The following is a 57,303-nucleotide window of genomic DNA, read 5'->3' on the forward strand; positions in this document are numbered from 1 at the left end:
GTGGCGGGGGATGGGCAACCGCTCCAGGCGATCGAGCGGCGGGCCCACCAGGAAGCCAAGAACCTGGGGGAATTTTCGCCCTACCTCAAAAAAGCATTGTTGGCTTCGGAGGATGCACGCTACTACTGGCACTTTGGCGTTGACCCGATCGGGATTTTGCGGGCCTTGGTGGTGAACGCGCGGGAAGGGGAATTGCAACAGGGAGCCAGCACCCTTTCCCAACAACTGGCCCGCACCCTTTACCGGGATTATGTGGGGTCAGACAATTCCGCCGGTCGCAAAATCAAAGAGGCGATCGTGGCCCTGAAGCTGGAAAGTTTCTATGGCAAAGATCGGCTGCTGCTGGCCTACATGAACCAAGTGTTCCTGGGCGGCAACTTGGCCGGCTTTGAGGATGCCGCTCGATTTTATTTTGAAAAATCTGCGCGGGATCTAGACCTGGGCGAAGCGGCGATGTTGGTGGGCATTTTGCCGGCCCCCAATCGCTGGAACCCAGCCCGCAATTACAAAACAGCGGTGCAACGGCGAGATTTGGTCTTGCAGCGGATGTTGGATCAGGGCGCTGTCACCCTGGAGGAGTTCAAGCGGGCCCGGCGATCGCGCGTGGAGGTGAGTCCCCGAGCGCGGGAAATTTTGCGATCGACCCGTGCGCCCTACTTTTTTAACTATGTTTTTGAGGAATTGGAGCAGCTTTTTGGTTCCGGCGTGGCCCGCGAAGGCAATTTCTTAATTGAAACCCGCTTGAACTTAGCAGCCCAGACCGAAGCCGATCGGGCCCTGCAACAGTTCATTGATGCCCAGGGCGGCCGGGCCGGAGTCAGTCAAGGGGCGATCGTGGCGATCGACCCCACCGATGGGGCCATTCTGGCCATGAGTGGCGGCCGCAGCTTTGAAGACAGCCAATTTAACCGCGCCGCCAACGGCCTGCGCCAGCCCGGCTCCACCTTCAAGCTATTTGCCTATGCGGCCGCCCTGGAAAAAGGCATCAGCCCCAACACCGCCTACAGTTGCGCTCCCGTGAATTGGATGGGGCAACGGTTTCGAGGCTGTCGATCAGGCAGTGGTTCCCTGAACATGGTCAGCGGCGTGGCCCTGTCCGAAAACCCGATCGCCCTGCGGGTGGCCGAAGCGGTGGGGCTGGATGAGGTGATTGGCTTGGCCCAGCGCTTGGGAGTCACCAGCCCCCTGCGCAAAACTCCCGGCCTCGTGCTGGGGGAAAGCGAAGCCACCTTGCTGCAAATGACCGGAGCCTTTGCGGCCGTGGCCAACAATGGCCGCTTTAACCACGCTAAGGCGATCACTCGCGTTCTGGACACCAGCGATTGCACCGACCCGCAAAACCTGCAAACCTGCCGCGTCATGTACGATGCCCAGGCAGATCAGCCCGGTGCTAACCAACCGGTGCTCTCGCCCCAAGTGGCCCAGACCATGACGGATCTGCTGCGGGGGGTTGTGGTGCAAGGAACGGGGCGATCGGCCGCCAATGTGCCCGGAGCCGTGGGCAAAACCGGCACAACGGACGACAGCGCCGACCTTTGGTTTATTGGCTATGTGCCTGGCCGCAACCTAACGGCTGGGGTTTGGTTAGGCAACGACACCCGCAAACCCACCGATGGCAACAGCGGCCAAGCGGCAGCGGTCTGGGGCAATTTCGTCAGCCGTCTGCTGCCATAACTGAATGAACCTCAAGACTTGAGAGGGGATCTGCCAAGGGGTTTGAAGCCTCCACCCATTACTAGCTCGTCGCAGGGGCAAGGGGCTTCAGCCCCTTGTCTGCGCTGATCGATGCTGATCGATCGCCCATTGGTAATGGATGTCAGTTGGGCCCTTGGTCTGCGCTGATCGATCGCCCATTGGTAATGGATGTCAGTCGAACTGGCTCAACACTCGTCCTATGGCTCTCCGTAGGCATCTTCGCCATGCTCAGGGACATCCAAGCCCTGATCTTCCACCTCTGGAGACACCCGCAAATCCATCACCAAAGACAGGCCCTTCAGAATCAAAAATGTCCCGATCGCAGCCGTGGCATAGGCTGCAAGCACGCCCACCACGCCAGCCGTGAAGGTTTTCGTTCCGCCATACAGCAGCCCGCTGTCGATGGCTGAGTTCACGGACTTTGAGGCAAACACCCCCGTCAGAATTGCTCCAACCGTGCCACCCACACCATGCACCGGGAAGGTGTCCAAGGCATCATCAAATCCCAGCCGTACCTTCAGGGTGACGGCTCCTAAACAGCACAGGGCCGTAATCACCCCGATCGCCATGGCAGACAGGGGATCAACGAAACCCGCCGCTGGCGTAATACCCACCAAACCTGCCACAAAGCCACTGGCAATCCCGATCGCCGTTGGCTTGCGACCCAACAACCACTCCACCACCGTCCAGGTCAACCCCGCCGCCGCCGTGGAAACCATGGTGGCCGTGAATGCCGTCGCCGCGAGACCGTTAGCAGCAATGGCGCTGCCGGCATTAAACCCAAACCAACCAAACCACAGCAACCCTGTTCCCAACAGCACAAAAGGCACATTATGGGGCACGATCGCCTTGATTTGCCAATCCTTACGCGGGCCCAGCATCCAAGCCGCCACCAGGGCCGAAACACCGGAGCTGATGTGAACCACCGTTCCCCCAGCGAAGTCCAGGGCCCCCATGTTGCCCAGCCAACCTTTGCCCCAAACCCAGTGCGCCAAAGGGCAATAGATTAACGTTGACCACAACACCACAAACCAGAAATAGGCCTTGAAGCTCAAGCGCTCCGCGATCGAACCAGAGACCAGCGCCACCGTAATGATGGCGAACATCATTTGATAGAGGGCAAACACCTGGTGAGGAATCGTTGCCCCGTAGCCCACCGGATCCGGATCGAGACCCACGCCTTGGAAGCCAAACCATTTCAAGCTGCCAATCAAGGCATTGGCTTCAAAGGCAGGTGTCCCGCCGGGGTTGATCACCGTGGGTGCGAAACTCAGGCTATATCCCCACAACACCCAGGTCACGCCCACCACGGCCATCGCAATCAGGCTCATCATCATGGTGTTGAGCACATTGCGCGATCGCACCAAGCCCCCATAGAAAAACGCTAGCCCCGGAGTCATCAACAGCACCAAGGCCGTGGAAACCAGCATCCAAGCCGTGTCGCCCGTGTCGATTTTGGGTGCTTCGGCGGCTCCTTGGGCCGCGGCCGGGTCGGCAAACCAGCCCACCAACAGGCCAGCCCCGATCGACATCAACACAGGAATTCCAAAGGCCACCAACAACTTCAGCCTTGCCCGTTGCACATGGGGGCGCGGCGGGGGCGAAAGCCGTCCAATCTTGGCTAACCAGGCGTGGGAATGGGGGGATTTGTCTGCGTCCGATCGAGGTGAGTACAAGTCAGCCATAGGTATAGCAAGGTATTCAGAATTGTTCGTTATTGTTCGTTGCCGTTGCCTTATGCACAACAAACCCATAAACGGATCTGCGGATTCGAGAAAAAATGGCCTCGAATCCGTTTTTTGGATGGGAAGTTATTTAAGGTTCAAACCATATTGCGCGACCAACCCCTAGAAACTGTATAGAAAGTCACTAATTGCCCAATCTCGCAACGATATTTGATGATTTTCACGAAACACCACTAATATTCACGGGTTGCAACCAAAGCCATGGGCAGTGGACTCCAAGGCAGCCAAACAACCGGGTTGGCAACGGGTTTTTGTGGCAGGCGGCAACAATTGGCCTGGAAAAATTGGGCTGACCCCAATCCTAGGAAGCTGTGCCATTTCCCAAACTGTCCTTGAGTATTTGCCTGCGGGGGCTAGCCGCTCGCCGTCCGATGGCCCGTGAATAAAGGAATTCTGGGTGATTTGCCCGATCGCGCGGGGGAGATTGGTTGAGGGCGATCGGGGCGCTTCAGAAAGCGGTTGGTGGGGGTTTGAGCCGGGGAGCAGGGACAGGATAGGTTGAACCCAGAGTCAGTGAATTTGCGGAAGGTGGCTTGCCCGCCGCTGGTGCAATGGCTGACCTCTGTTTTTCAACCGCTGTTGATCGCCCGTGACTGCCATGGCCACCCCTCTGTCTGCCCGTCCTTACCTCTCCGGTTTCGAGGCCCTGTCGGCCCAAGAACGCGCTCAATTGCACCCGGACGCGGTTCCTTTTCAGCTAGCGGCTGCTTTAACCACGGCCAAGGAAACGACCAAGGGCCGATCGCGCGGGGTGGTGATTTGTCTCCATGGGTTCACTGCCATGCCCTACGGGGTGGGGCCTGTGGCCCGGGCGATCGCGCAGCAGGGGTTGGATGTGGTTGCGCCTTTGCTGCCGGGCCATGGCTGGCGCGATCGCCCCGTTCAGGAACGGGAAATTGCAAAAATCACGCCCGATCGACTGTTGGCGGCGGCCCGAGACGAAGTGCGCCGGGCCCGGGAGCAATATGACTTTGTGGCCATGTACGGTGATTCCATGGGCGGCGCGATCGCCCTGATTCTGGCGGCGGAAGGTTTGCTCGATGCCTGTGCGGTAACGGCTCCGGCGCTGCAACTGCCCTTCCGAGGAGCCGTCTTGGCGCGATATTTGGGCTGGCTCAATTTTTCAATTCCCAAGCGTCTGAATCGCCGGTTCTATGCCCCCTGCTATGAGTTTGAAAATGCGCGGGCGGGGCGGGTGCTCTGGCGCTTGTCGCGACGGGCCAAGGCGGGACTGGAGCGGATCACCTGTCCGGTGTTTGTGGCCCATTCCCACGCCGATCGCACCATTGCCTACCAGGCGGCGGAGTGGGTGCGCGATCGGGTGGCGGGCCCGGTGGAATTGCAATGGTTTGATCGATCGGGCCATGTGTTGCCCTTGGATGTGGAGGGGCCGGCGGTGGCAACGGCCATTTCTCAATTCTTTCAGCAGCAATTTTCTCAGCAGCAGTTTTTTCGCCCCCTCGAAAGCCCAACCCCCCAATCCTTAATAACCGCCAAGCCCAAACAGATTGAGTCGAAATCCCGATTGGGCGATCGGCCTTGGTCTGGCGGGCCGGAGACCACCGCCATTGATTTTGCTTTTAGCTAGCTGCGATGAATTCGTGCTTTGGGAAATGGTTTGCCAACCTATTGCATGGATTGCAAATTAATCCGCGGATCCACAAATTTCAGCAACAAATCCGCCAACAAATTTCCCAAAATCAACATCACTGCACCCATCATCAAACTCGCCATCGTTAAGTACAAGTCTTGGACTTGAACCGCCTGCAAAATCAGCCGACCCAAGCCCGGCCAGTTGAAGAAATATTCCGTGATGAACGCACCGCCCAGCAGGCTGGAAAATTCAAAGCCCAAGAGCGTAATCAACGGGTTCACCGCATTGCGCAGCGCATGGACATAGATCACGCGGTCTTCGGGCAATCCCTTGGCCCGGGCAGTGCGGATATAGTCTTGGCGCAACACATCCAGGAGCTGACCGCGCATCAACCGCTGCAAACCGGCAAAACCAGTGATGCTGAGGGCAATGGTAGGCAAGATGGAATGCCAACCAATGTCTAAGAGTTGCTCGATCGGGGACAGTTCACTGAAATTCAGGCTGGTCATGCCCCCCACGGGCAACAGGGGCGAGAGATTTTGGGCCACAAACAGCAACAGCAGGGCCGTGATGAAGCTGGGGAAGCCTTGCCCCAGATAGCTAATCACCTGCAAGGCGCGATCGACCCAGCGGTTGTGGTGAATGGCGGCCACAATCCCAAGCGGCAGGGCGATCGCCCAGGTGGCCAGCAGCGACAGCACCGCCATGTAGAGAGTGGCGGGAATTCGTTCCGCCAGCAGGGATGTGACCGATCGTTGATAGACAAAACTCGTGCCGAAGTTCCCTTGGGACACCACCTGACCCAACCAGCGCAAATATTGCTCAAGGGCGGGGCGATCCAAACCAAATTGCTTGGTGTAGAGGGCGAGGGTGTCGCGGCTGATTTGTGGATTTTGGGCGATCGTGTCCAAATAGCTGCCGGGAGCCAGATCCACAATCACAAAGCACAGGGCCGAAGCCAACAGCAAGGTTAAGAGGGCTTGCAACGTGCGCTTGAGAATGTAGGTGCTGGTGTCTCCTGTGGCGATCGCCCAAAGCCGCTGAAGCAACTGTGCAAGGTAATCGTCTGGTTGTGAAACCCGCTTTGAAACCGGCATGGCATTTGTGGTGGATTAGCCCCGTGGCGTGGCCCCAATGACGGCTCGACAGGGGCCGGCCCTGGGGCCCACCCCGATCGCTGTCAATCGATGGTCTGGACAACAGGATACCCAAGAATCAACGATCCGTCCTCCGCTGGGGTCTGGGAGTTCGTGGGCTAATCAACGGCATCTTCCAAAGACCCAACCCCAGCGCAATCAGAGCTTTCGGCAGACCAGCGCAAAACAATTTGCAAATTGCGGCATTGCTGCTAATATTAACTTCGCTTACCTGGAGAGGTGGCAGAGCGGTTGAATGCGCTTGACTCGAAATCAAGTTTGGCGGCAACGTCAACGGGGGTTCGAATCCCCCCCTCTCCGTCGGAGACAGGAAACGATCGCAAATTAAGACCGAGCGATCGTTTTTTTGTCGTTTCCCAATGCTTCCCAATTCTGAAACCTGACTCTGGGCAGAAGCCAAGGGTTAACCAACGACCATGTCGAGCGCTAGTGGGCCACCACTTGGTTGTGTTGATGGCGCTTGAGGGCGGCGAGCACCTTGTCAGGAGTGACCGGCTTGCTGACAAAGCTGCTTGCGCCCGAAAGTTTGGCCCTTGCCCGATCGAACAACCCATCCGCACTCGTCAGCATCACGATCGACGTGTGGCTAAGCTGTTGCACGCGCCGCAACTGAGCACAAAGCTCATGCCCATTAATCACCGGCATCACCACATCCAAAAACACCACATCAGGCTTGGCTTCAATCACCTTGGGCAGCGCCGCCAAGGGTTCAAAACAGCCTAAAAACTGGTGACCATTGCCAATCACTATTTTTTCGATCTTTTCGCAGATTTTGGGATCATCATCCACACAAGCCACCTTTAGGGAAAAACTAGCCTGCGGCGCTTGGTGGCTCATTTCCAAGTCCGGTAACTCAATTACGGCTAACTGTTTGCGTTGCCAAAGGAGCTGAAACACCTTGAGCACACCCCCCAAGTTGGCATAGTTAGGATCCAGCTTGGCCACAATGTCCCAGAAGGTGCGCTTACCATCCAACAGGGGAGCCAGGGTCATGGTGGTGGAGGTGTCGGCGGCGGTTTCATTGCCCGGGAGATAGATCCAGCCCCGATCGGCCCACAGCGGATTGAAGGGCAATCGTTGCCAATGGCGCTGCAGATTGTAGGCGCGGGTGAGGGCTTCGCCCATCAAAGCAGAGGAGAGGGGCAGGTTAGGGTGAATGGGATCGATCGGCTGGGCAATCCACTGAAAACGCGCGGAGGGTTGGTCAACCACAAAAAACACCTCGATCGCCGCTTGCATCACGATCGCTTGGGCCCGCTCGATCGCCAACAACTCCTCCACCAGCGCCTGCTCCAGGCAGCGCACCTCCCAAAGGGGATCACTCAAATTCTGCTTCGTGGCTGCCACCAGCCTATTCCATCCCTCACGCGCCTGCGACTCCGTGCGCAGCTTGATTGCCCGCTGCAACCGTCGCAACCGATGGCGATTGCCCGTACACCAGGTCAGCCGCCCACGATAGAGCCAAATTTGCCAACGATGGTGATCCAGCTCCACGTTCAGGTAACCCGTTGCCTGTTGTCGATAGGCCAGCAGTAGAAATGAACGCAATTGCGAGTCATGGAAGTTTTCTGGCATGGCCTTGAGGAAATTTTCTGGCATGGCCCTGAGGGATCAATCTCCAACTTGGTGAATACGGAAACCCCGCCAGCAAGCTTTTTAGTGAGTACTCTTATAAAAACACTGAAGTTATCAAACGAAAATGATCAAATCATGATCATTTCACAACATTCGAGAATTTTCTAGCCTGCTCTAGGGGTAAGTCTGAACAGCCTTGAATTAGCTCCGCGAATTAGCCCCATCTTGGCTGATCCTCTTCTTTCAATTGGCACAATCTGGCTCACGGCGCTGGGCAATCTTACACAACTCATCCATTAATTTCGTTATGACTCAGATCTTGATTTTGGTCATACTCATAATGAGTTGTCGATCATGGTTGACAACATCTCCAGTGATCGCCGCTACAATAGTCTGTAGATGGCAAAGCAGAAGACTAAGTTAGTCATGAAAGCCATCAACAACACTGTTCCAATCCCAAGTTTCAGTCCTCAACCTCAGCCAGATCATTTCAGCCAGTTCTGGATCATGCTGGCTCATTTAGGCTGAACGATTGCGTTACTCATGGTTTTTATCAACCCAACAACAATGCTCCATTGGGCAACTGGCTTGTGGGTAACCAATGACTAATCAATCTTTGCACTCCCTGATGTCTTGCGCCGAATCCGTTACCCGTTCCCTATCAACCTTGGAGATTGTCTCTCAAAACTTCCAGCCCTTGAGGTCAATTGTCTGGTAGCTGGTTGGCTTCAGGGGAAAAAGCACAGCCCAGGAAAATTCCTCGCGGTCACTGAGTATTTTGGAGAATGATCTCATGAGCGATCGGTGCGTTGGTACGACTCACCCCATCCTAGAGCAAAATGCTAAACGGCTGTCATTCAAACCGTGATTGTGGCGGTTTGGATTTTTCAATTAATTCAGCCCCAAAGTTGCCAAATTCGCTCAATAACGTCCCTAAATTAACACCACGTCAAATTAACCTGGTGCTGATGTCATGGGCTGCTATGGGGCAGTGGCGGCCTAATTTGCGTGATGATTTGCGTGATTTCACTGAAAAAATTTCCCCTGAAAAATTGTGGGTAACAGAACGATGCAACTGAAACGCTTAGGACATGTGGCGATCTGTGTTCAGGACATTGCCAAGGCCGTGGAATTCTACAAGGACTTGGGAATGGAGGTGGCCTGGCAAGATCGAGATTGGGCCTATCTGAAGGCGGGTGAAGATGGGTTGGCGCTGCTGAGTCCGGAATATGACCAAGCGGGGCCGCACTTTGGTTTCATTTTTGACCAACGTGCTGAGATGGAAACGGCCTACGAGGAATTGCAAGCGAAGGGAGTCTATGTGACGCAGGTGCATGAACACCGGGACGGCACGGCTTCATTTTACGGTCGTGATTTGGACGGCAACTGGTTTGAGTATCTCTATGAGCCAGCGCCAGTGCCAGCGGCAGTCTAGTTCGCAGGTTGCGCGATCGTGATGGCGGCGGGGGAGATGGGCGTTGTGCTGAATCTGCCCATCTCTCCCGTGTTTCTAGTTGCGCGATCGGGGCAGGGTTCCTCTAACTTGACAGCTCCAAAATTTGGACAGCAGCAAATTTCAGCTACTGCTTGAAAGACCCTTTAAACTTAACGCTGACTGACATTCGAAAGCCGGTGAGGGGATTTGAACCCCTGACCGCTCGATTACGAATCGAGTGCTCTACCACTGAGCTACACCGGCTTGCCCCAAAAGGCGCTTAAAGAGTATAGCAGCATTGGCCCAAATGGCTACAAATCGCAAGAAGAATTTTTCTGGTTTCCCAGGGCGCTGGTTGCAACGGCTCTGGTGAACCGGGCGATCGCGCGTTGCTAGGGGTTGGGTCGTGAGGTTGGATTGACCCGATCGCCCGATGAGACTCCCGATCGCCCGAAATGCGGCATCGGCCCCAATTTATCCGACAATTAAGCACTGCCTTTTCCGTTAACGTTTTGAACTCCCTGTTACAGCTCAGCGGGGAGGGTTAGGCAATGGGCTGATGGCGATTTTGTTCTGTTAAGTCGGGGGTGATGAGGCGCTCATGGCGGTTTTACATGGTAGCTGGCAACTGGGAGAGCAGGCTTTGTTTCTGTGGGCAGAGGCCTGGAAACCGACGGTTGGGAAGCCGCCGACCCAGTGGCAGGTGCCGGATCACCCTCGATCGCTCTCGGCAAAGGAATTGAAAGCTTGGTTGCCCACGCTGGTGGAAAGCGGTTGCTTGAAGCCGGGGGCGATCGAGCGGTTGAAGGATTGGTCTGCCAAGTGGCGGGCGATCGGGCTGCCCACATTGCGCGGCAATGGGACTCCCCTGCTGGCGGGAGCAACGGTGGAGCCAGAACAGTTCGATCGCCTGGAAATTAATCTTTGGTGGGTGGAAGGGCTTTGGGTTCCGGCGGCGCTGGTGCCTGATTTGTTGCAGGGGTTGCCCTTGGCGGCCGATGAAACGCCGATCGCGGGCGATTTGCGCTTTTGGAGCCATGCGGCCCGCTGGGGACTGGATTTGGTGGCTCGGGCCAAGGCAGTGCCCACCCTTGCACCGACGGCGGAGGGAGTTGCCCGATCGCGCTGGCAACCGCTGTTGGAAGGGGCGGTGGATCGATCGCGCCTGGAGCACTTCACGCAACAGATGCCCAGTAGCTGCCGATTTTTCCAAACCCTGGAGCGACCGGTGGAGCAGCGGGCCACGGCCAGTAATGCCCGATCGCTCCGAGGCTCTAGCGGCCCCGTGCGGATCAGCACGTTTCAGCCCATTTCGATGCAACTACCGGCCGTGCCAGCGGCGCTGCTGTCGGACTTTTTGGGCGAAATGGTCGATGCTCGACTGCGGGCCACGGCGGCCACGCTGCCCTTGCCCGGGGAGCGGCGCGTGGGGGGACGGGGAGCGGCCCGAGGCGGCCTGACCACCGCGATCGGGTTGCCGCCCGTGGCCCGCGATTGGTTGAGCGCATTGGGCCAAGCCAATGGCACTTGCCAAAGCGCCCTGACAGAGTTGGTGCCCTTGGCGCGGAGTTTGCAAACCTGGTTAACTCCCCTGGCGATCGATCCGGCCACCATTGCCGGGTTCTGTGCGGCTTTTCGGTTGCACCCGCCCCAACCCTCGGCCGATCGCTGGTATTTGGAATATGGCCTCCAATCGATCGACCAAGCCGGGGTTTGGATTCCAGCCCAGCAAGTGTGGCGATTCCCAGTGGAGCGGCTGCGATCGGGCGATCGGGTGGTGAATCGGCCCCAGGAAACCCTGTTGCGGGGTTTAGGGTTGGCGGCGCGCCTTTTTCCTGCCCTGGAAGCCACCTTGGATTTACCCATGCCCAGCGGCTGCGAGCTATCGGCCGTGGAAGCCTATCAATTCGTGCGGCTCTATGCCCAACGATTCCAAGACAACGGCTTGGGGGCCCTGTTGCCCGCCAGCCTACGGAATCAAACCAGTTACCGTCTGGGGGTGCGGTTGTTGGCCGGCGATCCCCTCGCCACCGATCGCCCCAACTTGGGTCTGCGCAATTTGCTGAACTTTCGCTGGGAACTGTCCTTAGGCGATCGGGCCCTCAGTGCCCAGGACTTTGAAACCCTGCTGGCGAAGACAGACCTCGACACCATGCCCCTGGTGGAAATTGGGGGCGAGTGGGTGGAATTGCGGCCGCATGAAGTACGCGCTGCCCGGGACTTTTTGGCCAAGCGCCAGGGAAACCTAAACCTCACGCTAGATGAGGCCCTGCGGATCACGACCGGCGAGAACGCCACGATCGATAAGTTGCCCGTGGTGCAATTTGAATCCTCGGGCGCAGTGGCGGAGTTAATGAACGCCTTGGGCGATCGCGCGGCCATCGAACCTGTGATCACGCCCCCGAAATTCCAAGGTCAACTGCGCCCTTACCAAGAGCGCGGCGTAGCTTGGTTGTCCTTTTTGGAGCGTTGGGGTCTGGGGGCCTGTTTGGCGGACGACATGGGCTTGGGTAAAACCCCCAGTACGATCGCCTTTCTGTTGCATTTGCGCGATCGTGCGGCCCTGGTTGGGCCCGTCCTGCTGGTTTGTCCCACCTCCGTTTTGGGGAACTGGCAACGGGAATTGGCAAAATTTGCCCCCGATTTGCGTGTGTTGCTACACCATGGCGATCGCCGCTTGAAGGGCAAGGCCCTGGCACGGGCCGCCGAAGACCTGGACGTGGTGCTAATCAGCTATTCCCTGGTGTTTCGGGATGAAATGACCCTCCAGGCCGTGCCTTGGTGTGGCATTGTGCTGGACGAAGCCCAAAACATTAAGAATGCGGAATCCAAGCAATCTCAAGCCGTGAAGCGCTTGGCGGCCGTTGCCGACGACGACAGCAGCGAGGAACCGCGTCCCGTGCCCTTCCGCATTGCCCTGACCGGGACTCCCGTGGAAAACCGCCTGGCGGAACTGTGGTCAATCATGGACTTCCTGAATCCAGGCTATTTGGGAACCCAGACCTTCTTTCAGCGCCGGTTTGCCACCCCGATCGAGCGGTTTGGGGATGGCGCTTCCCTGCAAACCCTGCGATCGCTCGTTCAGCCCTTTATTTTGCGTCGCCTCAAAACCGACAAAACCATCATTCAAGATCTGCCCGAAAAGCAAGAATTCAACCTGTTCTGTGGCCTTTCCGCCAGCCAAGCGGAACGCTACCAAGCCTTGGTGGACGAAGCCCTAGCCGCGATCGAATCCAGCGAAGGGATCCAGCGACGGGGGCAAATTTTGGCCCTGTTGGTGAAGCTGAAGCAGGTCTGCAACTACCCCGCCCTGGTGGGGGGCGAAGGGGAACCGGAACCGAGCGATCGGGCCCCGAAGCTGGTTCCCACCGAGTCGCCCAAATTGCAGCGGTTGGGCGAAATGCTCGAGGAAGTGGTGGCCGAGGGCGATCGGGCCTTGATTTTCACCCAATTTGCCCGTTGGGGCCATTGGATGCAAGCCTATCTGCAACAGCATTTGGGACGGGACGTGCTGTTCCTGCATGGTGGCACTCCCCAAAAACAGCGCGACACCATGGTTGAACGCTTCCAAAACGATCCCCAATCACCGCCCATCTTTATCCTGTCCCTCAAGGCCGGCGGCACGGGCTTGAACCTGACTCGGGCTAACCACGTGTTTCACTTCGATCGCTGGTGGAATCCCGCCGTGGAAAACCAAGCAACCGATCGCGCCTTCCGGATTGGGCAAACCCGCAACGTTCAGGTTCACAAATTTATCTGCACCGGCACACTGGAAGAGAAAATTCACGACCTGCTCGAAAGCAAAAAAGTCCTCGCGGAGCAGATTGTGGGAACCGGCGAAACCTGGCTCGGAGATTTGGACACCGATGCCCTGCGGGATCTGCTGCTGCTCGATCGAGCGGCCATCATCGAAGATCGCTAAATTCCAAAATTCCAGTCAAAACAAGAGCGCCACCCATCCGGGCAGCGCTCCTGTTCAAACTTAGGGCGGGATTTATTTGTATGAATAATTCCCTGCTTGCCCGAGAGCGAAGTCTATTGGTGAAGGGTCTTTAAACAGTACGAGCTGAACCGATACTTTTTTGCTAGCAAACGCTAACAAATACATAAGTCGAGATGGTCTCTCAACCAAGGCGTATCAACCAATGCCCGCAGGAAAGTCCCACGAGCACTATTTAGATCCCGCTTCATTGACCGGAGTCCAATGAAGCCAATTCCCCTTGGTTTTCGGGCTGAATAGGCTACATGCGAGTACTAGCATACATCGGCAAATGTTAGCAAACCGGTTACTGCCGATTAACCCCATTGAGCTGATACCTAACGGGGCAAAATCCCCACAGGTTGAATGAACAAGGGCCTTTATTTGGGTGACCCCTTTTTATCTGAGAACCAGTTTTCCATAAAGTGGGGTCACTGGGGAAGTTCCTCAACTTTTCTTTAAAATTCCCTGAACCGCCCTCGGGGCAACCCCTTCAGCCCAGCGAATTTCCCGCAATTCAGGCAACTGGTATCAATTTTGTCTTCATCTAAATTGCAAAAAGCCTGCCCTGAGGGAAGAGCAGGCCCGGTTCATCCAGTTTTGCTAGGCAGGGGTTGAGATGAGTTGGAAGGCTAGCTGAGGGAAACCAATCCCTAGGGCCTGTCGCCATTTTCTAGGATCAGGCGGAAATGATCGATTTTCCATGTCCTAGTCGTTGTAACAAGGGGCTTAAGCCCCTTGTCCCCCACGATCTGCCAACGGTGGAATCAGGGTTTCAGGCGACTCGACGACAAGCTCTAGGCTTCCTCTTCCTCCTCGTCTTCCTCAAAGTCCTCTTCATCGCTGAAGAGAGCCTCGACGATTTCGTTGGCACGCTCGTCAGAAACACCCAGCGCCGTTTGCAACTCATTCAAGTAGTCTTCTTCTGATTCGGGGACTTCGCCATCGGCGGCCACGATCAGAATGGCGGTGATTAGGGCAATTTCTGCCAAATCTTCATTTTGGGTGACCACTGTTAAGGCACTGCCCAGGAGGGTCTGCACATCGGAGGCTTCCGAGGCTGCAACCACTTTATCGACTATCTCGACGAGTTCGTCATCGGAATAGTCTTCAAACAGTTCAAATTCCGCTGCAACATCGGCCAGCAATTCGGCCTCGATGTCTTCGACGGACTCATCAACGATCATGGTGATTAACCCGATCGCAATGATTGCCTCTTCAGGTGTTAAATCAATCAGATCGGAATCCGCTTTCGCAGGCAGATGACGAGGCATAAAAACGTCCTAGTCTCTCAAAAGTTTGGAAATACTGAGGCGCAATCGAGCGGCTTTGGCCGGCAACCACAGCCCCAAGCTAATTTTTCTGCTTGGGGATGTCAAGCAAATTGTGAATCATCCCCGAAGGTAAGCACCGTTGGGGTTTGGTCAGTTGCAATGGGGGGCGATCGCCCTAGGCCGATCGGGCAAGGCCTAAAGATCCGAGAACCCCTTCTTTTTCTTGCCGGGCTTTTTCTTTTTCTTGGCCGCATTGGGATTGTTATAGCCTCGGAAACCCGGTGCAGGCATTTGCCCCATCGGATTACCCAGACCCATGGGGTTACCGCCACCCATGCCACCCATGCCACCGCCCATACCGCCAAAGGGATTCATGCCCCCAAAGGGGTTCATACCGCCCATGCCCGGGAAGCCCATTTGCCCCGACCCCAATTGCTGCATTAGGGTACGCATCTTTTGGAAGTCGGACACCAGGCTGCTCACGTCCTCTTCCTTGAGGCCGGAACCGCGAGCAATCCGGCGGCGGCGGCTGGGGGTGCTGGCCAACAAATCTGGGTTGCGGCGCTCTTCCAAGGTCATGGATTTAATGGCTGATTCGGCCACCTTGAGGCGGGCCTCCCCTTCCTCCAGGTGTTCGGCTTTGATTTTGCCGCCCAAACCGGGGATCAGCTTCACCATGCCTGCGAGCGATCCCATGCTCTTCATTAGGCGGGTTTGCTTCAGGAAATCGTCAAAGTCGAATTGGGCCGTGAGGATTTTTTCCTGCATCTTGACCGCATCGGACAAGTCCACGGCTTCCTGGGCTTTTTCCACCAGGGTCAGCACGTCGCCCATGCCCAAAATGCGGGAGGCCATCCGATCGGGATAGAAGGGTTGCAGGGCTTCGACCTTCTCGCCGGTTCCGATGAATTTGATCGGCTGGCCAGAAATTTGCCGAATCGAAAGGGCGGCCCCACCCCGCGCGTCGCCGTCCATTTTGGTCAGGATCGCACCTGTGATCCCCACCGCATCATTAAAGGCTTTGGTCAGGTTGGCGGCTTCCTGACCGATCATGGCATCCACCACCAACAGGATTTCGTGGGGTTGCACGGTGTCTTTGATTTGCACCAGCTCGCCCATCATCGCCTCGTCAATTTGCAGGCGACCGGCGGTGTCAATCAACACGGTGTCAAAGCCTTCGGCCTTGGCTTTTTCGACCCCTTGGCGGGCAATTTCCACGGGGCTGATCTCGGCTCCCAGATCGAAAACGGGGATGTCGATTTGTTTGCCGAGGGTTTTGAGCTGGTCGATCGCGGCGGGCCGGTACACGTCGGCGGCCACCATCAGGGTCGATCGCTTTTCCTTGCGCAGGTGCAGGGCTAGCTTGGCGGTGGCGGTGGTTTTCCCGGCCCCTTGCAAGCCGGCCATCAGCACGATCGTGGGGGCCGTTGCCGCTTGGGCTAGGGGTTCGTTACTTTCACCCATCAAAGCGGCTAGTTCGTCGTAAACCACCTTGATGAACTGCTGGCCGGGGTTCACGCCGGAAACCACTTCAGCCCCTTGGGCCCGGGTTTCCACATCGGCAATGAACTGCTTGACCACTTGCAAGTTCACGTCGGCTTCTAGCAGTGCCCGCCGCACGTCCTTGAGCGCGTCTTGGATGTTGGCACTGGAAATTTTGTCCTGGCCACGAAGTTTTTTCCAGGCGGATTCAAAGCGTTCGGCAAGAGCGTCAAACATGGGCAGGGCGTGTTCGGGTGAGTCGGGTCGATCGCGCCGGGTCGGGAAATGGGCAAGACCTGCCCCGATCGGCGCGGAGTTTTTCAGCGAGGGATTTAATGCGTATTGATGATAGCGCGGTGGGCGATCGCTCGCGGCCGGCACGACCGATCGAACGCCTCCTTAGACCTGAGGCGGCGGCGGACTGGAGGATCCTGCGGGGCGATCGGGCCGTGCATCGGGGCCCAAGTCGGGAGTCACCGGATCCGCAACCATCTGGTCTACCACCATGGCGGCCGACGCGGGGCGATTTGTGATGGGTAGACGATCCGTTTCGTGATCTGAGGATTCGTCAGGATCGTGATCGCTGGAATGATAGGGATTGATGGATGGCGGTTGCTGGTTAGCCTGTCGAATGAGCCAATAGCTGGCAGAAAGGGCCACGATGGCCAACCCCAGTCCAATTAGCTCTAGACCGTCAATTTTGGATAGATCCAGAATGATGATTTTTCGGGCGACGGCGGTGAGAGAAGTCGCCACTACCAACTCCACTTGCACCACATGCTTGCGCAAATAGGCGGTGATGTTTTCTAGAATTTCTAGGGCAATGAGGATACTGAGCAGTGAGCCAAAAATCTCTTGCAGAGATGAGTTGAAAAAGCCTAGGGGCGATCGGAATAATTGCCCAGAAAGCAACAGAATTAAATCCACTGTTGCCACGATGATCACCATGATCGTGGCTAGGGACAGGGCCCGAGAGATGATCCCTTCAATGCCATCGGCCAGTTTCAAAAATTCCCGATCGTGATAGCTGGCCCGAATCATCCAACGTACCAATCGATTGAGAGAAAAAGATTTAGCAGAACGGCGCATGAGAAATCTCAAAAAGTCAGGTTGAAAGTTAAGTTGAGCGTCAGGCTCAGTAATCGTCTGGCAATGGCTCAGAAGTTGAGTTAAATGTCAGGCGCAATCATGACCTGGCAATCACCCAAAAATAGATTTGCAAACTGTTTGATCAACCGTTTGCAGTAGAATGCCAAGCGCGATCGCGCTGCGGAGTTGAACCATTGGGCTACCCATCAGAATCATCATCCCCCGTTCCGAGTCCGGTGAGTGAACCTTGGACGGACGAAACGGACGAAACAGATCATCCCCTGGATTTATCGCGAAATCCAGCGCGAGACCCAGCGCGAGACTCATCGCTCGATCCGTTGCTCGATCCGTCGGTAGACCCTGGAATGGATTTCACAGAACTGGAAGCGGCGGACGAAAGCAACTTGGCGATCTATGCCTGCACGGCCGATCACCCGGAGCGGCTCGATCGCTTTCTGGCGGCTCAGTGGCCCAATTTGTCTCGATCGCGCTTTCAAAAGCTGATTGAAGCGGGCCAAGTGCAGGTGAATGATGCGTCCTGCACCAACAAGCATGGGGAGGTGAAATCGGGCGATCGCATTGTGGTGACCATTCCGCCCGATCGACCCCTGAGCTTGGAACCCCAGGCGATCCCGCTGGATATTTTGTATGAAGACTCGCAGGTGATTGTGATTAACAAACCGGCGGGCATGGTGGTGCATCCGGCTCCGGGGCATCCGGACGGCACGATGGTGAATGCGCTCTTGGCCCACTGCAAAACCCTGCCGGGAATGGAAATGCCGTCGATTAATGGCGTGCAGCGGCCGGGGGTGGTGCATCGGCTCGATCGGGACACCACGGGCGCAATTATGTTTGCCAAAACCGACTTGGCCAATCAACACCTACAAGCCCAGTTGCGCTACAAGGTGGCCCAACGCACCTATTTGGGGATTGTCTATGGCGCGCCTCGGGACGATCGGGGGGTGGTGGATCTGCCGATCGGGCGGCATCCGGTCGATCGCAAAAAACAGGCGATCGTTCCCGTTGAAAAAGGCGGCCGCAAGGCAATCACCCATTGGTTCATCGAAGAACGCTTGGGCAACTACACCCTAATTCGCTTTGAGCTGCAAACGGGTCGCACCCACCAAATCCGTGTCCACAGTGCCGAACTGGGCCACCCGATCGTCGGGGATCCGGTCTATGGCTCGGGCCGCAGCATTGGGGTGAATTTACCGGGGCAGGCGCTCCATGCTTGGAAACTCCGGTTTCAGCATCCCTTGAACTACGAATGGATCGATACGGAAGCGCCCTTACCGGAACATTTCCAAACACTGCTGGAGGTGCTGCGTCGCCGATCGGGGCCGGTGTTTTAGAGTTCTGCTGAGGTCATGCTCCATACAACAACAGGGACACGACTCGATCGCGCCCCTGCTGCTTTGCAAATTTGCCAGTATCGGAAAGCCCTTGAAATATCGGAAAGCCCTTGAAATACTTGAAAATACTTGCAAATACTGACCAATCGTGATCAATCCAACTGGATTTACCACTTCAAAAGGTTGAATTGCTCCATGTCGATCGTGTCGCGGTTGCGGTAAATCGACAGGACGATCGCCAAACCCACAGCCGCTTCGGCCGCCGCGATCGTAATCACAAACACCGCGAACACCTGACCCTTGATCCCTTGGGGATCGAGATAGTTAGAAAAAGCCATCAGGTTCAAATTTACGGCGTTGAGCATCAGCTCGATCGACATCAACACCCGAATTGCATTCCGGCTGGTGACCAGGCCAAAAATTCCGGTGCAAAATAGCGCCGCCGCTAATAGCAAAAAATATTCCAGTTGCATTGCTTGCTCCTGCTGAAAACTGCCTTGAAGTGCTGGGGCAAGGGGCTTAAGCCCCTTGTCTAGTTTGGGTGGGCAACTAGCGATCGACTAGCGATCAGTCGGCAGCCCTTGCCTGATGGGGATGGGCAACTAGCGATCGGTGGCGGCCAATTCTTTCGGCCGCTCCGGCAACGCCAATTCCGTTTCCGTCGGTTGGCCCGTGGTGGGGTCATCCACCAGCAGATCGCGACGCGCCAGGACGATCGCCCCAATCATCGCCATCAGCAGCAACACCGAAGCCACTTCAAAGGGCAACAGGTAATCGCTAAAGAAATGCTTGGCCAAGGTGACGATCGAGGATTCCACCGTTTGGAAATCCGTAGCCAACTGCCAAGGACTGGTCAGCACCACCGCCGCCAACAGGGCAAATAACCCCGCACAAACCAGCGCCGTCACCACCTGCCGCAGCAGGGCCCCGGCCGCCGGTACGTAGTCTTCGCGCTTGTTCACGAGCATCACCCCAAACAGGATCAGCACGTTCACCGCACCCACATAGACCAGAATTTGTGCCGCCGCCACGAAATCCGCATTCAGCAGCAAATACAGACCGGCCATGCTGATGAAGGTTAACCCCAGCAAAAAGGCCGAGTAGACGATGTTGCCAGCCAGCACCACACCCAGGGCCGAACCCAACATCATCAGGGCCAAAATTGCGAATGACCCCAGTTGTACGCTTTCGCCTAAATTCACCGTTACCTCCGCTCCGTAATTTCCCTACTTCTCAATCGCGATCGCTGGACTTATCCCAAGGCTGAGGGCGCAAGCATTGCGCCCCTACTGGATGGGTCTTACGACTCGGGCTTGTCCTTTTCCAGGGTGGCCAGAATTTCTTCCGGGCGACTGCCGGCCCGTTGGGATCCGGCGGGCAAATCGTGGGGATCAATCACCCCAGAAGGCAAGTAGGCAAACTCCCGCAGCGGCGTAACCATCGGATCGTTCGTCACCTTGTAGGGCAAGCGACCCAGGGCCACGCTGTCGAAGTTCAAATCGTGGCGATCGAAACTCGCCAGTTCGTATTCTTCCGTCATCGACAGGCAATTGGTGGGGCAATATTCCACGCAGTTACCGCAGAAAATGCAAACCCCGAAATCAATGCTGTAGCTCTTCAGTTCTTTCTTCTTGGTGGCTTTATTAAATTCGTAGTCCACCACGGGCAGGTTAATTGGGCAAACCCGCACGCAAACTTCGCAGGCAATGCACTTGTCAAATTCGTAGTGAATTCGACCCCGGTAACGCTCCGAAGGCACGAGCTTTTCGTAGGGATATTGCACCGTCACGGGGCGGCGCTGCATGTGGTCGAACGTCACCGACAGGCCTTGGCCGATGTATTTGGCCGCTTGGACTGCCTCGCCAGCATAGTCGCTGACTTTCTTGAGGAAGTTCAGCATGGTGTTTGCCTCTCTGTTAACAAGATTGCGGGTAACAAACGTTGGTTCGCGTTCAGTCAGTCCAACCTTGGGGCGGGCGGCGGGCCCGCCGGATCATTTCGCTGTTGCGCGTTTTGCGGTTGCGCGGTGCTTCCCGATCGCCCCCATCCGAACCCTTCGGGGATCTCGGAACGGTTCGGGTGCAAGGGGCGAAGCAAAGCGGACGGGGCTGGGGTTTTGGGCCCAGTTAGCCGCCGAAGAAGGCCGGGAAGCTGAGTTTCAGGGCCGCCGTCAGCAGCAAGTTAGCCAGAGCGACCGGCAGCAGGAACTTCCAACCCAGGTTCAACAGTTGGTCAATCCGCACCCGGGGAACCGTCCAGCGCAGCAACACCGCCAAGAACACCAGCAAATAGGTCTTGAACAGCACCATCACGATGCCGAGGGCGGCGGCAATGATTTGCACCCAAGCGGCACTCAGATCCAAGCCCAGGGTTCCGGCCAACCATTCGATCGAGACGGGCGATTCCCAACCCCCCAGGTACAACACTGCCACCAGCAGCGCCGACAGGGTGAGGTTCACGTAAGACCCCAAATAGAACAGGGCAAACCGCATCCCGGCATATTCGGTTTGGTAGCCGGCCACCAGTTCTTCTTCTGCTTCTGGCAAGTCGAAGGGCAACCGTTCGCATTCCGCCAAGGCCGCAATCCAGAAGATCAGGAAGCCCAACGGTTGCCGCCAGACGTTCCAACCCAGGATGCCGTAGCCCGATTGCTGATCCACGATGTCCACGGTGCTCAGGGAGTTGGACATCATCACGATCGCCAACACGGCCAAGGCCAGGGGAATTTCGTAGCTAATCGATTGGGCAGCGGCCCGCAAACCCCCCAGCAGGGAGTACTTGTTGTTGGACGAATAGCCCGACATCAACAGCCCGATCGGGGCAATGCTGGAGAGGGCAATCCACAGGAACACCCCCAACCCCAGATCGGTGATGTTCACGTTTTGGCCAAAGGGCACAATGATGTAAGACAAAAAGACGGGAACCACCACCAGCGCCGGCCCGATCGTGAACAGCCAAGGATCCGCCTTGGCCGGCACGATGTCTTCTTTAAATAGCAATTTCAGACCATCGGCGGCCGGTTGCAACACGCCGAGGGGCCCCGCATATTCGGGACCAATCCGCTGTTGGGCAGCGGCGGAAATTTTCCGTTCAAGCCACACGACGACGAGCACGCCGACGGTGGCGGTAATCAGCATCAGGAGCAGCGGCAGCGGAATCCACACGGCGCGGGCGAAATCGCCAGGCAGTCCGAAGTCGGCGAGCGCTTGCACGAAGCTGCTTTGGAGGTCGATTCCTTGGTTCATAGCTTCAGCGCGATGAGCGGGTCTGGAGGAAAGCCGGGCCGCGCGATCGCGGCAAGCCAGTGGGGGAAATTGAGCCAAAATTTCCAAGAGAAATTGCTCAAAATCACCCGAAATACGCTAGTGATAGAGGCTAGGCATAGATGTTCAGCGGGCTTTCCGTGCCTAGTATATCGTTGTACGAGAACGGGCCCCGTCTTCGATCGACTGGGGCTGATTGGTTCTGCTGATACGCCCGATTGGCCTAGCATGGGCATCAGCGCGATCGCCCTGTTCATGGCCGCCCGACGCTCGCCACCGGGCCCATGGGGCCAGGTTTGTCTTGTAGGTTTCCAGAATGACTGATTCGTTTCATCGCAACCCCTCCCAACCCTTTCAAGCGGCCAAGGCAGGCCTGGCTCCAGAGGAGGTTGATCGCCTGTTGTTGCAACTGCGGCGCAAGGAAGGATCGTGGGTCGAGTGGGGCCAAGCCTGCCAAAAGCTGCAACAAAGCGGACTGGGGCCCCAAAAAATCTTTGAAGACACGGGCTTTGAGCCAATCCAACAAAACCAAGTGATTGTTGGATCCCAGGTTTACCAAACCCTGCTGAAACTGGATGCGCCGGAGCCGGTGCAAGAGCACTTTGGGCGCAAGGGCAGCGACATTCTGTATGAAATGCGGGTTTTGTCCGAAGACGATCGCCTTTCGACGGCGGCCCTGGTGGTGGAGCGGGGGCTGGATTTTGATGAGGCCCGCGAGGTGGTGAAAGCCTTCAAGGAATTGACCTACCTGAAACAGCAGCCGGAAGGATTTGCGGAGTTGCCGGGGGATGCGCTGGCCTGGCAATGTTGGCGATCGGCCCGGCAGCAAACGGATCTGCAAAGTCGATCGCGCCTGATTGCCAAGGGGTTGCGGTTTGCCCAAACGCCGGAAGCCCGGGCCCAACTGGAAAAGCTGTTGATGGACTTCACGGTGGTGGCTCCCAAGAGTGCCCCCCGAATGCCGGTTTATCGGATTGATTCCGACGAAGAAGAGCCGCGCCTGCTGGCGGTGGCGGGCCAGTTGCCAATGCCCGTGGCGGCCTTGCGAGCTGTGCCCCTGATTGAGTCGGAAGGGCCCTTCGGCATGGTGCGGTTTTCGGGTGAGGGGGCTTGGGTGGCGCTGCCCAATTGGCAGGTGTTGCGCAATGCCGAAGACCCGATCGCCCTGTTGGCCTTGCCGGAACAGTTGCCGGCCGCCCTACCGGACGACCGCCCGGAATCAGTGATGCTGGTGATCGATCGAGCCGATCGCACCTGGCGGGATGATGCCTTTTTTGCGGTGGCTGATGGTGACGAGAACTTAGCCTTTGAATGGTTTGACGCGGAACCCGAGCGATCGCTCCTGGGTAAGCTGATTCTCGTCTTGCGGCCCAAGAAGGGTCTCGATCAGGACTACGCCAAAGAACTCTGGCAAGTGGATGAGTAGCGGTTTTTAGCAACGACTCATTTTGTTCAGTTGCTGCACAAAGACACGCCACAAGAATTCACACAAAAAGTCCGTAGCCAGCCTCAACAGCCATGCTACGGACTCAGTTCGGTGTAAGGAAGCAACGAAAGCGAATGCTAAGTGCAGACCCCCTGAGCACAGAACGCTGATATTCAGTGCATTAACGGTCTTGCCGCGATCGCCTAGAGGCCAAAGACACGACTACGGCCCATTTGGTTGCCGATCGAGCTGAAGGCGTTCCCCGTGGCGTTATTCACCGCAAAGCGACCATTTCCCATAATCCGGTTGTTGCCCGGAGCCGTGCTGGTTCCCAGATCGGGGCGAGCGCGCAAAATCGCCACAATGCCGTCCCGCCCGTTGTTCTCGATCGAGTTATTGCGCAACACCGGCCGCGCTTGGTCAGAAATCACCACGCCATCCTGGTTATTAACGATCGTGTTGTTCACCACCAACGGATTGGCCGTTCCCCCGATCGCCAGGCCAAAGCCCGTTGCTTGAAACCAGCTATCACGAATTTCCCCACCGGCCGCCCGCGTCAGCGCAATGCCATTCCCCTTGTTCTCATGGAACAGGCAGTTTTGAATCGTCGGCGCAGCGTTCCCGGTCACAAAAATGCCATCGCGGTGATTGCCCTTAAACACACTGCGGCGAATCACTGGGTTGGCAGACTCCACCCAAACGCCTGTGCCGCGCGTGTTGCCATTGGTGACGGTGATGCCACTCAGCACGGTGTTGCGTTGCACCCGCACCGCCGCGTTCTGGCGAGCAAAACTGGGGCTAATGAAGCTACCGCCCCCTTGAATGACCGTGTTTTTGCCCTCGGCGGCTTCGTCACCCCGCAGAGTCACCCCTTCCGGAACCATCAGCGGAAACGTTTCACCCGTGGCGGCGCTATAGGTTCCCGGGGCCAACTGCACCACATCCCCCGGCTGAGCTTGGCTGAGGGCGTAGGCGATGGTGCGGAAGGGGGCCCGCTGGCTACCGCTGGGGGCCGTGTCCGCGCCCATGGCAGGGTTCACATGCAAGATGCGGGCATTGCTGGGCAGGGTGCTGGCGATCGACTCGGGGCCGGCGGCTCGCACCGCTTCAGCGGCCATCAGCGGAGTTGCAACACCTTGCACCATCGGCAGCGCCAACAGCAGAGCCAGAATGGTTTGAGCCGAACGGGATTGGTAGATACCTTGGGGGCGCAGCATAGCCATAGGTCGTCTCTGATGGGGGTGTGAAAGGAGCGATTGGATTTGAATCTCGTCTCTTGGGTTCAGATTCCCTGAGCAATTGCCAAATTCCGGAAGCCATTGGCCAGTGGTGCGATCGCCACAGTTCCCCTATTCCACTCGCCCAATTGGCGCGGCGATCGATCCCCGTGCCAGCGTGGTTGGGCAATCCCGTCCCCGCCCGATCGCCCGGCCCCTTCAAAAAATGCCCCAAGCGGTTCCGGATTTTCCCTGGCAATCCAGAAGGATGAGGGTTAATCAACAAATCGCCAAATCCAGAGATCGCCAAATCCAGAGATCGCCAAATCCAGAACGCCAGAGAGATTAATTGATCGATGGCCAAGGAGCGACAGCCTTGGATCATTCTTGGATCGCTCTTGGATTCCTCAGGCGATGCTGTTGCGTTTGCGGGCTTCTTTGTAGGAAGTGCCAATGTTGCTGAGGCCGGCCTTCACCATTTCCCGCTCCAGCAACGAGAAAAACCGGCTGCGATCGCTCCCACGCACCACCGCCTGGTTGTGGGCCTCGGCCAGGGCGATCGGGTAACCATAGCCCTTTTGCACTTGACTGAGAATCAGACTCAAGGACTGGTTCAACAAGGCGCGATCGGTCGCCACCCACTCCGGCATTTCGACCCGCGCCACCTCGGTTCCCACATGCAGGTAACAGAAATAGATTCGGTGGCGGCCATAGTCCTCCAGTACACGAGCATTCGATCGCCACAGGGGCCCTCGCTCACCCGACTCCAGTAACACCGACCACAGGGCCGCATCCCGCAGCGGTTTGAGCCGGTTACAAGGGGCCTCATCAGCTCGCCCAGGACAGTGAGTTTTGCAATCGGGCGTGATTTGATTGCAGGTTTTGAGCCGGAAAAAGTTAGCCGCTTCGCCACTGCGGGGAGCGCTTAGATAGCTGACCAGGGGAATGCCCGCCAACCGCAACCGTTCCCAGGCGGCCAAGATCGGCGGCAAAATCCGATCGACCGCTGTGCTCGGCATTCGATCGAGAAACCAATAGATCAGCGAGCCATCCACCATGGCCAGCGTGGGCGGTGCGTCCTTGCTGTTGCCAGTGGTGATGCTGTGGGCTAAGTCTGTGCCCAAATCCGCCAGGGCTTCCGCCTCGGCCACGGTGCGCCGATGGCCCATCCAATCTTCGGTGCTAATTCCCCACTGGCGGGAAATGTAGAGGTCTTCGGGTTTGTAAAAAATTTCCGGCAAACTATCCAGCATGGGATAGCGCTTTTGGCCGTAGTGCAGGGCCACGCGCCCGGTGTTGATCAAATAGCAGTAGGCAATTTCGTGGTGGCTGGGGGCAATTTGGGAACCATCGGTGGCGATCAGGCTGTGGGCGATCGGGGCGGAGCCAATGGGTTCGCGCTTGTCCAAGGGTTCGATCGGCTCGGCCGCCACAAATTCCAGGCGATCGCGCCATTGGTGAAGCTGCCCCACCCAATAGTCCTGTTCCGGTTGCACTTGAGCCAGCAATTCTTGGGCGATCGTCAACCGTTGGCGCGCCGCCCGCGACTCCTGGGTGAGCTGTTGGCCCATGCCCTGCATTTGTTTTGAAAGCTTTACCAGATCCAGCACAGCCCGCTCTCAATTCCGTTTGAATGCTATTGATTTGAATGCTATTTAAACAATGGTTGAATCTCGCAAGAATTGCAAATTACAAATCAAGCGACGCACTACAAATTGGGTCATTAAATATTGAGTCATTAAATATTGAGTCGTTAAATTAGGTCATTGTGATGGAAAACCTGTCAGCACTATGGGCAACGATCGCCCGAGCCATTCGGGAACAGGGCGGTGGTTCAGCGGAGTCGCCCACGGCCCGATCGGTCGGTGGCGGTTGCATTAACCAAACCTATCGCCTGAGTTTTGGCAACGCTGCCAACGCCCCCGTTTACTTTGTCAAGCTGAATCAGGCCAGCGGTCTGGAAATGTTCGCGGCCGAGGCCGCAGCCCTCCGAGACCTAGCCGCAGCCCAAGCGATAAAAGTGCCCCAGCCCCTCTGCTATGGCCAAGCGGGCGATCGCGCCTATTTGGTTTTGGAGTGGCTGGAGTTGGGCCGTGGCAACCATGAAGCCTGGGCCCAATTGGGGCGAAATTTAGCGCAGTTGCACCGTTGGCAGCCGGCCTCCGGGCAGCGGGCTTTTGGGTGGTGGCGAGGCAACACGATCGGCTCCACCCCCCAACCCAACGATTGGGCCGATGATTGGGTCACCTTTTGGACAGAGCGGCGCATTGGGTTTCAGTTGCAGTTGGCCCAGCGGCGTGGCGGCCATTGCCCCGAGGCCGATCGCCTGTTGGCCGCCATTCCCAGCTTGCTGAAGGGACATCGCCCCCAACCCGCCCTGCTCCATGGGGATTTGTGGTCGGGTAATGCGGCGGTGATGGTGGATGGCACACCCGTGATCTTTGACCCGGCAACCTATTGGGGCGATCGGGAGGCAGATTTAGCCATGACTGAATTATTTGGCGGCTTTCCCAACAGCTTTTATCAAGGTTATGGTGAAGTGAATCCCCTGGAATCAGGTTATGAAATCCGCAAAGATCTTTACAATCTTTACCATATCTTGAATCACTTTAATCTATTTGGCGGCGGCTATGGTAGCCAAGCCAATGGGATGATTCATCGGCTTTTAAAAGATTGTTAATTCTTGAGGGGTTTGAAAAATCTGGGCCATGATAGGGATGCAATCCATCACTCTGGATCAGTGGCAATCCTCAAGCGGCATTGCGAATAAATCTAAACCCAGATCACTTCACGCTAGGTAACCCCAATCAAGGCTCAATCACGACTTGATCAAGACTCAATGCATTGAATTGAGCATCCTCCCAACGCTTCATTTTTCGAGCAGAAGGATAATTTCGCTGAGAAATCAATAGCGAGAATCAATCGGTTTAGTCAGGAAAAATTGAATTGGCAGATGGTTTTTGACCAATTTCTACATCACTCTGAAAAGCCAATTGAGCAAGTTTGGAAGATGGGTATTTGAGAACTCCAAGGGCAGCAACCCCACCACTTCACCGGGCGATTCATATCCCCTCGGTAGGGATTGTTTTTTGGGGCTGAACTTGTTTTTTTGGAATGGCAATCTGTTGTGTGATTAACGCTGGCTGGTTTCATGCATATTCCTGACGGTTTTGTTTCAGTGCCCGTGGCAACGGTCACATCGGCGGCCACGATCGGGGCGATCGCCCTGTCCCTGGCGCGAACCCGATCGACCTATGGCCTCAAACAGGGGCCAATTTTGGGGCTAACCACAGCCTTCGTCTTTGCAGCTCAGATGGTGAACTTCCCCGTCGCTGGCGGCACAAGCGGCCACCTGCTGGGGGGAACGCTAGCAGCCGTGTTGACGGGGAACCCCTGGGCGGGAACCCTCTCGATCGCCACAGTCCTGCTGATTCAGGCGGTGTTGTTTGCCGATGGCGGCATCACGGCCTTGGGAGCCAACATTCTGAATATGGCTGTCTTCGGAGTCTGGACGGGCTGGATTTTGACTCAGGTGATTCAGCGCCTGCTCGGGGGATCCCAGCGACGGTTACCGCTCGCGGCCGGAATTGCAGCGGGGTTGAGTGTGGTGGTGGCGGCGATCGCCTGTGCGATCGAGCTGGTGTTATCCGGGACGGCGGCCTTTCAGCTCGCCGTGCCCGCCATGGCCGGAGTCCATATCCTGATTGGCTTGGGCGAAGGGATCATCACCGCTGGTGTCATTGGCTATTTGACCAAGGCTCGCCCCGACCTGCTGCCGGGAGCCAAGCCGCGTTTGGAACAGTGGCAAGGGCCGGTGATCGGCGTGCTGTTGGTGGCGGGGGTGCTGTCTTTATTGGCATCTTCCTGGCCCGATGGCTTGGAAAAGGTGGCGGAAGATTTGGGCTTTATTCGGCTGGCGGAAGAGGTGCGAATTACCGTGCCTACGCCCTTTGCGGACTATGGCATTGAAGGCTTAGGGCCCTTGGGCACAACCATTACGGGGTTGTTGGGCAGTGTGGTTTCCTTTGGTGCAGCCTTCGGGATCGCCAAGTTGGTGCAACCCAAGCGAGCTGAAGAGTCGTGATTGAAATCAGCCTGAATGCCAATCGCCAATCAACATGGGGTCCGGAGCGATCGACTCCGGGCCCGGCCCTGGTGGTGTTGCGGTTGCGGTTGGCTCTGATTTGGGTATTGGGGGCTGCTTGCTTGCGGGTGGGCGCTTGGGCCCCGTTGGCGGTCTATGGCAGTTTGGCGATCGCCTGGGTTTGCTGGTTGCGGGTTCCGGCGCGATCGCTCCTGGGTCTGTTGGGAGCGGAACTGGTGTTTCTGAGCCTGGCGGCCTTGCCCCACGGTTGGGAACGGGCCAGCTTTCTGATGGCGCGATCGCTGGTTTGCCTGTTGCTGATGAATGGGGTGTTGTTGACCCTGCCGCCCCATAGTTTGGCGATCGCCTTGAAAAGTTTGCCGCTGCCGGCCGCTTTGCGAGAAACGGCTCTGTTGGCGGGGCAATACCTGGAAATTGTGATCGACGAGGTGCAACGGATGCAGCGGGCGGCCGCCTGTCGGGGGCTGTCGGGGCCGGGCAGTTGGTTGCGCTATGTCAGCGCCGCCACCATCGGCTCTCTGTATTTGCGCAGTCTCGATCGCGCTGAGCGGGTCTACGCGGCCATGGTGGTTCGGGGCTATGGGGGAGCCTTGCCCCTATTGCACCCCAGCCCGCCACACCATCGCTGGTGGTTGTGGGGGGCGGCGGTGGGGGCTGCTGGTCTGGCGATCGGCTCCTACGGTTTTGAGTAGGGATTTTGGCGCAGGTTTGCCTCCCTTTGGGACGATGCCAACGGGTGCTGGTTTGGCGCTGTTGCCCTAATCTCTTTAAGGTTGAGCAAGCAGGAATAGAGTTCGATCGCGTGGCCGCCGCAACAGTTTCATGACCCTTTTTTCTAAATGCGAGCTTGATCGCGCTGAAGTGTCGGCCGCCGTTTTGGTGCAAGATTTGCACTTTGCCTATCCCCAACAGCTGCCGGTTTTGCAGGGAATTTCCTTTGCTTTGGAGCCGGGCGATCGGGTGGCCCTGTTGGGGCCCACCGGTTGTGGCAAAAGCACCCTCTTGGAGCAACTGATTGGCCTGAAGCAACCGAGCCGAGGCGCTGTGTGGATTGGGGGAACCCGGGTGGAGCCGCGCACCTTGCCCACCATTCGCCGCCGCTTGGGCTTTTGTTTCCAAGATGCCAACGACCAATTGTTTATGCCGACCATCTTGGAAGATGTGATGTTTGGGCCGCTGAACTATGGCATCCCGATCGCCCAGGCCAAAAACCAAGCCAGGGAACTCCTAGCCCGTTTTGATCTGTTGGCCTTTGAGGGGCGATCGGCCCATGAACTTTCGGGGGGGCAGCGGCGGTTGGCGGCCTTGGCGGCCGTGCTGGCCCTGGAGCCGGCCATTTTGGTGTTGGATGAGCCAACCACGGGCCTCGATCCTCGGTGGCGACGATCGCTCGCTCAGGTTTTGGAAACCTTACCCATTCAATCGCTGATTGTGGCTTCCCATGACTTGCAATGGATTGGCAAAACCACCCATCGAGCCTTGATTTTGTCCCATGGGCGGATCCGAGAAGATCGACCTACGGCGGAATTATTGGGCGATCGGGCGCTGTTAGAATCCTACGATTTACCGCTGGATTATTAGCAAAATTATTGGCGCAATGGCGAGCAACCAATATCTCGAATTATTCGGATGATTCTGCTGGGTTGCCAAACAGATCCGACAGGGTGATCGATTCGCCGGGAAAGGCCAAGCAAGCGGCGCGATCGGCAGCGGTGAGGGTGAATTTGGTTTGATAGCCCTCGGGACTGGGATCACGATAAACCTCGAGTTTTTTGTGCTCCAAATCCACCAGCCAAAACTCGCCAATCCCCGATCGCGCGTAGAGCGGCCCTTTGACCTCGCGATCGGATTTCAGCGTGCTATCCGCCACTTCAATCAGCAGTAGAACTTCGGCAGTTGTGGGCGATCGATCCTCGTAGAAATTCTCCGTTTCTTGCAAAAGCATCAGATCCGGCTGAGGCTGCGAATCACCTAGGACAACGGAATTCTGCACACTGACGATCGCCCGATTTTGGATCAAGGCACAGAACTTACGAGTCAGGCGACTAACACAAGCCTGGTGACGAAATCCAATGGGCGACATTTTGACAATGATTCCTTCAATGAGTTCCGTGCGAGCGTCCGGCGCGAGCGCACCGGCCTCATAAATTCGCTGGTATTCCGTCACCGTGAAACGATAGGGCTGACTAAGGGCGATCGACTGAGGTGGTTCTGGCTGAATGGGTTGAATTGCCGGTTCGATGGGCGTGCAAACTTGGGTCATGGGGTTGATCCTCAGATCGAACACCTTTCCAAACTATCGCAATCGATCAAGCCAGGCCAGTCACCCGATCGCCCCCCGTCAGGGCCGCAACCCGCTACAATCAAAGCCGCTTTATGACAATCCTTTAGCCCCCAACACCATCGTGTCCGTTCGCGTTCGCCTCGCTCCTAGCCCCACCGGAAATCTCCACATCGGCACGGCCCGCACCGCCGTTTTTAACTGGCTTTATGCTCGTCGCACGGGTGGCACCTTTGTGCTGCGGATTGAAGACACCGACACCGAGCGATCGCGCCCCGAATTTGAAGCCAACATCCTCGAAGGCCTGCAATGGCTGGGCATGAACTGGGATGAAGGCCCGTTCTACCAGTCCAAGCGCAATGAGTTTTATAAGCAAGCGATCCAAACCCTGCTCGACAAGGGCTTGGCCTACCGCTGCTACACCACCCCGGAAGAACTGGAGCAACTGCGTGAGGGTCAAAAAGCCCGCAACGAAGCGCCCCGCTACGACAACCGCCACCGCAACCTGACCCCCGAGCAGGAAGCCGCCTTCATCGCCGAAGGTCGCCAGCCGGTGATTCGCTTCAAAATTGACGACAAGCGGACGATCGCCTGGAACGATCGGGTACGCGGCACAGTCACCTGGAAAGGCTTTGACCTCGGTGGCGACATGGTGGTGGCCCGGGCGGCTGGCATCGATGATGTGGGTCAACCGCTCTATAACCTGGCCGTGGTGGTCGATGACATTGATATGCAAATCACCCACGTGATCCGGGGTGAAGACCACATCGCCAACACCGCCAAGCAAATTTTGCTCTACGAAGCCCTGGGCGCAACGGTTCCCGAGTTTGCCCACACGCCGCTGATTCTGAACCGGGAAGGGCGCAAGCTCTCGAAGCGGGACGGGGCCACGTCGGTCTCGGAATTCCGCAACATGGGCTATCTGTCCGAGGCGATCGCCAACTATATGACCCTGCTGGGTTGGGCCCCGCCGGAAGGGATGGACGAGGTGTTTTCGCTGGAGCAAGCGGCCGCCCAATTTGAGATCGATCGCGTCAACAAGGCGGGCGCAAAGTTCGATTGGGACAAGCTGAACTGGCTGAACGCCCAATATCTGCACAAGATGCCGCCGGCCGAGCTGCTCGATCGCCTGATTCCCTACTGGCAAGGCGCGGGCTACAGCTTCGACCCCGTAGCCGATCGCCCCTGGCTGGAGGCTTTGGCGGGTCTGCTGGCCACGGCGATCATCCGGTTGGATCAAGCGCCCGAGGCGGCCAAGCTGTTCTTTAGCGAAACGGTGGACTACACCGACGAAGCCAAGGCCCAACTGGCCCAGACCGGCGGCGCGGAGATTTTGGCGGCGTTGGCGGCGGGTTTGAGCGACCAGCCCTTGGATCACGACGCGGCCATGGCACTGATTAATCAGGTGGTGAAGTCCACGGGCACGAAGAAGGGCCAGGTGATGCGGACTCTGCGGGCCACCCTGATGGGGGCAATGCAGGGGCCGGAGATGGTTCCCACTTGGCAGATCCTGAACCAACGCGGGTTCGATCGCGCCCGGATTGCGGCGGGCCAGGCGATCGCCCAAGGGTAGATCCCAGCAGGATGGCAAGGGGCTTCAGCCCCTTGTCTTTGGTTCCCTGTCCACAGATGGGATGGCCCCGCAAGCCCTAAGATCTTCGGCAAGAGATTTTTGGCCATAAATCTTTGGCAAGAGATTTTTGGCAGTAAATCTTTGGCAAGAGATCTCCTGTAACGCTTCCACTCGCTCGATCGCGCAAGGATCGAAACCGCAACTATGGCCATTCAATCCCTGTTTCAACCCCGCCACCGTCGGCTGATTGGGCGATCGCTGGGGTTACTGGTTTGGTTCGGGGCGATCGGGCTGGCCCCCGAGTTAGCCCAAGCCAGTCCCCTCACCCTGGCCCAAGTCAGCAACAGCAGCAATAATCCCCAACTTCAGGATCTGATTGAGCGGGGCGAGCAGTTTGTGCAGCGGCGCGATTGGGAATCGGCCCTGGTGATCTATGAACGGGCGGCCCAGCTCGATCGAGACAATGCCCGCATCTATTCCGGCATTGGCTATGTGCAAGCCATGCGCGGCAACTTCGCAGAAGCGGCCCGGGCCTATCAACAGGCAACGGTGCTTGATCCGCGCAATGCTGAATTTTTCTATGCCCTTGGGTTCAGCTTCGCCAACACGAACGACCTGGAACCAGCCTTAGCCGCCTACTACCGTGCGGTGCAGCTGGATGAGCGCCACCTGAATGCCCATTTGGGGCTGGGAGCCGTGCTCTATCGCCAGGCCAACTACAGCGGCGCACTGCAAGCCTACCGTCAAGTTCTGAATCTGGATCCCCGGAATGCGACCGCCCAGGAGTTTGTGGGGCTAACTCTACTGAAGACCGGCGAAGTGCAACAGGCGATCGCGGCGTTGCAAGCGGCCCAAAAGCTGAACCCCCGCCGCGACAGCACCTATGTTTCGCTCGGGGTGGCCTGGTTGGCGGCCGGCAACAGCACGGAAGCCACGGCGGCTTTTGCCCAGGCAGCTCGACTGAATCCGCGAAATCCGACCGTCCATCTGCAAATTGGCAAAATTCTGCGGGAACAGGGCGATATTCCTGGAGCGCTCGCCGCCTATCAACGGGCGGTGTCAGCCGATGGTGATTCCTACGAAGCCCAAGAGGCTCTGGCGGATCTGAGTTTGGAATCGGGCGATGTGTTGGTGGCGATTATTGGCTACCGGCGGTTGGTGGAGTTGCAGCCCAACACGGGCATGGCTCACTTCAAATTAGGTCGCGCGTTGGCCAAGCAAGGGCGAAATTTTGAGGCCCGGGAAGCGTTCGATCGCGCGGCCGCCTTGGGGGTTCCCGATGCGGTGGGCGCGCGCGATGCCCTGCCCAAGTAGCGATTGATGGTTTTATGGGGGAAATTCTGAGGCAAAAGTGCTCCAGTCTGCGCTAGTCAACTCGGCTGTTTTGATGTTTTTTTGCAAAATGCAAATGAATGAGCATCTCGTGCTGCCAAATTGGCTTCAATAAAAGTCCCATTGTGGAGTTGAGGAATTTCTCTTTTTAAAAGCCTCTAATCTAACTGAGAAGGCTTGTACAATTCATCGCCAAAGTTACTCCAAATGTCGAGGGCAATCTTAGCAAGATGCTTTGACCTTTCCTCAATATCTTCTCTCCGCCAAGCTGCTTTTGATTGAAAGTACTTATTCAGCTCAAGCTTACTGTCAGCCAGTTCCTTTTGCTTTTCTTCAAAAGCTTTGTCTGACAACTCAGAGTTATATGCGGTAAGGGTCAGGTTTCCTAACGTGTGAAGAAGATTGTAGGCCTCAGCCCAATTCTCTCCTAAATATTCCTGCCAAGATTGGTTTGTATTAGTTGACTGTGGCATGACATGCTCAATCGTAAGGTTCTTAAATGAAACCTGTTCTTTGTGCTCAAAATGTTCTTCTATTGATTCAAGGATGAGCTTCACTTTCTCAGTACGTTTCTCACCATATAGTTTAGCGCTACACAATTTACTTTGAAATTCGGAGTCTTTAGGATAGTCTTCAGATTGAAGTACTAGCTTCATGCATTCAAGAAAGCTTCTGGAGCTGAAATCCATCTCTTTCCTAATATTTGAATAGAGTGAGGCAAAGATTCTGTTTAATCTTCGAGATGAAGTACCACAAACAAAACGACGAAGGAGAAAGTTTTCCAGAACCTGGAGAATCAAAACAAAATCCTTTTCAGAAATTGACTTCTTCTTAACCCATTCATGGTAACAATTCAGAAGAAAAGGGTGGACTGTTGCAAAGCCTAAACGATTGATGCGGAGAAGGTATTTGCGGGCAGTTTCGCTAGGCTCGCGACTCGGGTCTAACAGTCTTGAATAATATTCTGAAAAAGAATATAAATCACTCAAACAAGATAGGGGATCGCTTTTTTCGATCTTGTCTTTCATTTGGGAGTAAACTTCATCCTTCTTAATTTCAGGAGTGTTTTTTGTAAGATACTGCCTAATAAATTCCGTTAAATCATCTGATATATTATCTTCCATGGGCTGCCAATACTTATCATATACAGACTGCTGATCGGCAGCAGCAATCTGCATGAAAAAGTGGTTGCGCACCAAGTCTGATTGATTTAGGGGCTTTCCCGTAGCATTTAAACTTTCAAAAACCAGGTAAGGATCGTCATTTTCTTCAAGAAGAATACTAACAACCGAAAGGCTACTGCAAATCACGTTTTTCAAGTTTTGGTGATCTGGCGCTTTTTTCTGGATTACTTTTTCGAAAAAGCGATAGCATTTTGCGATGCGACTTGCCGATGTAAATTCAGAAGAATTTATTATTTGAAAGAAAGCCGAACGGTCAAGTTGCGTTGGCTGCAATTTATAGTAGTTAGGTGTTTCCTCGTCTTCATAGGGATTTACCAGAAAAGTGTTTAAGATTTGATCCGACAACTTAGAGTTAAACGGTTTTGCCAAATCTCTCAGCACTGCAAGAAGAATAAAAATAGTAGTTAGTCTTTGTTGCCCATCAATCAAGAGATACTGAGAGATATCTCCAGGCTTAGATGGCATGGGCATTGTAACAATAGACCCCATGAAGTGAGGACGAGGCTTCTTGTTTTCATCGAGAACTATAAGGTCATTGTAGAGCTTCTCTAGATTTTCCCAAAGCTCTTCCCACTCTTCCTTATCCCAACTATAAGGCCTCTGAAACAAGGGAACTAAATATTGTATTGGGGAGTTAATGAGTTTTTCCAGCGGCACAGAGTCTGCTTTCATTTCTAGATGAACTCCGATTCAGAGTAAAAACATATCGTAATTATAGTCTTTTAAAGCAGGGATGTGCTTGGTTTACTATCGTCTCCACCATTTTATGCGAAGGATTATTGATCCTGTGTTAAGCAACTTTAAGTTGGATTAGAAAGCCTGAGTGACTGACACTATTGCCATGATCATGCACTTCGTAGGTAAGGATGTCACGCTACTACGGCAGACTTAGGCTTTTAGGTATCCTGTCAGTTAATCAGCTAGGAAGTCTAGGGGCCGCGCCATATTGGCAGCGAACCCGAGGATGCCCCGATCGCGGTGTTCATAAAGCAACGTTCCGGCGCGATCGAACACAAAGGTTCCCCCCCGTTGGGTCATGTATTGAGCATCGGGAACGTAGCGATTCCAGTGGCTCAACACTTCCACCATATTTCGCAGTCGCAGGGTGGCCAGCTCAAAGGGACGCTGAAACCCGCGCCCACCGGCCAGGGCAAAAAATTCACCCTTGATCGGGGGCAGTAATTTCGTGTCGATCGTTTCGTCGTCAGCGATCAACTGCGGTGCGGCGCGATCGCCCCGGTAACCCCGAAACACCTCCGCCAGCGTGCCCGGACTGCCCAGCCCCGCACACATCAACATCAAATTCACCCAAGCACTTTGGCCCGATCGCAAACCCAGCCACGATCGGGTCAAGCCGCCATACAACCCCAATTCTCGATGGAGATCCGCCGTGGGATCGATCGACAGCGCTTCGGCGGGAAACCCCGTGTAATCGCAAAACTTTTCCCCCGAGGAGCGATCGCCAATCCCCACAGCCCGCAGCACAATTTCGTGATCACGCAGGCGATCGGCCTCCCGACGCAACCACCAGGCATATTCCAAACTATCAAAATCCCCCAATTGGGGCAGAGCAATAAACAGAATTTTAGCTGCCCGATCACACCCATCCAAAATAGGGACGATCGCGCCGTCACTCACACGTTCACGCTGGCAATTTTGCAAAATTGGGTAGCAAGAATCCATGGCATTCAAAATCTTTCGCAAACTGTTGGCAAGGCTAGAATTTTGCGGACATTGTCTAGGGGCAAGGGCCCGGTGCAAAGGGTGGTTCTTTCCAATTTCCTTCAATGCTGAACCGAATTCGATTGCCTGCAACTTGCACCCGTCCCATATCAATGTGGCGGACTGGCTCGCCCCCTCCGACGGGAACCACTTCCACACAACTCAAAAGCCGACGCGGATAATTACCGGTCATGAGGCGAGCTTCGTTGGGATAAATGCCAATGGAATCTGCTAATAAATCGGTTCCAGGGCGATTGCGCCGTTCTCGGATCACAAACCGCCGAATAAAAGCATCTTTGGTGCGGTTTTCCAAAATCAGGGCCATAGTTGGCTGTCGATCGGGCGCATTATTTGGATCATTGCTGTTGCTGGGGAGCTGGGCCCGCAAAGGATTAGCCATCAGAATTAGCCCGATCGCGATCGCCCCAGAGCCGAGCCAAGCTCCACGATTGATGAGCCTATTCTTCAAGATTTTGGGCTGGGTTTTGGGCTGCTCGCTTGGCTCTTGAGCAGTGTTTTTCTGGAATTTTTGAATCATGCCTGTTAATTTGGTTTTCAATTGAATCTCAGAGCTTTCAAGGATATCGAAAAAGGATCTTTGGGGACTAACAAAGTAAAGACGATTGTGGCGCAGGCTGCTTAAGCATTTTGTCTGCATCAATTGTTAAGATCCGCAGCCTCTCAGTTTTGACGTTTCAAATATTCTGTTGATCTTCCGGCTGATTCATCACCAGCTCATCAGTCGATGAATCCATTTCCGAAAAATCAATATTGCTATAAAGATCAGTTAATTGCAAAGTTAATTCAACCGTTTTGAGCTGAAGGGTAGATTCAGGCTTGCGATATTCCAAAAATCGCCACTCACAATCTTCTAATTTGATGAATTGCTCAACGCGCATTTCGTATTGGTCAATTAGGAGATATTCCTGAAAGCTGGGAATGGTGCGATAGGCGGCAAATTTTTCGCCCCCATCATAGTTGCGAGTGGATTTGGACAACACTTCTGCAATCAGCAAGGGATTCGTTACCGTATCTTTGCGACCCGCTTGCAGTTCGATCGGCTTGGGCAACACCATCACATCGGGATAGGTATACATCCGCCGCTCAGGAATCCACAGTCGCTGATCCGTATGAAAGATTTCATAGGGACGATTGAGCAGTGCAAATAGCAGGCGTGCGTAGAACAATCCACTAATGCGATTGTGTTGGGGGGTTCCGCCAGTCATGGGGATGATGACTCCATCTCGGTATTCGTGACGCTGATCGCTGTTGACTTCCCGATCAAGATACGCTTCCGGGCTGTAGACAACGAGGCTTTGGGGGTGCTTGTCCAGTTGGGCGATCATGGGCAAAATCTCCTGGCCGGGGAACTGGGGCAAATTGGCTTGAGTCGATCGCCCCGTCACTTTCCATCCTACCGTTTCGGTCTCAGCCGCGCCGCCGCCCGCCTCGATCGCGAGGTTGGAATCATGGTCACTGGGGTTACCGCTTTGGTAGTAGTTGCGATCGACTAATCCACTAATTGTTGGCGTAGGGTTTCGAGGACGATTTCGGTGGTTAGAATATGTGTGTTCGTTTGGCTGACCATGCTAAGTATCCTTATTTCTAACATTTCAACGGTCTTCTTCATTGCTTTGAATATTTTTGATACAGGTTTTTAGAAAATCTAGATCATTTTCGATAATATTCCAGACAATTTTATTGTTGATACTGAAATAGGCGTGGGCGATCATATCTCTCATGCCTGCAATTTGCTTCCATTGAATTTCTGAATGTTGATCACGAATATCTTGCGGAATCTGTTTTGTTGCTTCTCCGATAATGAGCAGGTTGAGAATCACTGCATCTTTTGTCCGTCGATCTTGTACAAATTCCTCATAGCTTATGTTTGTAGTATCGCTTTGAATGTTGTCAATGCTATTGAGAATATCCACTAGATACAGTTTGAGGTTGCGTGACATAGATCGCCTTTTGGATAATGCTTTCTTTGATCTGGGGTTTAATATCTTCTTGGATTACTAAGTCTATTTTTTTCTGAAATAAGTCTTCGAGAAAAAATTTCAGACTCATATACAAATTCAAGGTTGGATCGCCAGCAAATTCAACCAAGAAATCGAGGTCGCTGTGCTCGGTGGCTTGGTTGCGGGCGGTGGAACCAAAGAGGGCCAAGGTTTTGATGTTGTACTGCTCAAAGAGGTTCGGTTGTTGGCGTAGGGTTTCAAGGACGGTTTCGGCGGTGAGGTTTGTCATTTTTTGTGTTGATCGTGATAGTACTTTTTAAGTCAGACTGAATTTAACCGAGGGCTTCATTCTGTTCAATGGTTTCGATGCAGCTCTTGAGCGGATTAAGTTCAGTTTGAGTGATGTCCCAAATAATTTCTGGATCTAGTGAAAAGTAAGTATGGGCGATGATATTTCGCAGGCCAATGATGCTGTTCCAGTCAATTTGTGGATATTTTTCTCGAATAGATAGCGGAATTTGCTTGACTGATTCTCCAATGATTTGCAGATTCAAGATAACACCATCAAAAACGATATCGTTTTTTAGTAGATCTGCCTTTTGATACTCCCTGGTTGCTTTTTGGATTTTAGAGATGCTTTCGAGAATATCTTGAATATAAAGCCGAATATTTCTAGACATAGATTGCTTCACTTAGAATTTGGTCTCGAATTATTAATTTGATTGATCTTTGAGTCACTAGATCGACGGGCTTATGAAACAATTCTTCTAGATAGAACTTTAGTTTCATATATCCTTTAAAAGTGGGATTTCCGACAAATTCGACTAAGAAATCGAGGTCGCTGTGTTCGGTGGCTTGGTTGCGAGCAGTGGAACCGAAGAGGGCCAAGGTTTTGATGTTGTATTGTTCAAAAAGGTTCGGTTGTTGGCGCAGGGTTGCAAGAACGGTTTCAGCGGTGAGGGTTGTTGGCTTTGGTTCATTGAGCATAATTTTCTAGTCTTTTAGGTTGTTGAGGATTTTGAGTAATTCTGGTTTGAGGACTGGTAGATCATTATTAACAGTATTCCAGAGTATTTTTAAGTTCACACCAAAGTAGTGATGAATCATTTTGTCTCTCATGCCTGCGATCGCTTTCCATGGAATCGCTGGATATTGTTCGCAAATCTCTCTTGGAATCTGTTTGGAGGCTTCACCAATGATTTCAACGGCTCGACTTACGGCAAAAATGGTCTTCTGATCATCCTCAAACGTTTTAAAGGTTAGACCGGCTATAAATTCCTGAGTAAGGTTGATCGAGGAAATCATATCGTTGAGAAAGTCTCTAATTTTTCTGGGAGTCATAGATAAATCACGTCGTCTAAGATATTTTGCTTCAGGCTGGGTTTGAGGTTTTCAGAAATCACGAGATCAACTTTTTTGCCGAGTTTTTCGCTTAGGGTATTTTCGATGTGGCAAAAGGTGATGAGACCGAAGGTGATGTCGGAATCAAGTTCGATAAGTAGATCAATGTCGCTTTCTGCGGTGGCTTGGTTGCGGCTGTAGGAACCAAAGAGTCCGAGTTTTTTGATGTTGTATTGTTGTTGAAGCGTTGGGAAAAGTTGGCGCAGGGTTGCAAGGACGGTTTCGGCGGTGAGGGGTTGGGCTTGGGTGTCTTGGGTCATGGGCCGATCGCCCTGGGTGGCGTGGATTAGGGGTGATAGATTTCGTATTCGCGAATGGTGGTGAGGGCAGCATCAAGGGTGATGTTTTCGTGGGTTGTCCACCATTTACCAGTGTGGCGGAAGTAGGCGAGATTAAATTGATCGGGGGCGACGTACTCGAGGCGGGTGAATCGCTCTTCGATCGCCTCTCTGATCACGCTGTCTTTGAATTCTGCGATCGCGGCTTCAACGGCTTCCGAGTTCTTGAGGCGGCAGGTGTAGCAGAGATAAATAAAGCTGCGATGCCATTTGATGAATAGGCTTTCGATTTGGAAGTAGGCGTGTTGGTCTTGGTGGAGATAGCGGGGGGCTAGGTCAGTGTCGATTAGCGCTTGCACCTGTTGGGTAATGGCTTGTTTTTCGGCTTCGGGGACTTTGGGTTTGTTTTGCTTCGAGGGAGAATAAACCCATTGGTATTTGCTTGATTTTGGCATGGTTTTAGACCTTGGTTTTTCCGGTTACAGCTTCAACAATCAGAATTTAATTTAGTTCATTCAGCTCTTCTGATCGCTTATGTTTCAGAAAATTCATCACTATGCCACTCCATAATTAGTAAATGGACGCTTGAACGGCGGCTGTAGCCCCAGAACAATATCCGATCGCTCAACCCCCAACTCGATCAAATCTTCCGCCGGATCTTGATCCGTCATATTTTCCTGAATCCAGACCCGCCCATCCTTGATATCGAAATGCATAATCGGATGGTAAATACGCTTCGACCCCTCCCAACCTAAATCTAACCAAAGGTAGTGATCGCGAACCTCATCCAAAATCAACTGAGACTCGTATGCATTTCCCACACGCTCCCCAGAGTGGTACTCAGACAATAATTGTTTAATTGCATTGCGATACATGATTAATCGATCCATCGAACTAAACCTCCCTGCTCAGAATCATAAATAATTAGCCGTAGTGAATATTCTTGGATTGCTGATTGCGTAAATTCCAATGAAAAAAAGCGTTCGTAAGTTTCCAGCGGCACTGCCAAGAATAACTCTCGATCTGGCTGAACTCTTTGAAGTGCCAAGCGATAACTTAGAAATTGACCCAATGCACCATAAAAATCGGTTACGAATGATGACTTTAAAAAGCTTTTGATCTCGACTGCGATTTTCCGATTTTCCCGTTCCGCTGCGATAACCCGCTCCGCCGCTAAATCCACCTCAAAATTAACGCGACCAAACGATAGATATAACGGATCGGCAGTAATCACCCATCCCTCTGCCTCCAATCCAGCCCTGACTAGATCATGAAACATATCTCTAGCCATTCCTCATAACCCCGCAAAATTCACCAGATTTTTGAGTAAGCCCTCCGTTTCTGCCTCAAGTTGGAGAATCTCCGCCATTGCCTCTGCCGACGATCGCAACGACTGGCACTTGTAAAAATACTTGTTAAAGCTAATCCCATAGCCAATTGTAGTCTTGCTCAAATTGATCGACGTATCCTCCACATGCGGTTTCACCTCCCGCAAAACATAGCCGCGCATTGGATCCGCCAACAAGATTGATTCCGGATCCCGTAACTGACTGTCCGGCTCACACTCCACCCGCACCCCAGGGCGATCGCTCGGAAAATAGCCAAAATCTTGAGCTGCTTCGGCGACAGCGCCAACGAATCCCGCCTCCCATCGTTCAATTTTGCACGCGACCCTTGGCCGTTGCGCCGCCGCCCACCCCGATCGAACGCTAGGATAAAGAGCGCTATTTTCGATTTGCTGGCGTTTGTTGCGGTGGTTGCCCCCATGGCTAGTTCTGCTAATTCCCGTCCCCATCCCGATCGCCAGCCGCAGTCTCCCGAAGTCCGCGAGCGGATCCATGTGCGCGGCGCAAGGCAACACAACCTGAAAAATCTTGATTTGGAGCTGCCTCGCAACCAATTAATTGTGTTTACGGGGGTGTCGGGATCGGGAAAATCTTCGTTGGCGTTTGACACGATTTTTGCAGAGGGCCAGCGGCGCTATGTGGAGTCCCTGAGCGCCTATGCAAGGCAGTTTTTGGGACAGGTGGATAAGCCCGATGTGGATGCGATCGAGGGGCTAAGTCCGGCGATTTCGATCGACCAAAAATCCACCAGCCACAACCCCCGATCGACCGTGGGCACGGTGACGGAAATCTATGACTATTTGCGGTTGCTCTATGGGCGGGCCGGTGAACCCCATTGTCCCGTTTGCGATCGAGGAATTGCGCCCCAAGCGATCGATCAAATGTGCGATCGGGTGATGGAACTGCCCGATCGGACTCGGTTTCAGATTTTGGCCCCGGTGGTGCGCGGCAAAAAAGGAACCCACAAAAAACTGCTATCGAGTTTGGTATCCGAAGGCTTTGCGCGGGTGCGAATTGATGGGGAAGTGCGCGAACTGAGCGATGCGATCGAACTGGATAAAAACAAATTTCACGACATTGAAATTGTGGTCGATCGCCTAATTAAAAAAGAAGGCATCCAAGAGCGGCTCGTTGACTCCTTGCAAACGTGCCTCAAACATGCGGGCGGGGTGGCTGTGGTGGATATTTTGCCCGCCGCCCATGCGCCGGATTCCGGAGCCAATGGCACAACCGCTGCGGATTCGACCAATGGGGCGGCTAATTCCGAAACGGCAACAGAATTGCCCCAATCTTTGGTTTTTTCTGAGAATTTTGCTTGCCCAGAACATGGCGCGGTGATGGAGGAATTGTCGCCGCGACTCTTTTCGTTTAATTCGCCCTATGGGGCTTGTCCCGCTTGTCATGGATTGGGATTTTTACGCACCTTTTCCCCAGAATTGGTGATTCCTGATCCCAAGTTGCCGGTCTATGCGGCGGTGGCCCCTTGGTCGGATAAGGACAGCACCTATTACCTATCCTTGCTGCACAGTGTGGGGCAGGCCTTTGGGTTTGAAATTCAAACGCCTTGGAACCAACTCAGCGAAGAACAGCAACAGATCTTGTTGTACGGCACGGATAAACCAATTTGGATTGAAACGGATTCCCGATTCCGAGAACGCCAGGGCTATCACCGAAAGTATGAAGGGATCTTGCCGATTTTGGATCGACAATATCGCGAATCCACCTCTGATCAATACAAACAAAAGCTAGAGCAATATTTAGTCGATCAAGCTTGCGAGGTTTGCCAGGGTCAGCGGTTGAAACCGGAGGCACTGGCCGTGCGCTTGGGGCCCTACCGAATTATTGATTTAACCAATGTGTCGGTACGAGAGGCCTTGGCGCGGGTGCAACAACTCACGGGCAGCGTTGATGGCCGATCGCTCCTGTCAGAACGGCAACAGGCGATCGGGGCCTTGGCGCTGAAGGAGGTGGAATCGCGGTTGAAGTTTTTGATCGACGTGGGGTTGGATTATTTGACCTTAGATCGATCGGCGGCGACCCTTTCCGGCGGCGAGGCCCAGCGGATCCGCCTAGCCACCCAAATCGGTGCAGGTTTGACGGGGGTGCTCTATGTGTTGGATGAACCGAGCATTGGTCTGCACCAGCGGGATAACGATCGGCTGTTGGCCACCCTCACCCGGTTGCGGGACTTGGGCAACACGCTGATTGTGGTGGAGCACGATGAAGACACGATTCGGGCGGCGGATCACTTGGTGGACATTGGCCCCGGCGCGGGCATCCATGGGGGCGAAATTGTGGCCCAAGGTTCCCTGGCGGATTTGCTGAAGGCGGAAACCTCCTTAACGGGGGCCTATCTGTCCGGGCGACGACAAATTTGCACCCCGGCCGAGCGTCGATCGGGCAATGGCCTGAGTCTGAAGATTTTGGATGCCTACCGCAATAATTTGCAGCACGTGAGCGTGGAAGTGCCCCTGGGCAAATTTGTTTGCGTGACGGGGGTATCTGGTTCCGGCAAGTCCACCTTGGTAAATGAGCTGCTGTTGCCTGCGCTCTATCACCACCTGGGTCACAAAATTCCGTTTCCGGCGGATTTGGGGGATATTCGCGGCCTGCAACATATCGACAAGGCGATCGCGATCGACCAATCCCCGATCGGGCGCACGCCCCGCTCCAACCCCGCCACCTATACGGGCGCGTTTGACATCATCCGTGACGTGTTCACCCAGACGATCGAGGCCAAAGCGCGGGGCTACAAAGCCGGTCAGTTTTCCTTTAACGTCAAGGGCGGCCGCTGCGAGGCCTGTGGCGGCCAGGGCGTGAACACGATCGAAATGAATTTCTTGCCCGATGTCTATGTGCAGTGCGAAGTCTGCAAAGGCAAGCGCTACAACCGGGAAACGCTCCAGGTGAAATACAAGGGCTACTCGATCGCCGACGTGCTGGAAATGACGATCGATGAGGCGCTGGAGGTGTTCCAAAACGTGCCGAAAGCCGTCAGTCGCCTGCAAACCCTCTCCGATGTGGGTCTGGGTTACATCAAGCTCGGTCAACCGGCCCCCACCCTCTCCGGTGGCGAGGCCCAGCGGGTGAAGCTGGCCACGGAACTATCCCGCCGAGCCACGGGCAAAACCCTGTATCTGATCGACGAACCGACCACGGGCCTTTCGTTCTATGACGTGCATAAGCTACTGGACGTGGTGCAACGGCTAGTGGATAAGGGCAACACGGTGCTGGCGATCGAGCACAACTTGGACTTCATCCGGTGCGCCGATTGGGTGATTGATCTGGGGCCCGAAGGGGGCGATCGGGGTGGGCAAATCATCGCCACCGGCACACCGGAACAGGTGGCGGTGAATCCGGTTTCCCACACGGGACGCTATCTCAAGCTCGCCCTGGAGCAGCACCCTCCCAGCGGGGAGTGATGTTGAAATTGCAGGCCCCTTAGGGGCGATCGCCCAGTCGCCGCTCCCTCAATGCAACGGCTAGACTGATTAGCAGCCTGAGAGACCCGAGGAGACTGGATTCAATGAAATATGGGATTGACATGGGCCACAACGCGGCCCCCGACACTGGCGCAGTGGGCATCAAAAAAGAAGATGACCTCACGATCGCCGTCGGCACAAGGGTGATCAGTCAACTGCAAGCCTTGGGTCATCAGGTGGTGAACTGCACCCCCAAAAGTGCCTCTAGCGTTATGGACTCGCTTTCCAAGCGTTGTTCCACCGCCAATGCCAACAATGTGGATTTATTTGTCTCCATCCACTTCAACAGCTACAACGGCCGCACCAGCGGTTCTGAAGTTTGGTATGCCAGCAATTCTGGGAAGAGATTTGCCCAACCCGTGCTCACGGAAATTCTGAAGCTGGGCTATGTCAACCGTGGCATCAAAGAGGGCAACTTCTACGTGCTAGCCCATACGGATATGCCCAGCATTTTGGTGGAATGCTGCTTTGTAGATTCCGCCGATGATATGAAGCGGTTTGACCCAGACCAAATGGCGCGGGCGATCGTGGCGGGCGTGACCGGCGGCCAAACGGCCACCACACCGCCCCCGACCACCAGCGACCCAGAAATTGTGAAATTGCAGCAGGCCCTTAACCGGTTGCAGGTTTACGCCACACCCACGGGCCAGCCCTTGGCCGCCGACGGCAAGCTGGGGCCCCAAACCAACCAGGCGAAACAACGCCTCAAAACCATCTTTGCCATTTCGCCTGCGGAAACGGAAGCCAGCAATCGCGCCATGTGGGAAGCGATCACGTCGATCACGGTCGATCGCGTTGTGTTGCGACCCAATCACGGCTACGGCCCGGCAGTGCGCTATTTACAATTCCGATTGAATATTCCGCCCACGGGGTTATATAGCGACGCAACGGTTAGCGCAGTGCTGGCCTATCAAAAAGCCCAAGGGTTGACAGCCGATGGGGTGGTAGGCCCAGCCACCTGGGGCAAATTGGTTCCCTAGGCCAGGACGTTGGGCGATCGAGCAGGCTATAGTCTCCAAGGTGTTGATATTGCATGGCTATGCGTTCTACCCCTGACTGGTCACCGGAATCCGATCCCAATGAGGGGCGATCGGACGATGCGGCCCTTGAGGCGCAAGACCCGTCAATCAATATTCACAACCCACAGCAGACCGTTCAAAGTAGCGATCCAGACGGTTTCCAGAATGACGCTCAGAAGGGTGCTCACAACACCCACCTGGACTCCGATGCCGAGGATGACAGCGATGGGCCCATGCGGTTCTATAACCGCTTTGAGGACTACATGGAAATCGCCGCCGCCCCGGAAACCTTTGCCAACTACCTCGATGGGCATCAGGAGTGGTTTCACCGCTGTGCTCATCCAATGCAGGTCAACCCGATCGACCAAAACAGCTATGCCATCACGATCGGACACTTTGGCGCATTTGACTATTACGTGGAACCGAAAGTGGGCCTCGAACTCCTGCCGCCGGAACAGGGCGTTTATGGCATCCGCACCGTACCCGTGCCCGACGATGACCCACCGGGCTACGCCGTAGACTTCCAGGCCGCCATGAAACTGGTGGCGGTGGACAATCCCGACGAAGCGGCCGAGCAACCCGTGAGTACCCACGTCACTTGGACGCTGGATTTGAATGTGGATGTGTGGTTTCCGCGCTTTATTCGGGTTTTGCCCCAAGGATTGATTCAAAGAACGGGCGATCGACTGCTGGGGCAAATTGTCCGCCAGGTGTCTCGCCGGTTAACGGCTAAGGTACAAACGGATTTTCATGAGTCCCAAAATTTGCCGTTTCCCCAGCAATTGCAACGCAACCGCAGCTTCTTTTAGCAACTTTTTTTAGCAGCTTTTCTAACAGCTCTTCTTCAAGGGTTTTCTCAAGCATTGAGAAGAGACCCAGGCAGCAGACCAGAGGCTTAGTTCAGGGATCCAGACAAGGGGTTTAAACCCCTTGTCTTTGTTTTTGATCGTTTCCTAACGCCAGGATCAGCACATTAGGAATTGGCTAACAACCTTTGGCGTTGGCGATCGCGCTGGAAATCACACTAATCGCACTAAAGGTTAGCGGGTTAGCCCGTGGGTGGGCAATGACCACCGAATCGTTGCTTCATGACATCTGCCATATGGCGTGCCAATTATTTTAGATCAAGGCTGTATTGGCAGAAAGATTATTTTTGTAGCTTGAAATACTAGACAAAAACAGGCAATTAATCTAGAGCGAGTGATGCATTAGCTACTGTGCCGATCGAAACGTGAAAGCACCTAGCCCACTTCAGAAAAATACAAAGCACGAGAGATTTTTAGTTTAAATACATTCGCAAAAGCCTTACGGAGCAAGACAAACAGCAATTTGACATCGAGAATAAAGTTCTGATTTTTCAGGCCTTCACTCGACGCTTGTTCGATCGACTGAAGGAAATATTCAAAACTGAACTTGCATAATTCTTGAGATCTGTGTAATATTCTTTCGAGAAAAATACGGTATTCCGATCTGAATATCGTATTTTGTAAAACATGGCTTCAATTCATAGGCATAGACCAAGCATATGAGCCAGCCATATCGGTCAGCCCCATTCACCTGGAGCCGCCAATTAAACCAGCCACGAGATGCACGCTTTTAAAGTTCAAAAGCGTTTGCGCTCCGGCCTCATCCCCACCTTTTGATTGAACGTGAGTAGCCAACTGTGAATGTCCTTTGGTTTATTCCAACCTGTGGTGATGGACGCTACTTGGGGACGAATATTGGCGGTCGTCCTTCAGATTTCGCCTATCTCAAACAGCTTGCTCAGGCGATCGATGCCCTACCGTTTTCGGGAGCACTATTGCCCACAGGGCGGGCCTGCGAAGACGCATGGGTTGTTGCCTCGGCGCTCATTGCCGTAACGCAGAGGATGAAATTTTTGGTAGCCGTGCGACCCGGACTCACACTGCCGGGTGTGGCAGCACGCATGGCCGCCACGTTCGATCGCCTCTCTGGGGGCCGACTGCTGATCAATGTTGTTACCGGTGGCGACCCTGTGGAATTAGCAGGCGATGGCCTGCACTTAGCCCACGACGATCGCTACGCCCTCACTGACGAGTTTTTGACAGTTTGGCGCAAGCTGCTGCTTCAGGAAACCGTGAACTTTACCGGTAGCCACATTGATGTGCGCGGTGGACAACAAGTTTTCCCACCACTGCAAAAACCTTATCCGCCCCTATGGTTTGGCGGCTCATCAACTGCCGCGCACCGGGTCGCAGCCAAACACGCCGATACCTATCTGACTTGGGGCGAACCGCCAGCCGCCGTCGCTCAAAAAATTGCTGATGTTCGACAACAAGCCGAATCCCAAGGGCGATCGGTACGATTTGGAATTCGGCTGCATGTGGTGGTGCGAGAAACAACATCCGAAGCCTGGGCAGCCGCAGAAGACCTACTGCGTTATGTGGACGAGTCAGCAGTGGCTCGCGCACAGGCGGATTTTGCTCGCATGGATTCTGAAGGCCAACGTCGCATGACCCATTTCAATCGCGGCAGTCGAGAGTCCCTGGAAATCTCTCCCAACCTTTGGGCGGGTGTTGGCCTGGTGCGCGGAGGAGCCGGAACAGCGTTGGTTGGCGATCCCGAAACAGTTGCCGAACGCCTACGGGAATACGCGGACTTGGGCATTGATTCCTTCATTCTCTCGGGCTACCCCCACTTGGAAGAAGCCTATCGCACAGCGGAGTTGTTACTGCCTCGACTCCCCCTGGCTCCCGTTGAACAACAATCCACCCAACATCTAGTCAATCCCCTGATGTTTGGCCCCTTTGGCGATGCCTCAGCCCAGAGCTTGCGCGATCGTTTGCCCTCTCCCCAATCAGTACCGGTTTAGTTCATCCGCTGGCAAGCGCTAGGAATTCCAGCAAGAAATCGTCATCGCCGTTTAACCAACACTGTCAGTCCGTCAAGTCCTCCATATGACCAGGAGCTAAGCATGAGCAGTCAAAGTACAGTTGTTCGTTTCATTGCCAAAACCTTCAAGCTTCCTAAATGGTTGCTAAGTCTTGCCCTGGTCTTCATCGTTTCCGTGGGATGCAGCAATGCAACCAAAGCAGACTTGCCCAAATCCATTCGATTAGATTACGCCTATTACAATCCTGTGAGCCTTGTTCTGAAAGAAAAGGGCTGGGTTGAGTCGGAATTTGCAAAAGACAAAATCCAAGTTGAATGGGTTTTAAGTCAAGGCAGTAACAAAGCCTTGGAGTTTCTGAATGCTCGTAGCTTAGACTTTGGTTCAACGGCTGGAGCTTCCGCCCTGATTGGGAAAGCGAATGGTAATCCCATCAAGTCAATCTATACCTATTCCAAACCCGAGTGGGTGGCATTGGTCACCAAGGGCGAGTCATCAATTAAAAGTGTTTCGGATCTCAAAGGCAAGAAAGTTGCTGCCACCCGAGGCACTGATGCCTTCATTTTCCTGCTGCGCTCCCTGGATCAAGTGGGACTGAGTGATAAAGACGTGACAATTATCCCGCTGCAACACGCAGATGGTCGTGCTGCCCTTGAAAAGGGTGACGTTGATGCTTGGGCCGGCCTAGACCCGCATATGGCAAAAGCTGAATTGGAAAGTGGCGCTCGTTTGTTTTCCCGCAACCCTGAATTCAATAGCTATGGCGTACTGAATGTTCGGGAGGAATTTGCACAACGCTATCCACAATTGGTTGAACGTGTGCTTCGAATCTACGAACAAGGACGGCAATGGGCACAGGAAAATCCGGAAGAATTGAAAGCAGTTCTTGTCAAGGAATCCAAGCTGAGTCCTGCCGTGGCGGCCAAGCAACTAGAGCGAACTGATCTTTCAAATTCAGCCATTGGCGGGCAACAGAAGAATGCCATTGTGGCAGCGGGGAGCGTCCTCAAGAAAAGTGGCATTATTTCAGAGTCGGTCAACGTCAATCAGGTTGTAGATAGTCTCATCGATCCCCAGTACATTGATCAGATTGTCAAAAAATAATTGACTGATTCCGAGAGTTGGCTTGACTAAGCTATTGAGTAATCATGAGTAGTCATGAGTAATCAATTGGCGGCTGAAAGCAAGTCAACTCTAAAATCAGACTGGTCAGGCAAATCCGGAAATATGAACCTAGTTGAGGCTTGTCAGAACAGTGACCACCACCATCAAAAGGCAATCTGAGATTAGACGACTGCGGCCCAATCAGAAAATTCGCTGGCGGGATTCATCCATCTTCCAAGGAGGAATTTTGCCAGTAGCTCTACTGCTGACTTGGGAAATTCTTTCGCGACTCAGCATCTTTCCAGAAAACTTGATGCCTGCGCCATCAGTTGTTTTGCTCACACTTTGGCAACTGACAGTTGATGGTCAACTTTTTGGGCATATTGGCATCACGCTTTACAGGGTGCTTTTGGGATTTTTGATTGGTGGTGGTCTCGCAACCATTATTGGTGCTCTGACAGGGTACTTTCGAGTTTTTCATCAATTGTGCGATCCCCTGTTGCAGGCACTGCGGAGTATTCCATCCCTGGCTTGGGTTCCTTTATTTATTCTTTGGCTAGGTATTCAGGAGCCTTCAAAAATAGCCCTGATTGCAGTGGGAGTTTTTTTTCCAGTTTATCTAAATCTGATGACGGGAGTTCGAGAGGTCGATCGCAAGCTGGTTGAGGTTGGCAAGGTATATCGATTAAGTGATTGGGAATCTATTGTGCGAGTTTTTATCCCAGCCACGCTACCAGCTTATTTAGTTGGGTTACGAAGTGGACTGGGATTGGGATGGATGTTTGTGGTTGCTGCTGAAATTATGGGTGTCAGCCAAGGTTTAGGGTTTTTGTTGGTTGATGGACAGGCCACCGGGAGACCTTCAATTATTTTGGGCAGCATTTTGCTATTCGCAATCATTGGGAAGACCACGGATTTGATTCTGCTGATTTTTGGTAAGCGTCTCTTGTATTGGCAGGATGTTTATGGATCGAGTGAGCAATCTGTTTAGAGCATTGTCCAAGAACGAAAGCATGAATCATTGTCAAACTATGATGCGGAATTTTTGAAATTTGGGATTCCCAGAATTTGAATGAATTTGAGCCTCAGTTGGATTGATGAACGTGAATATAACTCGCCGTGAGTGAGGGCTATGGAACATGCTAAAAATTGATGGAGTTGGAAAACAGTTCAGAAATGGTTACATTGCCATTGACAGAATTGATTTGACGCTAGAACCGGGTGAAATTGTTGGATTAGTCGGTGCTAGCGGCTGTGGCAAAAGTACTTTGCTGCGAATTATTGCCGGTCTGGAGCATCCGAGCCTGGGGCAAGTTCTGATTGATGATGAGGTGATCCGAAAACCACATCCCAAGGTGAGCACGATCTTTCAGGAACCGCGCTTAATGCCTTGGCTGACAGTTCGTCAAAATATTGCCTTTGGCTTGTCAAAATTACCGCCTCCGGTTCGTGATGAGCTGACCACTGATGCCATTGCACGGGTTGGTTTATGCCAGTTTGCGGATGCACTTCCTCGACAGTTATCAGGTGGGATGGCGCAGCGTGTGGCGATCGCCCGTGCTTTAGTGACTCGTCCATCGATTCTTTTGCTGGATGAACCATTTAGCGCCTTGGATGCGTTTACTCGCCTTAAGCAACAAGATCATTTGCTGGATCTGTGGCAAGAGAATCGCCCAACTTTGTTACTCGTAACCCACGATGTTGAAGAGGCGGTGCTACTCAGCGATCGAGTGATTGTTTTGCAATGTCCTGGACGGGTTTATCGAGAGTTCACCATCGATTTACCACGTCCTCGATCGCGCACGAGCCTGGAATTTCAGCGTTGGAAGATCGAAATTCTAGATGCACTCAACTTTTCTAGGGAGCTACAGTTGGCAAATCGTTAAACCCAAACCTCAGAGCTACTTGAGTTGGCTTGCTGAGTAAATTGCAGTTGATGACCAATTTCCCGATCGCCAAGGACATTATGACGAACTTAAGACCTGAAAGATCTAGTGTTTTGGTTAGCGATTGGACTGAGCAAAACCGGCTTGACCCGTTGGCAGTTGCTCGATCTTTAGCAGAAGATTTTTCGACAACGGTGATTGAGCGAGACGCAGCCGGCGTGACTCCCTTGCTTGAGCGCAATTGCCTACGTCACAGCGGACTCTTGAAGCTAATCATTCCCAGCTCTGCCGGTGGCTGGGGAGAAAGTTGGATTCTGGCAATGCGAATTAGTCGCGAATTTGCCAAGGTAGATAGCTCGATCGCCCATATTTACTCCTACCACAACTTGGGAGTGATCATTCCTTACCTATTTGGAACTGTTCAGCAGCGAGATTATTACTATCAAGAAACTATTCAACAGAATTGGTTTTGGTGTAATGCGCTCAATCCCCTAGACCACAATCTCAAGTTAAGTCGAGAGGGTGGGATCTATCGCCTGAATGGATTTAAAACATTTTGCTCAGGAGCCAAAGACTCGGATATTTTGCCGACCATGGCCACTGAAGAAGCATCCGGCAAGCAGGTCATTGCCATTTTGCCTACGAGACGTGCTGGAATTGAGCTGCAAAATAATTGGGACAATATTGGGCAACGCCAGACCGATAGCGGCAGCGTTGTTTTTAACAATGTTTTGGTGAAGCCGGAAGAAATTTTGGAAGACCAAACTCAAGTCAATCAGCCATTCCGAACCATTCGGGCCTGTTTGACACAACTCAACTTAGCCAATATTTACTTAGGAATTGCACTGGGGGCGTTAGATAGCGCCAAGCTTTACACTCGCCATTGCACTCGTCCTTGGCCCACTGCCGGAGTGCCCACCGCTGGTGACGATCCCTATATCCTTCAACGATATGGTCAATGGTGGGCTGGGTTGGAGGCGGCTACGGCGCTTTGTGACCGGGCGGCTGAGCGCTTGCAAACCGCTTGGGATCGCAGTTGGGCCCTGTCATCAGAGGAGCGAGCTGAGTGCGCCCTGGCAATTGCCTCGGCTAAGGTGGTTACCCACCAGGTGGGATTGGATGTGACGAGTGGAATTTTTGAGGCGATGGGTGCGCGATCGAGCAGTCGATGCTACGGGTTTGATCAGTTCTGGCGTAACCTCCGAACCTTCACGCTTCATGATCCGATTGATTACAAGATCAAAGCCCTTGGCGATTGGGTTTTGAATGAGCGCTTACCGAAGCCTGACTTTTATCTTTAGGGTTTTTATCTTTAGGTTTTTAGGCTAGGGTTTCGGGTTTCTGAAGACTAACCGCAAGAATGCACCAAGCATTTCTGTCCTAGTTTTGCTGGGTGGGACAAGGGGTTTAAACCCCTTGTCTTTGTTTTTGGTCATTTCCCAACGCCAGGATCAGCACATTGGGAATTGGCTAACAACCTTTGGCGCTGACGATCGCGCTGGAAATCGCACTAATCACACCAAAGGTTAGCGCTTGAGGTTATTGATCCATTCGCGGAGTTGCTCGCTGGCCACATCACGGCCGCCCAAACCGAAGGCGATCGCGCTGGCCACGGCCACTGCGCCCAAGATCAAACCAAAGGCCAGGTTCACAATATCCGGGGCAATTCCCATCTGTTGCAGCGCCATGGCCCCCACCAACACAATGATCGCCAACCGGGCCACTTGAGCCAGCAGGGTGGCTTGGCGAGAGCCGGGCATGGCAATCACCCGGTAAGCCAAGTTAGCCAGATACAGGCCCACGGCAAAAATCAAGGCCCCGACGAGCACTTGACCGAGGATGGTGGTCAGCCCTGCAACGAGGGCTGTCAGTTCCGGCACTTTCAGGCTGTCGATCGCGGCGATCGCGGCAAACAGCATGATGCCCACCAGGGTGATGATCCCGGCAATATCCGAAGGAGACTTGGCCCCCACGGTCATGGGCAGCCCTAAGGCGAGGGGCATGTTGTTGAAGCCCACACCACTCAGGAAATTGCTGACCAAATTGGCGACAAACCGCCCGATCGCGTAGGCGATCGCCAGAATAATCACGGCCCGCAGAATATACGGAATTGCCAGCAGAATTTCATTCAGCATGGCCACGGCGGGTTCCGAAATGGCCTGGATTTGCAGCTCTTGCAAAACCGAAATGGCCGTGACGATCAAAATCACCGTGTAGGCAATGGTTCCCGCAATCCAAGACAGACTTTGGGTTCCTGCCAATCCGCTGAGGCCAATGCGGTAACCGAGGCGATCGACCCCTGCCGATCCGAGGAAGTTGGTCAACACCACCCGCACCAGTCGAGCAATGAACCAACCGATCGCCCCCACCAGCAACGCCTTAAAGATTCGTGGCAGCGCTTCTAGCACCTGAGCCACGGCCCCTTGAATTGGCTCCAGCGGCCCTTGCAAGGCCAAGGCATCCAGCACAAAGGGCAGGAACAGCAGCAGAATCAGCCAGTAGAGGATATTGCCGAGGGTTTCGTTCAGCAGAATCGGACTGCTGCCGCCCATTTGACTCGCCAAGCGATCGTCTAGGGAAAAGCGCTGTAGCCCTCGGGTGAGCAGCAGTTTCACTACCGTGGCCACAAGCCAAGCCAGCGCCGTGAGAATTAGGGCGCTAAAGATACGCGGGGCATAGCCCAGAATTTCCCCTAAAAAGCGCTGAAGGGGAGTTGAAGCCGCCTGTAGGCCGACCGCATCCAGGAAAACCAAAATGGCAAAGAGCATGATCGTCCAAAAGGCGATCGCCCCGGCCCAGTTTTCGATCGGGACAAGGGTGGCATCGTTAGCCGACTGACCCGACAGCCAACCCGACAGCCGCCGCCCCACATCCAGTCGGCTGAGGAGGTGGCGCACCACGCTGGCCACCAAAATAGCCAACAGCCAGCCCACCAACAGGGCCACCAGCCCCCGCACCAAACCATTCAAGAAGGGGGCCACATCCGGACTCGTGCCCGGAATTGGGGGCACTTGGGCCGAATAAAGGGCCGCAGCCCCGGGCAAAGCAAGGGCTGGGGGCATAGAAACGATTTGCCAAATTGCGATTGTCATGGATTGTGATGCTCCAGTGGAATGCACCTGAAGGGATGGAAGGGCCACCACGATCGGGCTGTTACCCTTGGCCCCGCCCCAAGTTTGGGGATTGGGGGACAGTTGGCCGATCGCGGCGATCGCTGGGCCCCCATGGGCGAAACCCACTGGGGGCCAATTGGGGCCACCAGCACCATTCCATCAGGCTTCAAAGCACAGCTAGTAACGGGTTGAGCCGCCTTGGCCGTTGCGATACCGTAAGGCTAACAGATGGATTACGGAAGGTCTCTGGGAAACAAGCGGTTCAAGGGGCCCAATCACGCCGTTGGCTGGCGGTGGCCAACAGGCTCAAAACTTGCAAACAGGCGGTTGTTGGCATCCTGGGCGCGGGATCAGGTTTCTGGAGATCCGTCCGGGGGCATTCACCCCCCAATAGAAAATGTTAAAGTTTGGGGCGTTTCTCTCAGGATTTCGATCAACAGAAAACGCCGGCAGTCCACAATTCTCCAACGGTCTCCGCCGTCTTCTGTGGTTCACTGAGGTTTCAGCCCCTTTCACCCCGGGTTTCTCGATCGCTGACCCCCTCAAGCAACCCCGATCCAGGCATACTGGTCAACGGCTTAAAAATAGCCCTTTTCCAGTTCAGCCTCCGTCGGCCGGCCGGTGCATGGAATTGGATCCACTAGCGTTTTCCTTTGTTTTTCTGGGCCGAAACAGCGGCTAATGGCCGTCTGTGCCTCAGGCCATGCCCGCACCACTCCATTCCTAGTATTTGCCTTCGAGTCCATGCTCTCTCTGCTCCTTGGCTTGTTTCCGCTCCAGGTGGGGCCCGTCGCTCAACTGCCCCCGATCGAACAGGCCGAACCCGATTCCCCAGGGAACCGGGAGGCCGCAGAAGATGAAATTTTGGCTCCGCAGCCCGTGCGGCGGCGAGAGATTACCCAGCGCCATCAGGTGCGATCGCTCCCCGGGCGGCTGGACAACGTGCCGGTTTTTAACAGCAACAGCCCCGAAGTGGTTCTGACGGAAGGGATTTTGCTGTCCACTTTTCCGGCCAACGGCATGGCCGTACCTTCCGCGCACCTAAACTATGCCTTTCAGGGGCGGTTTGATATTTTTTCGCACCATATCTCCCGCGCGGCGGCTTATCAGGAAGGGCGCACGCTGTTTCAGGGCGTGATGGTCTATAACCCGGGGCCGCGCACCGTTGAGGTGAACATTCGCGAATCCGCTAGCTATATCAGCCGGTTTGAAGCGCCCTTTAAACCCTTGCCGGCCTACCTAGAAGACCCGATCGGGGCAATCTATTCTGGCTCTGGCAGCCGCGTGGTGGGGGATGTGTTGCGCGGTCGGCGGCGGGGCCTGCTGCGATCGAATCTGCGGCTAGGGCCTCGGGAAGCAGAAATGGTGGTGAATTCCCCGATTCCAGTGGGCAAAATCACCCCCTCCTCCAATACCCGATCGACCCTGATTCGGGCCGAGTCCAATGGGCCGGTCTATCTGGCCAGTTTGGCCATGTTCTCGCCCAAGACCCCCGACGGCCGCGAACAAATTCCCAGCCTGCGGGAGTGGCAATACCTGCTGGTGCGCAGCGGTCTTTCGGGCCCGCGTGATGTGGCTCCCACCTCCTTGAGCTTGGCGGAAACCAGTGCTCGATTCTTCTATGGCCGAGTGGCCGGCGTGGCCAAAGGGTCGCGCTGGGAGGCCACCCTCACGGATCCGGGGGTGAATGAACTGCGAGTGCCTACCGATGGCGGGGCCATTTCCTACCCGATCGCCACCTTGCCCCGAGGAACGTTGGGCACGCGCCAGGTTCAAAGTGCGCCCATGGTGGCTCGCTATCCCGACACGGCCTATCTGGCCCACGGTAATTACGGGGTGCAATATAGCTTGACCTTGCCCTTAACCAATCGCACCGGCAGCCCGCAACAGGTGGCGATTTTGTTTCAAACTCCTTTGAAGGAAGACGGGCCGAGCGATCAACTACGATTTTTGGAGCCGCCCGAAGAGCGGGTCTTTTTCCGGGGGCCCATTCGGTTGCAGTACCAAGATGATTTGGGCAATCCGATCGATCGCTTCATCCATGTGGTGCAACATCGGGGTGAACAGGGGCAACCCCTCGCCACCTTGAACCTACGACCCGGTTCCAAGCGGGTGGTGCAGGTGAATTTTCTCTATCCGCCCGATGCCACACCGCCCCAAGTGCTGACGGTGCAATCCATCCGTTAGGGGCGATCGGCCCTGAGTCGTCGATTTGGATTTCTGGGCAACGGCCAGCCCTATCATTCGGGGGAAGCAACAGGGGGCATCTCATGACATTTCTGTCGCAAGTCTATGGTTGGCTTCTGATTTCAACGGTGGGCCTGTTTTGGCTGCTGCCCTGGAGATCGGGGCGATGGGGCCTGCTGTTGGTTGCCAGTCTGA

At 54.5% G+C, this 57,303-nt stretch carries 54 protein-coding genes and 2 tRNA genes (2 of these 56 only partly in view); 27 read left to right on the forward strand and 29 right to left on the reverse strand.

Annotation, left to right across the window (positions count from 1 at the left end; genetic code table 11):
* Positions 1 to 1,674: the 3' portion of a transglycosylase domain-containing protein gene (locus tag H6F46_RS04675; protein WP_190353758.1), read on the forward strand. Its footprint begins 588 nt before the window's first position; the window shows 1,674 of its 2,262 coding nt (coding positions 589–2,262); its start codon lies beyond the left edge, outside the window; it ends in the stop codon at positions 1,672 to 1,674.
* Between the two features lie 218 nt (positions 1,675 to 1,892).
* Here H6F46_RS04675 and H6F46_RS04680 read toward each other — a convergent pair whose 3' ends face one another.
* Positions 1,893 to 3,263: an ammonium transporter gene (locus tag H6F46_RS04680; RefSeq protein ID WP_347278285.1), complete on the reverse strand. Its 1,371-nt coding sequence runs from the start codon at positions 3,261 to 3,263 to the stop codon at positions 1,893 to 1,895.
* Positions 3,264 to 4,038: 775 nt separating this feature from the next.
* Between H6F46_RS04680 and H6F46_RS04685 the strand changes: the two genes are divergently transcribed.
* Positions 4,039 to 5,028 carry a carboxylesterase gene (locus H6F46_RS04685; RefSeq protein ID WP_206753572.1) on the forward strand — a complete coding sequence of 330 codons (990 nt, stop codon included), beginning with the start codon at positions 4,039 to 4,041 and terminating at the stop codon, positions 5,026 to 5,028.
* Between the two features lie 38 nt (positions 5,029 to 5,066).
* Here the strand turns inward: H6F46_RS04685 and H6F46_RS04690 are convergent, their stop codons facing one another.
* Positions 5,067 to 6,131 (reverse strand): ABC transporter permease, encoded by a 1,065-nt coding sequence (locus tag H6F46_RS04690; protein WP_099532794.1) that lies wholly within the window; start codon positions 6,129 to 6,131, stop codon positions 5,067 to 5,069.
* Between the two features lie 273 nt (positions 6,132 to 6,404).
* Here H6F46_RS04690 and H6F46_RS04695 point away from each other — a divergent pair.
* A tRNA-Ser gene (locus H6F46_RS04695) sits at positions 6,405 to 6,491 on the forward strand.
* A 126-nt stretch (positions 6,492 to 6,617) separates the two neighbouring features.
* Here H6F46_RS04695 and H6F46_RS04700 read toward each other — a convergent pair.
* Positions 6,618 to 7,790 (reverse strand): response regulator, encoded by a 1,173-nt coding sequence (locus H6F46_RS04700; protein WP_190353760.1) that lies wholly within the window; start codon positions 7,788 to 7,790, stop codon positions 6,618 to 6,620.
* Between the two features lie 1,045 nt (positions 7,791 to 8,835).
* On the opposite strand from H6F46_RS04700, the gene H6F46_RS04705 reads away from it, so the two are divergent.
* Complete coding sequence (locus H6F46_RS04705) at positions 8,836 to 9,201, forward strand: VOC family protein (RefSeq protein WP_099532796.1); 366 nt, start codon at positions 8,836 to 8,838, stop codon at positions 9,199 to 9,201.
* 192 nt (positions 9,202 to 9,393) lie between these two features.
* Here H6F46_RS04705 and H6F46_RS04710 read toward each other — a convergent pair.
* Positions 9,394 to 9,465: transfer RNA gene (locus H6F46_RS04710), tRNA-Thr, on the reverse strand.
* Between the two features lie 337 nt (positions 9,466 to 9,802).
* Here H6F46_RS04710 and H6F46_RS04715 point away from each other — a divergent pair.
* The gene (locus tag H6F46_RS04715) at positions 9,803 to 13,123 is read left to right on the forward strand and encodes a DEAD/DEAH box helicase (protein WP_099532797.1); all 3,321 of its coding nucleotides are present in this window, start codon (positions 9,803 to 9,805) and stop codon (positions 13,121 to 13,123) included.
* A gap of 854 nt (positions 13,124 to 13,977) precedes the next feature.
* Here H6F46_RS04715 and H6F46_RS04720 read toward each other — a convergent pair.
* The 3 genes from H6F46_RS04720 to H6F46_RS19685 form a co-directional block, all read right to left on the reverse strand.
* Positions 13,978 to 14,454: a tellurite resistance TerB family protein gene (locus H6F46_RS04720; RefSeq protein ID WP_099532798.1), complete on the reverse strand. Its 477-nt coding sequence runs from the start codon at positions 14,452 to 14,454 to the stop codon at positions 13,978 to 13,980.
* A 195-nt stretch (positions 14,455 to 14,649) separates the two neighbouring features.
* Positions 14,650 to 16,173: a signal recognition particle protein gene (gene ffh, locus H6F46_RS04725; protein ID WP_190353960.1), complete on the reverse strand. Its 1,524-nt coding sequence runs from the start codon at positions 16,171 to 16,173 to the stop codon at positions 14,650 to 14,652.
* Between the two features lie 162 nt (positions 16,174 to 16,335).
* On the reverse strand, positions 16,336 to 17,025 hold the full coding sequence (locus H6F46_RS19685) for a phosphate-starvation-inducible PsiE family protein (RefSeq protein ID WP_305068599.1): 690 nt from the start codon (positions 17,023 to 17,025) through the stop codon (positions 16,336 to 16,338).
* A gap of 365 nt (positions 17,026 to 17,390) precedes the next feature.
* Between H6F46_RS19685 and H6F46_RS04735 the strand changes: the two genes are divergently transcribed.
* A complete protein-coding gene (locus H6F46_RS04735; protein ID WP_190353962.1) occupies positions 17,391 to 18,377 on the forward strand; it encodes an RluA family pseudouridine synthase in 987 nt (328 codons plus the stop codon).
* Positions 18,378 to 18,544: 167 nt separating this feature from the next.
* Here the strand turns inward: H6F46_RS04735 and nuoK are convergent, their stop codons facing one another.
* The 3 genes from nuoK to ndhI form a co-directional block, all read right to left on the reverse strand.
* Positions 18,545 to 18,850, reverse strand: coding sequence for an NADH-quinone oxidoreductase subunit NuoK (nuoK, locus tag H6F46_RS04740; RefSeq protein ID WP_099532802.1), 306 nt, complete (start codon positions 18,848 to 18,850; stop codon positions 18,545 to 18,547).
* Positions 18,851 to 18,979: 129 nt separating this feature from the next.
* The gene (locus H6F46_RS04745) at positions 18,980 to 19,579 is read right to left on the reverse strand and encodes an NADH-quinone oxidoreductase subunit J (protein WP_099532803.1); all 600 of its coding nucleotides are present in this window, start codon (positions 19,577 to 19,579) and stop codon (positions 18,980 to 18,982) included.
* A 98-nt stretch (positions 19,580 to 19,677) separates the two neighbouring features.
* The gene (gene ndhI / locus H6F46_RS04750; RefSeq protein WP_099532804.1) at positions 19,678 to 20,277 is read right to left on the reverse strand and encodes an NAD(P)H-quinone oxidoreductase subunit I; all 600 of its coding nucleotides are present in this window, start codon (positions 20,275 to 20,277) and stop codon (positions 19,678 to 19,680) included.
* A 41-nt stretch (positions 20,278 to 20,318) separates the two neighbouring features.
* On the opposite strand from ndhI, the gene H6F46_RS04755 reads away from it, so the two are divergent.
* A complete protein-coding gene (locus H6F46_RS04755; RefSeq protein WP_190353761.1) occupies positions 20,319 to 20,507 on the forward strand; it encodes a hypothetical protein in 189 nt (62 codons plus the stop codon).
* On the opposite strand, the gene nuoH is transcribed toward H6F46_RS04755, so the two are convergent.
* Positions 20,504 to 21,622, reverse strand: coding sequence for an NADH-quinone oxidoreductase subunit NuoH (gene nuoH / locus H6F46_RS04760; RefSeq protein ID WP_190353762.1), 1,119 nt, complete (start codon positions 21,620 to 21,622; stop codon positions 20,504 to 20,506). The genes H6F46_RS04755 and nuoH overlap by 4 nt on opposite strands.
* A 334-nt stretch (positions 21,623 to 21,956) precedes the next feature.
* On the opposite strand from nuoH, the gene H6F46_RS04765 reads away from it, so the two are divergent.
* Positions 21,957 to 23,066: a RuBisCO accumulation factor 1 gene (locus H6F46_RS04765; RefSeq protein WP_190353763.1), complete on the forward strand. Its 1,110-nt coding sequence runs from the start codon at positions 21,957 to 21,959 to the stop codon at positions 23,064 to 23,066.
* Positions 23,067 to 23,269: 203 nt separating this feature from the next.
* On the opposite strand, the gene H6F46_RS04770 is transcribed toward H6F46_RS04765, so the two are convergent.
* Positions 23,270 to 24,289, reverse strand: coding sequence for a DUF1565 domain-containing protein (locus H6F46_RS04770; protein ID WP_190353764.1), 1,020 nt, complete (start codon positions 24,287 to 24,289; stop codon positions 23,270 to 23,272).
* Between the two features lie 53 nt (positions 24,290 to 24,342).
* Here H6F46_RS04770 and H6F46_RS04775 point away from each other — a divergent pair, with 53 nt between their 5' ends.
* Positions 24,343 to 24,555: a hypothetical protein gene (locus tag H6F46_RS04775; RefSeq protein WP_190353765.1), complete on the forward strand. Its 213-nt coding sequence runs from the start codon at positions 24,343 to 24,345 to the stop codon at positions 24,553 to 24,555.
* A gap of 135 nt (positions 24,556 to 24,690) precedes the next feature.
* Here the strand turns inward: H6F46_RS04775 and H6F46_RS04780 are convergent, their stop codons facing one another.
* The gene (locus tag H6F46_RS04780) at positions 24,691 to 25,893 is read right to left on the reverse strand and encodes a DNA double-strand break repair nuclease NurA (RefSeq protein ID WP_190353766.1); all 1,203 of its coding nucleotides are present in this window, start codon (positions 25,891 to 25,893) and stop codon (positions 24,691 to 24,693) included.
* Between the two features lie 161 nt (positions 25,894 to 26,054).
* Here H6F46_RS04780 and H6F46_RS04785 point away from each other — a divergent pair, with 161 nt between their 5' ends.
* The 4 genes from H6F46_RS04785 (at position 26,055) to H6F46_RS04800 (ending at position 29,969) form a co-directional block, all read left to right on the forward strand.
* On the forward strand, positions 26,055 to 26,963 hold the full coding sequence (locus tag H6F46_RS04785; RefSeq protein ID WP_190353767.1) for a fructosamine kinase family protein: 909 nt from the start codon (positions 26,055 to 26,057) through the stop codon (positions 26,961 to 26,963).
* A gap of 471 nt (positions 26,964 to 27,434) precedes the next feature.
* Positions 27,435 to 28,367 (forward strand): energy-coupling factor ABC transporter permease, encoded by a 933-nt coding sequence (locus H6F46_RS04790; RefSeq protein WP_190353768.1) that lies wholly within the window; start codon positions 27,435 to 27,437, stop codon positions 28,365 to 28,367.
* Positions 28,368 to 28,435: 68 nt separating this feature from the next.
* Positions 28,436 to 29,080, forward strand: coding sequence for an energy-coupling factor transporter transmembrane protein EcfT (locus H6F46_RS04795; RefSeq protein WP_099532869.1), 645 nt, complete (start codon positions 28,436 to 28,438; stop codon positions 29,078 to 29,080).
* A 130-nt stretch (positions 29,081 to 29,210) separates the two neighbouring features.
* Positions 29,211 to 29,969, forward strand: a complete 759-nt coding sequence (locus H6F46_RS04800; protein ID WP_190353769.1) for an energy-coupling factor ABC transporter ATP-binding protein — start codon at positions 29,211 to 29,213, stop codon at positions 29,967 to 29,969.
* Positions 29,970 to 30,009: 40 nt separating this feature from the next.
* Here the strand turns inward: H6F46_RS04800 and H6F46_RS04805 are convergent, their stop codons facing one another.
* On the reverse strand, positions 30,010 to 30,651 hold the full coding sequence (locus H6F46_RS04805; protein ID WP_190353770.1) for a Uma2 family endonuclease: 642 nt from the start codon (positions 30,649 to 30,651) through the stop codon (positions 30,010 to 30,012).
* 142 nt (positions 30,652 to 30,793) lie between these two features.
* Here H6F46_RS04805 and gltX point away from each other — a divergent pair, with 142 nt between their 5' ends.
* Positions 30,794 to 32,242 carry a glutamate--tRNA ligase gene (gltX, locus tag H6F46_RS04810; protein ID WP_190353771.1) on the forward strand — a complete coding sequence of 483 codons (1,449 nt, stop codon included), beginning with the start codon at positions 30,794 to 30,796 and terminating at the stop codon, positions 32,240 to 32,242.
* 204 nt (positions 32,243 to 32,446) lie between these two features.
* The gene (locus tag H6F46_RS04815; protein WP_190353772.1) at positions 32,447 to 33,556 is read left to right on the forward strand and encodes a tetratricopeptide repeat protein; all 1,110 of its coding nucleotides are present in this window, start codon (positions 32,447 to 32,449) and stop codon (positions 33,554 to 33,556) included.
* Between the two features lie 176 nt (positions 33,557 to 33,732).
* Here H6F46_RS04815 and H6F46_RS04820 read toward each other — a convergent pair whose 3' ends face one another.
* The 4 genes from H6F46_RS04820 to H6F46_RS04835 form a co-directional block, all read right to left on the reverse strand.
* On the reverse strand, positions 33,733 to 35,430 hold the full coding sequence (locus H6F46_RS04820; protein WP_190353773.1) for a DUF262 domain-containing protein: 1,698 nt from the start codon (positions 35,428 to 35,430) through the stop codon (positions 33,733 to 33,735).
* A gap of 240 nt (positions 35,431 to 35,670) precedes the next feature.
* A complete protein-coding gene (locus H6F46_RS04825) occupies positions 35,671 to 36,441 on the reverse strand; it encodes a peroxiredoxin-like family protein (protein WP_190353774.1) in 771 nt (256 codons plus the stop codon).
* A gap of 55 nt (positions 36,442 to 36,496) precedes the next feature.
* Positions 36,497 to 36,949 (reverse strand): hypothetical protein, encoded by a 453-nt coding sequence (locus H6F46_RS04830; protein WP_190353775.1) that lies wholly within the window; start codon positions 36,947 to 36,949, stop codon positions 36,497 to 36,499.
* Between the two features lie 226 nt (positions 36,950 to 37,175).
* Complete coding sequence (locus H6F46_RS04835) at positions 37,176 to 37,826, reverse strand: Uma2 family endonuclease (RefSeq protein ID WP_190353776.1); 651 nt, start codon at positions 37,824 to 37,826, stop codon at positions 37,176 to 37,178.
* Here H6F46_RS04835 and H6F46_RS04840 point away from each other — a divergent pair.
* A complete protein-coding gene (locus H6F46_RS04840; RefSeq protein WP_190353777.1) occupies positions 37,803 to 37,994 on the forward strand; it encodes a hypothetical protein in 192 nt (63 codons plus the stop codon). The genes H6F46_RS04835 and H6F46_RS04840 overlap by 24 nt on opposite strands.
* A 99-nt stretch (positions 37,995 to 38,093) precedes the next feature.
* Here the strand turns inward: H6F46_RS04840 and H6F46_RS04845 are convergent, their stop codons facing one another.
* The 10 genes from H6F46_RS04845 to H6F46_RS04890 form a co-directional block, all read right to left on the reverse strand.
* Positions 38,094 to 38,414 carry a DUF86 domain-containing protein gene (locus H6F46_RS04845; protein WP_347278281.1) on the reverse strand — a complete coding sequence of 107 codons (321 nt, stop codon included), beginning with the start codon at positions 38,412 to 38,414 and terminating at the stop codon, positions 38,094 to 38,096.
* Positions 38,398 to 38,730 (reverse strand): nucleotidyltransferase family protein, encoded by a 333-nt coding sequence (locus H6F46_RS04850; protein WP_190353779.1) that lies wholly within the window; start codon positions 38,728 to 38,730, stop codon positions 38,398 to 38,400. The genes H6F46_RS04845 and H6F46_RS04850 overlap by 17 nt, the downstream gene beginning before the upstream one ends.
* 43 nt (positions 38,731 to 38,773) lie before the next feature.
* A complete protein-coding gene (locus H6F46_RS04855; protein WP_190353780.1) occupies positions 38,774 to 39,121 on the reverse strand; it encodes a DUF86 domain-containing protein in 348 nt (115 codons plus the stop codon).
* Entirely contained in the window at positions 39,114 to 39,428 is a 315-nt protein-coding gene (locus H6F46_RS04860; RefSeq protein ID WP_190353781.1) for a nucleotidyltransferase family protein, read from the reverse strand. The genes H6F46_RS04855 and H6F46_RS04860 overlap by 8 nt, the downstream gene beginning before the upstream one ends.
* A gap of 6 nt (positions 39,429 to 39,434) precedes the next feature.
* The gene (locus tag H6F46_RS04865) at positions 39,435 to 39,746 is read right to left on the reverse strand and encodes a DUF86 domain-containing protein (protein ID WP_242027784.1); all 312 of its coding nucleotides are present in this window, start codon (positions 39,744 to 39,746) and stop codon (positions 39,435 to 39,437) included.
* 32 nt (positions 39,747 to 39,778) lie between these two features.
* A complete protein-coding gene (locus H6F46_RS04870) occupies positions 39,779 to 40,102 on the reverse strand; it encodes a nucleotidyltransferase family protein (RefSeq protein ID WP_190353783.1) in 324 nt (107 codons plus the stop codon).
* 26 nt (positions 40,103 to 40,128) lie between these two features.
* Entirely contained in the window at positions 40,129 to 40,575 is a 447-nt protein-coding gene (locus H6F46_RS04875) for a hypothetical protein (RefSeq protein ID WP_190353784.1), read from the reverse strand.
* Positions 40,576 to 40,674: 99 nt separating this feature from the next.
* A complete protein-coding gene (locus H6F46_RS04880) occupies positions 40,675 to 41,010 on the reverse strand; it encodes a XisI protein (protein WP_099532830.1) in 336 nt (111 codons plus the stop codon).
* On the reverse strand, positions 40,998 to 41,411 hold the full coding sequence (locus H6F46_RS04885; protein WP_190353785.1) for a XisH family protein: 414 nt from the start codon (positions 41,409 to 41,411) through the stop codon (positions 40,998 to 41,000). The genes H6F46_RS04880 and H6F46_RS04885 overlap by 13 nt, the downstream gene beginning before the upstream one ends.
* Before the next feature lie 3 nt (positions 41,412 to 41,414).
* Positions 41,415 to 41,915, reverse strand: a complete 501-nt coding sequence (locus H6F46_RS04890; protein ID WP_190353786.1) for a hypothetical protein — start codon at positions 41,913 to 41,915, stop codon at positions 41,415 to 41,417.
* Between H6F46_RS04890 and uvrA the strand changes: the two genes are divergently transcribed.
* From uvrA to H6F46_RS04930, 8 genes are all read left to right on the forward strand, one after another.
* A complete protein-coding gene (uvrA, locus tag H6F46_RS04895) occupies positions 41,886 to 44,888 on the forward strand; it encodes an excinuclease ABC subunit UvrA (protein ID WP_190353787.1) in 3,003 nt (1,000 codons plus the stop codon). The genes H6F46_RS04890 and uvrA overlap by 30 nt on opposite strands.
* 104 nt (positions 44,889 to 44,992) lie before the next feature.
* The gene (locus H6F46_RS04900) at positions 44,993 to 45,928 is read left to right on the forward strand and encodes an N-acetylmuramoyl-L-alanine amidase (RefSeq protein WP_190353788.1); all 936 of its coding nucleotides are present in this window, start codon (positions 44,993 to 44,995) and stop codon (positions 45,926 to 45,928) included.
* A gap of 53 nt (positions 45,929 to 45,981) precedes the next feature.
* A complete protein-coding gene (locus tag H6F46_RS04905) occupies positions 45,982 to 46,776 on the forward strand; it encodes a DUF1997 domain-containing protein (RefSeq protein WP_242027785.1) in 795 nt (264 codons plus the stop codon).
* An 854-nt stretch (positions 46,777 to 47,630) separates the two neighbouring features.
* Positions 47,631 to 48,800 (forward strand): FMNH2-dependent alkanesulfonate monooxygenase, encoded by a 1,170-nt coding sequence (ssuD, locus tag H6F46_RS04910; RefSeq protein ID WP_190353789.1) that lies wholly within the window; start codon positions 47,631 to 47,633, stop codon positions 48,798 to 48,800.
* 102 nt (positions 48,801 to 48,902) lie between these two features.
* The gene (locus H6F46_RS04915) at positions 48,903 to 49,922 is read left to right on the forward strand and encodes an aliphatic sulfonate ABC transporter substrate-binding protein (RefSeq protein WP_099532838.1); all 1,020 of its coding nucleotides are present in this window, start codon (positions 48,903 to 48,905) and stop codon (positions 49,920 to 49,922) included.
* Between the two features lie 151 nt (positions 49,923 to 50,073).
* The gene (locus H6F46_RS04920) at positions 50,074 to 50,913 is read left to right on the forward strand and encodes an ABC transporter permease (protein WP_347278282.1); all 840 of its coding nucleotides are present in this window, start codon (positions 50,074 to 50,076) and stop codon (positions 50,911 to 50,913) included.
* Between the two features lie 148 nt (positions 50,914 to 51,061).
* Entirely contained in the window at positions 51,062 to 51,808 is a 747-nt protein-coding gene (locus H6F46_RS04925; protein ID WP_190353790.1) for an ABC transporter ATP-binding protein, read from the forward strand.
* Between the two features lie 80 nt (positions 51,809 to 51,888).
* Positions 51,889 to 53,109: an acyl-CoA dehydrogenase family protein gene (locus H6F46_RS04930; RefSeq protein ID WP_190353791.1), complete on the forward strand. Its 1,221-nt coding sequence runs from the start codon at positions 51,889 to 51,891 to the stop codon at positions 53,107 to 53,109.
* Between the two features lie 225 nt (positions 53,110 to 53,334).
* Here the strand turns inward: H6F46_RS04930 and H6F46_RS04935 are convergent, their stop codons facing one another.
* A complete protein-coding gene (locus tag H6F46_RS04935) occupies positions 53,335 to 54,900 on the reverse strand; it encodes a mechanosensitive ion channel (RefSeq protein ID WP_190353792.1) in 1,566 nt (521 codons plus the stop codon).
* Between the two features lie 21 nt (positions 54,901 to 54,921).
* Between H6F46_RS04935 and H6F46_RS04940 the strand changes: the two genes are divergently transcribed.
* From H6F46_RS04940 to H6F46_RS04950, 3 genes are all read left to right on the forward strand, one after another.
* On the forward strand, positions 54,922 to 55,113 hold the full coding sequence (locus H6F46_RS04940) for a hypothetical protein (RefSeq protein ID WP_190353793.1): 192 nt from the start codon (positions 54,922 to 54,924) through the stop codon (positions 55,111 to 55,113).
* Between the two features lie 552 nt (positions 55,114 to 55,665).
* Positions 55,666 to 57,108, forward strand: a complete 1,443-nt coding sequence (locus tag H6F46_RS04945; protein WP_099532843.1) for a DUF3370 domain-containing protein — start codon at positions 55,666 to 55,668, stop codon at positions 57,106 to 57,108.
* Between the two features lie 83 nt (positions 57,109 to 57,191).
* Positions 57,192 to 57,303: the 5' end (the start) of an MBOAT family protein gene (locus tag H6F46_RS04950; RefSeq protein ID WP_190353794.1), read on the forward strand. Its footprint extends 1,391 nt past the window's final position; the window shows 112 of its 1,503 coding nt (coding positions 1–112); its start codon is at positions 57,192 to 57,194; its stop codon lies off the right edge, out of view.

Source organism: Limnothrix sp. FACHB-1083 (genome assembly GCF_014696485.1).
Lineage (GTDB): Bacteria > Cyanobacteriota > Cyanobacteriia > CACIAM-69d > CACIAM-69d > CACIAM-69d.

Bases quoted from the DNA above. Each gene is read 5' to 3' on its own strand.
- H6F46_RS04945 (WP_099532843.1), top strand. From the start codon at position 55,666: ATGCTCTCTCTGCTCCTTGGCTTGTTTCCGCTCCAGGTGGGGCCCGTC.
- H6F46_RS04870 (WP_190353783.1), bottom strand. From the start codon at position 40,102: ATGACCCAAGACACCCAAGCCCAACCCCTCACCGCCGAAACCGTCCTT.
- H6F46_RS04770 (WP_190353764.1), bottom strand. From the start codon at position 24,289: ATGGCTATGCTGCGCCCCCAAGGTATCTACCAATCCCGTTCGGCTCAA.
- H6F46_RS04735 (WP_190353962.1), top strand. From the start codon at position 17,391: ATGGATTTCACAGAACTGGAAGCGGCGGACGAAAGCAACTTGGCGATC.
- H6F46_RS04820 (WP_190353773.1), bottom strand. From the start codon at position 35,430: ATGAAAGCAGACTCTGTGCCGCTGGAAAAACTCATTAACTCCCCAATA.
- H6F46_RS04875 (WP_190353784.1), bottom strand. From the start codon at position 40,575: ATGCCAAAATCAAGCAAATACCAATGGGTTTATTCTCCCTCGAAGCAA.
- H6F46_RS04925 (WP_190353790.1), top strand. From the start codon at position 51,062: ATGCTAAAAATTGATGGAGTTGGAAAACAGTTCAGAAATGGTTACATT.
- H6F46_RS04885 (WP_190353785.1), bottom strand. From the start codon at position 41,411: ATGGCTAGAGATATGTTTCATGATCTAGTCAGGGCTGGATTGGAGGCA.
- H6F46_RS19685 (WP_305068599.1), bottom strand. From the start codon at position 17,025: ATGCGCCGTTCTGCTAAATCTTTTTCTCTCAATCGATTGGTACGTTGG.
- H6F46_RS04880 (WP_099532830.1), bottom strand. From the start codon at position 41,010: ATGGATCGATTAATCATGTATCGCAATGCAATTAAACAATTATTGTCT.
- H6F46_RS04785 (WP_190353767.1), top strand. From the start codon at position 26,055: ATGGAAAACCTGTCAGCACTATGGGCAACGATCGCCCGAGCCATTCGG.
- nuoH (WP_190353762.1), bottom strand. From the start codon at position 21,622: ATGAACCAAGGAATCGACCTCCAAAGCAGCTTCGTGCAAGCGCTCGCC.
- H6F46_RS04835 (WP_190353776.1), bottom strand. From the start codon at position 37,826: ATGATCGCCCAACTGGACAAGCACCCCCAAAGCCTCGTTGTCTACAGC.
- H6F46_RS04685 (WP_206753572.1), top strand. From the start codon at position 4,039: ATGGCCACCCCTCTGTCTGCCCGTCCTTACCTCTCCGGTTTCGAGGCC.
- nuoK (WP_099532802.1), bottom strand. From the start codon at position 18,850: ATGCAACTGGAATATTTTTTGCTATTAGCGGCGGCGCTATTTTGCACC.
- H6F46_RS04935 (WP_190353792.1), bottom strand. From the start codon at position 54,900: ATGACAATCGCAATTTGGCAAATCGTTTCTATGCCCCCAGCCCTTGCT.
- H6F46_RS04715 (WP_099532797.1), top strand. From the start codon at position 9,803: ATGGCGGTTTTACATGGTAGCTGGCAACTGGGAGAGCAGGCTTTGTTT.
- H6F46_RS04800 (WP_190353769.1), top strand. From the start codon at position 29,211: ATGACCCTTTTTTCTAAATGCGAGCTTGATCGCGCTGAAGTGTCGGCC.
- H6F46_RS04865 (WP_242027784.1), bottom strand. From the start codon at position 39,746: ATGATTTCCTCGATCAACCTTACTCAGGAATTTATAGCCGGTCTAACC.
- H6F46_RS04930 (WP_190353791.1), top strand. From the start codon at position 51,889: ATGACGAACTTAAGACCTGAAAGATCTAGTGTTTTGGTTAGCGATTGG.
- H6F46_RS04720 (WP_099532798.1), bottom strand. From the start codon at position 14,454: ATGCCTCGTCATCTGCCTGCGAAAGCGGATTCCGATCTGATTGATTTA.
- ndhI (WP_099532804.1), bottom strand. From the start codon at position 20,277: ATGCTGAACTTCCTCAAGAAAGTCAGCGACTATGCTGGCGAGGCAGTC.
- ffh (WP_190353960.1), bottom strand. From the start codon at position 16,173: ATGTTTGACGCTCTTGCCGAACGCTTTGAATCCGCCTGGAAAAAACTT.
- H6F46_RS04940 (WP_190353793.1), top strand. From the start codon at position 54,922: ATGCACCTGAAGGGATGGAAGGGCCACCACGATCGGGCTGTTACCCTT.
- H6F46_RS04705 (WP_099532796.1), top strand. From the start codon at position 8,836: ATGCAACTGAAACGCTTAGGACATGTGGCGATCTGTGTTCAGGACATT.
- H6F46_RS04805 (WP_190353770.1), bottom strand. From the start codon at position 30,651: ATGACCCAAGTTTGCACGCCCATCGAACCGGCAATTCAACCCATTCAG.
- H6F46_RS04790 (WP_190353768.1), top strand. From the start codon at position 27,435: ATGCATATTCCTGACGGTTTTGTTTCAGTGCCCGTGGCAACGGTCACA.
- H6F46_RS04690 (WP_099532794.1), bottom strand. From the start codon at position 6,131: ATGCCGGTTTCAAAGCGGGTTTCACAACCAGACGATTACCTTGCACAG.
- H6F46_RS04815 (WP_190353772.1), top strand. From the start codon at position 32,447: ATGGCCATTCAATCCCTGTTTCAACCCCGCCACCGTCGGCTGATTGGG.
- H6F46_RS04700 (WP_190353760.1), bottom strand. From the start codon at position 7,790: ATGCCAGAAAATTTCCTCAAGGCCATGCCAGAAAACTTCCATGACTCG.
- H6F46_RS04860 (WP_190353781.1), bottom strand. From the start codon at position 39,428: ATGCTCAATGAACCAAAGCCAACAACCCTCACCGCTGAAACCGTTCTT.
- H6F46_RS04765 (WP_190353763.1), top strand. From the start codon at position 21,957: ATGACTGATTCGTTTCATCGCAACCCCTCCCAACCCTTTCAAGCGGCC.
- H6F46_RS04825 (WP_190353774.1), bottom strand. From the start codon at position 36,441: ATGGATTCTTGCTACCCAATTTTGCAAAATTGCCAGCGTGAACGTGTG.
- H6F46_RS04900 (WP_190353788.1), top strand. From the start codon at position 44,993: ATGAAATATGGGATTGACATGGGCCACAACGCGGCCCCCGACACTGGC.
- H6F46_RS04850 (WP_190353779.1), bottom strand. From the start codon at position 38,730: ATGACAAACCTCACCGCCGAAACCGTCCTTGAAACCCTACGCCAACAA.
- uvrA (WP_190353787.1), top strand. From the start codon at position 41,886: ATGGCTAGTTCTGCTAATTCCCGTCCCCATCCCGATCGCCAGCCGCAG.
- H6F46_RS04915 (WP_099532838.1), top strand. From the start codon at position 48,903: ATGAGCAGTCAAAGTACAGTTGTTCGTTTCATTGCCAAAACCTTCAAG.
- H6F46_RS04905 (WP_242027785.1), top strand. From the start codon at position 45,982: ATGGCTATGCGTTCTACCCCTGACTGGTCACCGGAATCCGATCCCAAT.
- H6F46_RS04890 (WP_190353786.1), bottom strand. From the start codon at position 41,915: ATGGGGACGGGAATTAGCAGAACTAGCCATGGGGGCAACCACCGCAAC.
- H6F46_RS04855 (WP_190353780.1), bottom strand. From the start codon at position 39,121: ATGTCTAGAAATATTCGGCTTTATATTCAAGATATTCTCGAAAGCATC.